We start from the raw sequence: 56699 nt of genomic DNA, 5'->3' as shown, positions 1-56699 counted from the left end.
ACGCAATCTCAGGATAATTTTGGCTAATAAAGCGACAGATTCTCAAAGCCGTCTCTGTCCCCATCGGATTTGAGGCGACAGTCTCTTCCTTGTCCGTCTGCACCAGAGCTCCGTTGTATGAAATAATAGGAGTTTTAATGCCGATACTGTTGACAATGGGCTTGATTCCCTCTGGCATCCGTGCTGATACTGGCACAAAAACTATCCCTTGCTTCACCGCTTGACGGATAGCCGCTTGAGTTTTGGGAGTTACCTGAAATTCACTGTTAATTAAAGTTCCATCAATATCACTGAAAATCATTTTAATACTCATCGTCTGCACTCCTTTACCCCTACAACTATTAAAAAATGATTAGCTTTTTTATCATTATAACACGTTTTTAGGGACAATAAAATCCCTACAAAAATGACCTGTAGGGATTTAGTGCCTTGATAAGTTTCGAGATCGTTGAAAAATTAGCAGATTAACTTCTCCCTGTCCTTTCCAATTTTCTCTAGATTCTCCGACTGGCTGGAAACCATTTTTGATGAGAACTCTTTGAGAAGCCTTATTTTCAGGCATGACGAATGCTTTAATTGTCTCAATATGACATTCTTCTACTAGAAAATGGCAGAGCAAGTAGAGTGCTTGACTGGTTAAACCTTGATTCCAATAATCATGGTTGGTACGATAGCCAATAGTGACTGAATCTGATCGTTTTTTATAGTCAAAAACTTCTAAAACGCTAATCAATTTTTCTTGATAAACCGCTCCAAGAAACAATCGCCTTTTCTTAATAAAGTCTCGTTGAAAATGATCAATACGCTTACGCAAAGTATCCTTATTTTGAGTTGATGTGTTTGGGGTAAACTGAAAATGAAGCGGATTGGAATAGATTTCCCATAAATCCTCAAAATCACTGTCTTGAATGGCGCGCAACTGTAAAAAAGAAGTCTGGATGAAAGGAAAATTATCAAATAAGCTACTCTTGTTATTCATAGCAATAGTTTACTATGAAATCGTTGATTTCTCAAGATATCTATAAAATACCATATCCTTAGCATTACGATAAGAGTACCTCAGCAAAAGCCTTACCTGCCTTTCTAGACATTGGGTTCTGAAACCTCCATCAGTATTTTAAAAGGGCAACTCTTCCTCCTCTAAAACCAAATCTGCTAAGTCACCTGCTGTATTATTTTCACGCATAGCACGTTGAGCACGGCTTTCCAAAAGTTGGAAAGAATGTGCTAAAACTTCAGTGATATAGTGCGTTTGGCCATCTTTTTCATATTTGCGAGTACGCAATTCGCCATCTAAAGAAATAAGACTACCTTTGCTGCCATAAGAGGCTAGTGTTTCTGCCAGACGCCCCCAGACGACTACATTGACGAAGTCTGCTTCTCGCTCGCCATTTTGACTCTTAAATCTGCGATTGACTGCCACTGTCACGCGCGTGACTGATTTGTCGTTTGGTGTCTTGACCATCTCTGGTGTAGCTGTGAGACGTCCGATGATAATCACTTTATTGTACATTGATGTACCTCCTTACCTCTACTATTCGCAAGGTTTCCAAAAAAATGCTAAAATAAGAAAAAATATTTGGAGGTTTTTATGACAATTGATTTAAAGGCTTATCAAGAAATGCTGGCGCAGCCATGGGGCAAAATAATGTATGAATTGATTTTTGCACAACTATCTCATGTCCAAAATCAAAATGTACTAGACTTTGGTGCAGGTTTTGGTATCACCGCGCAGCAGTTGTCCCAAAACAATACCGTTACTGCTATTGAGCCAAATTCTGATTTGCTTTTCGCTGACAACACACAAAATTTAACCAAAATCCAAGGCAGTCTAGATGCCCTCAAAAAGTTACCAGATCACAGTTTTGATATCATCATCTGCCACAACGTTCTTGAATATGTGCCTAAAAACCAACACGCAGACTACCTCGCCCAATTTGAGCGTCTGCTAAAATCTGGAGGCGAGTTATCATTGATTAAACATCATTCTGTCGGTAAAGTCTTGCATAGCGTGGTTTTTAATAATGACATAGCATCCGCTTTAGATACTCTGGCTGGAAAAGATAGTTACCAAAGTGCAGCCTTCACAAAAGGAGATACATACACATTGGAAGAGCTCGCTGAAAATACCAAACTAACCATTGAAAACTACCAAGGCATCCGAACTCTCTATGCCCTCCAACCCAATCATTTCAAAACCCAAGAAGGTTGGATAGAAAATCTGACCAAATTTGAACTCGCTGTTGCCAATCAGAAACCTTATAAAGATATAGCGTTCTTCCATCATGTGACCTTACGAAAAAAATATTAGTACAATATCCAATGAAAACAAAAAGCACAGAAAGATTTTGTAACGGACCTTATCAAGTCGAAATCTTTCTGCCTTTTTAATTAGAATAGAAACTCTCAATAACCTCAGATTCTTCGAAAATCAAAACTCTATCCGTCAACTCATCTTGGTAAATTCCAGCTATATCTACAATTCATTTTCGCATCTTTTTTGATTTTTGCCGAGTGTCATTTTAATCTGCAGTCTGTGTTTCTCCAGAATCGCTAGTTGACTTGTCTGTAGATGGAGTAGGAACTGGAGCCCCTGTGTACCAAGCGCCGTTGCTGATACCAACGTTGACAGTATAGTTTAGGGGTAACCATGTTTCTTCGGCACTTTGTTTGACAACAGTTCCTTTTGGCTGATCTGAATTTACATAATAACTGCTAAAGTAAATTTCAGCCCCTTTGGATCGAAACTCTTCATAGAAATATTGTTGGAGTTCCCCTTCATTTTTACCTGTCAAATCACGAATATAAGGAGTTCCTGCTGAATAGACGACCTCAACATTACGGTTATCTTTTTCAGTCAATTCTGTACCAGCCGGTTGAGATTGTGAGATCAATTGTCCATAAGGTTTGTCCCCATAAACCTGACGAACAATCACTGTTAATCCCGAAACGGAGCTGGCTTGGCCCATCGTAATCTGTGAAAAATCGGGAACTGTCACACCTTTTCCTGCTGAAACCGTAATTTCCATTTTAGACTTTTTGGCTACTTTTTCATTAGCCACTACTGACTGCCCCATAACCAAGCCTGTTGCAATTGTTGAACTGGCTTTTTCAACATAAGTAACTTCAATACCGTTTGTCTTTGCCCAACTCTCAACCTCAGACTTTTGTTTCCCATTAAAATCTGGCACCGAGATATTGGCCTCTAAAACTTCGGCACCACGTGAATAGGTTAATGTAGCCTTTGTGCCACGTGTATATTCGCTAGCAGGAACGGAGTTAGCAATATCAAGTTTGATAAACTCACCTTTCTTAATTGTCTCGTTAAATTCCTGACTGACCTTTAGATTTTCAGCTTTATTCTTTTCAACCCACTTAACCGCCTGACTATATGTCATCTTGGAAAAATCTGGCAATTTCAAAACTTCTTCAGGATCTGCACCAAGAGAGCTGACAACGCCTAACTGACTCCCCTTGGCAATTTTCTTACCTGCCTTAGTTTTTTGGGAAATAATGAAATTTGCATCATATTTTGTGCTATATTTTTGAGTCAAATCAATAGTCACTTGATGCTGATTTCCCCACTCTCTAACTTCAGTTATACTTTTTCCAACAAAATTTGGCAAAGTAACATGGGTAAAGTGATAAGCAGAAAAAGCAATGACCAATATAGCAAGAGACACACTAGCTACAAGAATTACCAACTTACGTTTCTTTTTCTTTTGATAAGTTGGATCAATCTCAACCTCTTCGTGAAAATCATCCCGACGCTTCTTTGCCCTATCATACCGAACAGGTGCTTCTTCTGGTGTCTCGAGGTTAACTGATTGACTGGATAAACCATTCTCATCTGTATCAACTGCTGATATCACAGTTGGAATTTGATGAGCCTCATCTTCTGAAGAAGCTGACACGACCGAATTTTTTTCAAGCTCTTTGCTTTCGTTTTCTGGATTTTTCTGATCTGTCTCAAGTAATTCCGTGTACTTATCACCTGAGAATTTTGATAAAAAATCACTCATATGCTTTCAACTTCCCCTTCCTTAAATAGTAAGTTTTATCAGATAAGGCGGCAATTTCCTGCGAGTGGGTTACCACAACAACACATTTTTCATGCTCATGAGCTAATTTCTTGAAGATTTCAACAATCTCACCTTCCATCTCCTCATCTAAGTTTCCAGTAGGCTCATCAGCTAAAATGACATCCACATTTGTAGCCAAAGAGCGCGCAATAGCGACACGCTGCTGTTCCCCACCTGATAGCTGATTGACTAAACGATCTGCCTTGCTTTTGACAATCCCAATATAATCAAGCAAATTGTAAGCAACTTCTTTTTGATTGGCTGGTATTTCATTTTCTGTAATAGCCATAGGAACCATGACATTTTCTACCGCAGTCATATAAGGAATAAGATTATAATGCTGAAAGACTATTCCAACATTATTACGACGAAAGGTTTCATAGCCAATCTCCTTGAGATCCTTACCATTATAAAAAACTTGCCCTTCTTTAGGAACTTCTAAAGCACTCAACAAAGATAGTAAGGTTGTCTTGCCCGAACCTGATTGTCCTAAAATCGTATAAAATTTTCCCTTTTCAAAACTGATATCTGTATTTTTCAAAATATAGCGACGATTTTCCCCATCTTGATAAAAATAAGATAAATTTTTCGCTTCTAAAATTGGCATACCAATCTCCTTTCAATCATCAGAACTACATCATAATCCGCTTAGGGTTAAGGCGAACAATATAGGTCGTTGGTACAATAGTGGCTACCAAAACTGTTCCAAGTCCGATGACATACATCAAAACGACATAACTTGGTGTCAAGCGAACATCATACTCTTCTACCACATCGTCGATTGTCGTCGAATCATTGAGTTCATCTAAGCCAACGTAAGACACTCCATTATCATTTTTTTGCTGCTCAATCTGACTTTGGATAAGAGTATTTGAGAGACCTTTGGCCAAGACATTCCCTGAAACGACCGAGAGGCTCAGAGCCACAAGTGCTATGATAAAGACTTCTACCAAAGCCTGTAAAACAACTTTTACCTTTGCCTCACCGAGAGAAAGATAGATGCCAAGCTCATGTTTTCGATCACGCAAGAAAAGAAGTACAACCAGAGTAATGACCATAACACTAGCACTAACAGCTGCAATAAGAACATAACCTGCTATTTTTGACATAGACTTAACTGGTCCAGCAATGTTATCATAATTATCTGATGACGCATAAGCGATATAGTGTTTTGGTAACAGGGCTTGCGCTTCCTGTTTGAATTTTTCAAGATCTTCAGGATTTTTCAAGACGTAGAGAGGTTCACCGATACCAATGCTTTCACTCAATTCTTCCTCAGATACCTCAGAGGTGTTTGCTTCTGCCTGTTCCCGCCTTGTTTCCTCAACTATCTTATTTGGCACATAAATCTGATTGATTGCCGTTTGCTCTTGGTAAGCTTGATTCCACCGATCAGCATCACTGGACTTATCCGTTTTACCAACTTTCTTTTGTGTGGATTTATTTTGATAAATCCCAACAATTTCAAGAGGATAGTCCGTTTGACTTTTCTTTTCATTTTTCTCATAATCTACAATATAGTTAGTAAAGGTTGCTGTATCTCCAACACTCAAATGGTTAAGATCCGCTAATTCCTTGGAAATCAAGGTTACAGCTTTGCCCTTTGTCACTTCCTCTTCTGTAAACGCTCGTCCTTCTACCATCGTAATCTTTCCTTCTTCAAGAGGCAAAAGTTTGGAAGATTGAACACCTCTAAGACCAAAGGCATAATAGCTAGCAATCTCATCATTGCCCATTCCTCCATTATCTTCAATCATCGAGGAAACATAAGATTTGAGACCGGAAGAGCCGATATTTCCCATCAAAACATAGTCATAATACTTGACATAAGGAAGCTCACCAACCGCCGTGATTGTTTTCATCTTTAGATTTTCAATATTTTCATAATCACCATCTTTCATATTCTCATAATCCAGACGAAGGGTTACTGTCGCTCCCATTTTGTTCTTGATGGTCTTTTCAACATTCTGCGTCGCTTGCTGAATAGACACTGCACCAGCAATCACGTTGCTGAGTATAAAAATAATAATAAACAGCAAGAGGGATTTTCCCTTACGACGAGTAACACTTAACCAAGCACGTTTGAGATAATTCATAACTTCTCCTTTCATTTGTAGGTAATAGAAGGTAGCACTGTGCAAATTACCTACAACACCCCTAAAGCTCTTCTGCTGAAATTATACCTAGTACTAAATCAGCTTGCATAGCTAAAAAACAATGATCTAAAAACTTTTAAAACCGCAGATGTAAGCGCTTATAGTTTTATATTATCATATTGATACAAGATTTTCAATTTTTATACCAATCTTCTGTAATCATTAATTTTCCAAAGATAAACATATCTCTTCAAAAATCATTCGCATATTATAGCTTTTTAGCGCGAGACGGCTGATTGCGGTTTATCACCCAGTCTGATTTTCTTTGAGCATTAATCTGAGTCTCTGATTACAGCCAGCAGCCCAATGTTCTTTATATTAATAAAACGAACAAAGTTTCAAAAGGTTACAAAAAAACACCTCCGAAAAGATGTTTTTTACTCAATACTTATGCCCAATGTTTTTCTGGGTTAAAAGCTTCACCAACAATAGCGCTATCGTTTAGCTCAATGATACCTCGTACCTGTGGAGCATTTGGCAATTCAAGCTCACGAGCAGAGCAAAGCATTCCAAAACTATCTTGACCGCGCAGCTTGCCTGGAAAAATTAAGTTACCACTTGGCATCATAGCGCCTGGCAAGGCCGCAACAGTTTTCAGACCAAGAGCCGCATTGGGAGCCCCACAGACAATCTGAACTCGCTCATCATCGTTGATTGCCACTTGACAAATATGCAAATGATCACTGTCTGGATGGTCAATCATTTCCACAATTTGTGCAACGACAAATTTAGGGGTAGCATCATTTTCTAAAACCGGCTCAAAACCTTCTTTGACCAACTCATCATTCAACCGTGCAACATTTTCGTCTGTCAGAAAAACTTGACCATTTCCATCAAGCTCAATCAGACTTGAAACCTCAAAAATATTCCAAGCCAGAGTCTCTCCGTTGTCATCACGATAAACACGTGCAACATTCCCACGACGTTCAACACTACGTTTGACATCTTCAGTGTCTTGAAAGATAACCAATAAAACGTCTCCAATATGTTCTCTATTATATGCAAAAATCATCTTTTTTCCTTTCCTATATAAAATCATTCGTTTTTCTCGAAATAAAGCTCCAATTTCAAAATTCCCTTAACTTTGTCTAAGCAGACAGAACACTTCAAGGTCTCCATGCCCGATATTCATCCCTGAGTATTATAGCTTCTAAGCTTACTTGGTATTACAGATTAGCCAAAAAGCTGTTAATTTCTGCCTTGCTCTTGCACAGTTTATTAACTAGACGGCCGATTTCTTTACCATTTTCCACAACGACAAAGCTTGGAATACCAAAAATATTCCAACGTTGGGCAACTTCTATAAAGTCATCGCGGTCAACCCGAATAAAGTGAAAATCTGGATTTTCAGCCTCAATATTTGGCAAAGCTGGGTAAATGAACTGACAGTCTGGGCACCAATCTGCCGTAAAAAAGAAAACAAATTTCCCTTCTTTTTCAAGAAATTCTGCCAATTCTTCATAACTTTTTGGAATAATCATCATTCAGCCTCCCGATAATCGATTTCACCCTGTCGGTATTCAAAATAAAAAGTGACGTCATCATCAAAGACAACTCCACCCTTGACACAATCTAGCGTAGACTCAAAATCATTGATGTAAAGCACTGCAATTGTCCCAAAAGTATCAAAAAAACGGCGGACTTCAGCCAAAATACGCTGACGTCTTTTCTCATCGAGCTGCTTTTTGACAACAACCCCTGTCACAAACAGGCCTCCCAGCCCTAAAAGACCTGACAGTAGGGCAACATTCTTTTTCTTCATGCCTACTATTGTAACATAAAAAATGCTTCTAGGTTCTGACTTTACTCTAAATTTTCATAACAAAAAATGATAGTTTCCCCCGCAGATAATAAAGTTCTCCTTTGAAAAATGGTTTTTATTTTTAACCGAAAGTGCTAAAATAAAGGGGATAGAAATGAGGTATTTATGACTGAATTGTTTGATAAAATTAAAACTGTAACTGAATTAGATGGTATCGCAGGCTATGAGCATAACATACGTAACTACCTGCGTCAAAAAATCACTCCTTTAGTGGATGAGGTAGAAACTGATGGACTTGGTGGTATTTTTGGTATTAAGCATAGTCTAGCTGATCATGCTCCTCGTATCATGGTTGCTGCCCATATGGATGAAGTTGGTTTCATGGTCAGTGATATCAAGTCTGATGGCACCTTGCGCGTGGTTGGTATTGGCGGATGGAATCCCCTCGTTGTTAGTTCACAACGCTTTACGCTTTACACACGCGACAATAGTGCAATTCCAGTTATTTCTGGCTCAGTCCCACCTCATTTCCTACGTGGAAACAATGGCAGTGCTTCCTTACCGAAAGTGGAAGATATTGTCTTTGATGGTGGTTTTAGCAACAAGGAAGAAGCTGAGAGCTTTGGCGTGCGCCCTGGTGACATCATTGTGCCACAATCAGAAGCTATCTTGACCGCTAACCAAAAGAATATCATCTCTAAAGCTTGGGATAATCGCTACGGTGTCCTCATGGTAACAGAACTCCTAGAAAATCTGAAAGATAAACAACTGAACAATACCCTCATCGCAGGCGCTAATGTCCAAGAAGAAGTCGGCTTGCGTGGTGCTCATGTATCAACCACCAAGTTCGAACCAGAAATCTTTTTAGCCGTTGATTGCTCTCCCGCTGGAGATGTCTATGGAGGGCAAGGAAATATTGGTGAGGGTACTTTGATTCGCTTCTACGATCCCGGTCATGTTATGCTTAAAGACATGCGCGACTTTTTGCTCACAACTGCCGAAGAAGCTGGTGTCAAATATCAGTATTATTGCGCTAAAGGAGGTACGGATGCTGGTGCAGCTCATCTCAAAAACGGCGGAGTACCTTCAACAACGATCGGAGTATGCGCACGCTACATTCACTCCCATCAAACACTTTACGCGATGGATGACTTTCTTCAAGCACAAGCCTTCCTCCAAGCTATTGTTAAAAAGCTTGACCGCTCAACTGTAGATTTAATTAAGGGGTACTAAAATGAAAATTGGATTCATTGGTGTTGGAAAAATGGCTAGCGCTATTATCAACGGTCTCAACAGTACCTCGCACGATATCATCATTTCAGGATCATCTCTAGCGCGCTCTCGGGAAATAGCAGAGCAGTTAGAGGTAACGGCAGCAGCATCACATCAAGAACTCATTGACCAAGCAGATTTGGTTATTCTCGGCATAAAACCACAGATGTTTGACACTGTTTTAGCTGACTTGGCCTTTCATCAACCAATCATGAGCATGGCAGCTGGTATGACCTTAGAACGTCTGGCAAACCTAACCAGTCCAGAGTTACCGCTCATTCGCATCATGCCAAATCTCAACGCTCAAATCCTCAAAAGTACAACTGCTATCTGTACCAATGAGAATGTGTCAGCGCAGCTATTGACAACAGCAAAAGAAATCACAGATAGCTTTGGTTCAACGTTTGAGATTGCTGAAAAAGATTTCGACACTTTCACTGCTTTAGCAGGTTCAAGTCCTGCCTACATCGCTCTCTTCATCGAGGCACTAGCAAAAGCAGGTGTCAAATATGGCCTCCCTAAAGCAGAATCTTTAAATATTGCTACGCAAACTGTACTGGCAACTGCTGAAACCATTCTAACAGGAACAGACAGTCCACATGATTTGATTGACAAGGTTTGTAGTCCTGGTGGCACAACCATTGCTGGTCTTCTTGAACTTGAAAAAACAGGACTAACTGCTAGTGTCATCTCTAGTATTGACACAACCATTAACAAAGCAAAAAACCTTTGAGCAGACTCAAAGGTAAACAGATACTTGACGGTATCTGTTTTTTTATACTCAATGAAAATCAAAAGTAGCCTAGGAAACGAAGCCGACGATAGAACTTGAGTTCATCAAGGCAAGTTGACAACGGATAATTTTGATTTTCGAAGAGTATTAATTCATTAACATCATCAGCAAGTACATTAAGGCAATTGCAAAACCGTTATTGAGAAAATGAATCATCATGGTATATTCAAGCTTCTCTGTTTTACGGTAAACCCAGCCTAGAACAAGCCCCATTCCACCATATATAATCCAAGCACCGATACTTGTTGGAAGATGGGCAAGGCCAAAGAGAAAACTACTAATCAGTAAACCAAGGATGGATTGTCTGTCAAACACACGACCCATGATAAAACCGCGAAAGACTGTCTCTTCCACGATTGGTGCCACAATCACTGTTAGTAAAACCATAACGAGTGGATGCATGCCCGCATTTTCAATAGCCGCCTGATTACTCGTGCTTTCTAGACCTTCTAAGACAAGCGTGATTCCTCCAAGAATCTTAACCAGATAGAGTACAAGAAAACCTAACAGAATATACAACCAAGCTCTGCCATTTGCCAAAGCTTTGAACCCTTCAAGGAGATTTGCTCGTTTAGCAATATAAAGAGTTAATCCGCTGATGATAAGAAGCACCGCAGACAGCAAAAGAACTTGCCAAAGCTGACTGACACCAATAAAAAATATTGGCAATTGCTCCACAAGAAAAATCAAAAAAGCACATCCAAAATACAAACAGCGTTTTAAAATAGAATTATTTTTCATAAAAATATCCTTTCTTATAACAGTTTTGAAAATATCACTTGTAAGATGACAAAGCCCAACACTAAAACATAAAGCAATACCACTAGCAAAATCGGATAAGACAACGTAATCCCTGTAAATGCAAATAGGGCAATCAAGGCAAATAGAAAGAAAAACAGAAAAACGAGTGTGGCTACCGCTGTCACCATTAAAATACTACTATTGCGCTCATCATATGCTTCAATATACATTTTATGCAAACGTTTTGGATACCTAACAATCAACATAAAATAGATTCCCAAGACCAATAAGCTGAATGTCATACCAGTCATCAGTCCTAGACCAAAGCTACTAAATTTAGCAAAATAAGTGATAACTAATCCAAACAGCCCCAAAACGATGCTGGTAATACCAATATTCTTGAGATAATTTTTATAGGCTTCTTCTGAACGTCTCTTGCCAAAAGTCTGAATCATTTTTAATAACATCATTCTTTCTCCTTTCGTTGCTGCTTAATCATCCGAGTGAAAAAGACCAAGCCCAGACCATTTAACAAGATGCTAGCTCCAATCAACAAACCAGATATAAAAGCAACTTCACGAATAACCAATCCAGACACTAAACAACTCTGACCTGAACAAACCAAAGCAACACATTGAGCAAACCCATTTTTTTCTGACATAATATCTCACCTCACTCTTCTTCAAACAGAAAAACCTCTTCAATTGTTTTTCCAAAATATTTGGCTATCTTATAAGCTAATTCCAACGATGCATTATAACGACCTTTTTCAAGGGAAATAATAGTCTGTCGCGTCACATTCAACTCATCTGCCAATTCTGCCTGACTAACCTTGTTAACCTTACGCAATTCCTGAATTTTTGTTTTCATTACACTCCTTTCATTTTTTGGAAAAATTACACTTGACAGTATTTGCTATACCACTTATCAAAAATATGCTTATTACAGGCTAGGAGGGTATAAGCTATCGTAATAATCAGAACAAGCAGTCATACCCTGAAAACAAAGCCAACCATAACATTTAAAGTAAAGTTTTCTTTACATTTTTAGCATAGTATGCTTTACATTTTTTGTCAAGCTAATTTTACATTTTTTATAAAATTTTCTTCACTTTTAATATTAGGCTTACTCGATAACAAAAAGTAGGATAGTTACCAAGCAAGTCTATAGAAAAACAAAAAAGCTGACCGAATACTCAGCCAGCTTTTCTGGTCTTATCAAATTTTTTGATAACTTATTTAGTTTTAAGGCGTTCTACATCACGCGCAATGACAAGTTCTTCATCGGTTGGAATAACAAAAACTTTCACCTTAGACTCTGAAGCGGTGATAGCACCTTCAACTCCAAAAACATTTTTTTCTGGATCAACATCAATCCCAAACCAAGTCAAGTCATCAAGGACCGCTTGACGGAATGGTACAGAATTTTCACCGATACCTGCTGTAAAGACAATGGCATCAACTCCATTCAAAACAGCAATATATTGTCCAATATACTTTTTCACACGATCAACATACATGTCAAATGCTAATGTGCATTTGGCATCACCCGCATCTCTGCCTTCAATGATGTCACGCATATCACTTGATTTTTCAGAAATTCCAAGTAATCCAGACTCACGATTGAAGATATTACGAATCTTTTCAGCATCAGCCAACTCTGGTTCGCGATCAATCAAGAATGGAATGATAGCCGGATCAAGATCTCCAGAACGCGTTCCCATCATAATACCACCCAGCGGTGTCAAGCCCATTGAGGTATCAATAGATTTACCACCTTTAACTGCTGTAATAGAAGCTCCGTTACCAATGTGGCAAGTGATAATTTTTGTATCTTCAACAGGCTTATCTAGCAATTTAGCTGCTTCTTGAGCAACGTACTGGTGGCTTGTTCCGTGTGCACCATACTTGCGAACTTGATAGTCGTCATAATAACGGTTGGCAATCGGGTAACGATAGGCTACTGCGGGCATTGTTGTATGAAAGGCGGTATCAAAAACAGCAACATTTGTTACGTTTGGTAAGACTTCTTGGAAGGCACGCATAGCAGCAACATGGGCTGGATTATGCAAGGGTGCCAGAGCACTAAGTTCTTCAATTTCTTGGATTTCTTTTTCACCAATCACTGTTGATTCTTTGAAGATTTCACCACCAGCCACTACACGGTGCCCAACGCCAGTAATCTCATCATAATTTGCAATAATATTTAGGCGTAAAAGATCTTCTAAAAGAATCTTAACAGCGACAGTATGGTTTGGAATGTCTGTTGTTTCAGACTCTGATTGACCATTAAACTTAACTGTGGAAATACCATCTGTAAGACCAATACGTTCAATCAAACCTTTGGCAATAACTTCCTCCTCTGGCATTTTATAAAGTTGCCATTTTAAGCTGGAACTTCCTGCGTTAATAGAAATAGTTTTTGACATAATTCACCTCTAAAGCGTTTTCAGAATGTAACCCTATTTTACCATAAATTGTCATAAATTCATATTATCTCTTTTCCAATTTTGAAAATTTTCAATAAAGGTTGTTAACACATTTCGATTTTGCAAGTCAGAGAGGGGATAAACAAAGGTTTCAGGTGTCACATTTGATTGCTTTTGCAAAATAAATATTGACTTAGCATTCGCACTATTGCCAAAAATCGTCTCAGGAAGTGTTATCACTGCAATAACATCAGCATAACCTTTGAGCCAAGACTTAAGTAAATCACTTTGCTGGCTAGTCAGTAATGATACTGGTGCTAAGAATATGGCAACGCCATTTTTTTTGAGGTATTTGAGTGATTGCTCCATCAGTAGATGGTGGGCGTAGGTATGCCCTTCAGCACTCGCCACCTGATAGCGCTTAGCAATATCATCATTGGGATAAAAACCTATCGGCAAATCACTAATAATAACATCACTTTCCTTTAAAATATGCGGACGAACAGCATCTTCTTGTAAGAATTGAGCATTTGACCCCATGATTTCCGCAATACTGGCAGATAAGTCAATCAAGAGGTCATCAACTTCAATCCCCAAATAATCTAATTCCTTGGAACTGTTATTGAGCAGGGTTTGCGCCAAATTCCCCGTACCACTACCTATTTCAAGTACATCAAGCTTATCTGACTTGGTTAAATTTTCCACAAGGTACAAGATGATAAAACCAATCGCATCAGGTGTAAATTGGTGATTAGCTTGCAGTTTTTCCGTTTGCGAAGCCTTGATAAAAATAAATTGAAAAGCGCGTCGCCATTCTTCTTTGGACAAATGGAGCTGGCGCAACCTGTCATTATTAGCTGTAACTTGCTCACTGGCTCCTTTTGCTCCCAGATAAAAAGAATTTTGTTCAATTAGAGCATCGTAAATATGCGTTTTTAAATCATTTTCAATTAACTGGATATTCTCTAAAATCAGCTCGTAAGCTGCTTCAATATTTTCAAAATTCATGATTTCCTCCGCTTCCTATCATATCAAAAAACACATTAAATGAAAAGAAAGCCCTACTTCTCTGTAGAACTTTCCCTCTTCTCTTCAGGTAACTTGGCTGGTGCTTTTTGCTGGAAACGATAACTGTATTCATCTCCCTGTTCCAGATGAATACTCACCTGCAATTGCTCCTTTTCTTGCTTATATCTAGCAAGTCCCTCCTTAAAAACTAGCTCGCCCGAATCATCTTTTGCTAATTCTTTTGTTACTTCAGCCATAAGGTAAGCTCGACTAGCAGATAACTGACTCTGCTGTTGACGCTCCATCGCTACTACACGATTCAAGTAAAACTGTAAAAGTAACACAAAGATGGCAGACATGAACAGAGCATAGAGCAAAATCCCAGCCTTAGACTGCCTCTTCAAAAGCATAAATTAGACTCCTCTCTAGGCCATTTTTAAACGTCAGATTAATTTGAATCATGTTTTCTTTTTGGGAGATTGCAGAGCTTTTCAGCCCATACAGCATGGGTTGATAACCACGGCCATCAGCGTTTGTTTTTCTAAAATCATCTGCCTTAGACTGCCCGAAAGCCAAGGTTTGCCCCGATTTTGTTACATACAGTTTATTGTTTTCAACCTTATCCAAATGGCTAGTCTCTAACTCAGAGCGCAGTTGCTGAGAAAAAAGCAACCAATTGCCATTATCATTATCAGATAAATAATGAACATTAGCTGAAACTGACTTGGTCAGACCTTGGTAGACCAGTATGGAACCTGATAGGACAAAAAGGGCCACTAGACACTCAAGTAAACTAAAGGCGGCTAGCTTAATTTTTTGACACCTGCAAAACAATTCTGCCATTTTCATTAATCGAAATTCCTTCCTTGTTTCTCTCAACATGAACATTAACACCATTTAATATCAAATCTTCCTGATCAGTCTGTACAGCCATAGCAGCAACATTGAGAACTTCTTGTTGATGAAGACTTTCTGCCACCCGCTGACGATTTTTATCAACCTCTCCTAAAACTAGACTAACAATCAAGGCTAGAATGCCCAGAGATAAAAGACTTTCAAGGAGAATGTAGGCTTTTACTGATTTTTTTATAATTACCACTCCCTAGATACAATTGATAAACCACCTCTTTTTCAGATGTTTTAAATGTTACTTTACTCAAAGAGGAATTACCCCCTGCTTGATCAAATTTAACAGTCTGTTGCCCTGAGAAATCCACAGTCTTAGGCAAATGAAGTTCTCCTATACCATTAGAAACTTTTTCAGAAGACAAGTCTAAACTCATACTTTTCTGTTTGGTAATACTTAATTTTTGGGTATCACGGTAGAAATTTTCAAATGAGAGGAAAAACAAGGTTTCCTCTACCTTCTGAAAAGTTCTCGATACCGTTCCTGAAAGACAAAGCAGTAAAAAGCAGGTCACGCCTAAGGTTAAAAGACTTTCCAACAAGGTGAAGGCCTTAGTTTGATACTTGACGACTTGGAGCATCTTTTGGAGGATTGGCATAATAATCATTGTAAGCCTTTTGTTGTTTAGCAGTGATACTACCATCTGACACTAGCTTGCTCAACGTTGCAGTAGAATCATTATTGAGCTCATAAAGCTCCGCTTGACTTTCTACCACTTTAACTACTGCTGCATTGCCTTTTTCATTGATAGCATCTTTTTGCTTGGTCAAATTAGGTACAAAAAGCAACATGAGAACGCTGATGATAAGAAGGACGACCAACATTTCTACCAGAGTGAAAGCGGGTGCAGCCTTTTTCTGTAATTTTCTCCATAATAATTTCATTTAAAATGTTCCTCCCATATTTTGGTACATCGGCAAAAGCATTGCCGCATAAATCATAACAATCACTAAAGCAACAAATACAAAAACCAATGGCTGTATCAGTTGTGTTGCCTGAGTTAGTTTATTAAAAAAGCTTTCCCAGCATTCCTCAGCATAAACATCAAGCTCACTACCCAATTTTGACTTCACTTCACCATACTCGATGATAAGTCCCAGTTCTTTGTTGAAAAAAGAATAATCTAAAACCTTCTGATGAAACTCTCTGCCAGATAGTAGCCCAATTTCCATATCTTCGCCAATTTCTTGAAATAGCCGAGCTTTTTGAGTCTGCATTAGCTGAACGATTTGTGCCAGCTCAATACCTTGCCCGATAAGGTTCCCCCACTCACGCGCATAATAAGCTGTCAGGTAAAGACGGACATACACCCCAAAAACTGGCAAACAACTCATATAGCTCATTAAACGGATGCGCGATAATCTCCTACTGTAAAGGTAAATAGCAAGGATCGTAACTACTAATAAAGCAAAACTCCCTAGAAAAATCATCGGAAAATGATTGATTATCTTGGTTGCAAAATTTCCACCTTGCAACTGCGGCAGCAGATAATTTTTCAATCCCAGCATAATCAAAATCAAAAATGTCAACAGAATTAGGGGATAAGTTGCCACTTCAATCACTTTTTTTCTAACCTTAAAAACCTCAATCAAATAGCTTTCTATTTTTTGCAAACTTTTTCTGGTGTTACCATGAACATCGGCCAAGGCCAGCTGGGTAACTACAGTGTCTGAGAAGCCCAATTTTGCTAACATTTCAGCCATTCCAAGCCCACTCAATAAACTTTCCTGCATACAGTCTGTGTACTCGTCGGCCAAGAGCTGACTACGTCTCAGAAAATCAACCATTTCTGTCAAATTAAAACCACTTTCCATCAAGTTATTGAAAAGCTGAAGTAGTTTACGTTGCTTCTTAAGCGGTAATTTTTTCGATTTTTGCCTGCGCAGCACTGATATGTCCGTCATGAGCAAGGCTTTCAATTTGCCCATTCCACTTGTCTGCGATATGATTTTGGAAGTCTTTACATGCAAAGTCAATCACACCTCCTCCCCCAATCAAACGCTGGTAGGCAATTAAGCGCAAGCTATTGTCCAGCTCTTCCCGACTGACCCCAAGCTCTAGCAGACGGGCATAAACTCCTTGAATACTCTTAGCGTGAATGGTTGAGAAAACCATAGCTCCCGTCAGACTGGCTCGAATGACCGCCCGTGCTGTTTCGCTATCTCGAATTTCCCCGATGATGAGAATATCAGGACGGTGTCGCAGAGATAGCTTTATCAGATTGTCATAAGTCATACCAATGCTATCGTTTAATTGTAGTTGCAACATATTATCCTGCTTAATCTCAACTGGATCTTCAATGGTAATAATTTGCTTGTCTGGAAATTTCTCCGCAATCAGCTGGTACATGAGAGTGGTTTTACCACTCCCAACTGGACCCGAAAAAAGGTAAAGTCCTCGACCACCAATCGCCTCCATAATATTGTGCATGCCATTAAACCAATATTTCAAATCATGACGACCCGAGTAGAGCAAGCGAATGACCAAACTCTCACGCCCACGATAATCTCCCACACTGGAAAGTCTGAGCGAAATCTCCTCTTCATCTGAAAATGGGTAATCACAGGATCCCAGTTGACTACGTCGTTTCTCTCCGACATTCATCCCAGATACAAACTTAAAATGACTAATCAAACTCATCATTTGCTCTGTGTCATAATCGTTGATAAAGCGGCGTTCGTCTCCAATCCTCATATAAAGCTCATAATTCTCAGATAGAGGTATCATATAAATATCCTGGGCATTGAGTGCCACAGCCTCACTGATAATCTTTTTTGCCATGTCTTGAACCATAATAACCTCCTCACCATAACTATTCGCAGGCAAAGAAAAAAACTCTGCAAAAATACAAAGTTTTTATTTCTTATCGAAATCTGTTTAAGTCGTTCTAATGTTTTACGGCACAGTTTGAGGGGCGGGTAGGGTGGTCGTTGGAACTCTCAAAAGTCGGCAATTCATAAGTCATTGCAAGTTCCTTACCATCTTTTAACAAGAGTAGAGAATAGTATTGCTGTAAATAGTCATCGCACTCCTCACACCACCGTTGCTCCTTTTTATCCCAAAAGGCCGCCAGAAGATTTTTACGACTTTGATAGCTCGGCAAACAATTTTTCAAAAATTGCCACTCCGCTTCATAAACCAACAAAGCATCCTCAAAACACTCGAAACTTAGTTCCGCAATGATATCATCTTGCCAATTTTCAAGAAACCACCAAGGTTCCCAGTCCCCATACATTTTTATCACTTGATACATAATTTCTTTCCTCTATGAAGTTATTATATAGGAATTGAAATTATTTTGAAAGAAATCTGCTTATTGCTAACTATTTTCTTAAAAAACATTACGAAATTTTTTAGTTATCTTATCAAGGCTTCTCAAGGACTAACACTTGTTTGGTTGATTGAGGAGCTTCCTTGTAGCCTTTTTCATTATAAATTGCGACAACTTTTGATTCTGTGCTTTCGTTTGACTCTGTTACCGAGCGAGGAACAACAACAAGATCTATAGTATTATCAAATTTCCTATCGTTGTGATAAAACACATCATATAGCTCCCTCACTCTGCGGAGATCTACTGTGTAAGAATGGTAAGCTAGTACGCGTTTATTCGAATCAATCGTTGATAAGACATAATGAACGTCATCATATCGCTCACTATCTCGACGATAAGCCAACATATCTTGTGACCAACCGTTAATATGAGTGTAAAGAACACCAACAGACATCAAAACAGCCACACTAAGAAAACTGAGGACTGTTTTGCACAGTTTAAATATTTCCTTAGCCTGAGTGCTTTGCCAAATTGCTTCCAAGGCCAAAAGCGACATAAACAACACTAAAACATTTGTCCCATAGCTGTACTGAAAACCAAAATCCACCTGATAGAGCCAGTTAGATAGCAGGTTAATCACTACAAGGGGAATAAGGAGAAGATAGTTGACCCATTCCTTTTGGAGAATAGGGAGGAAGGCCTGAGTTAAAAAGAGGATAAAGATATACTTCAATTTGGCCTGAGTAAAGAAGCTAGCAAAAGTATAGGTTGGACTGAGGAAGATGTTTTCCAAAACTTTTAGGAAACCTTTTTGACCACCTGGCAAAAAATTATCAATATCAAACCGCCCAGCCATCACTCCCTCACCAAAATGATTCAGAATAAAAAGAGAGATGGCAAAGTAAAGCATCGGAAAAATCAACTGGCTAAAGACGATGGTCAACTTGGAGCGTTGGGACTGATCAAATCGCTTTTGCAAGAGGAAGTAGAGACCGACACTGACAACATAAATAAAGGCATCTTCCTTAATCATCAAGGTCAGAAGTACAATAAGTCCTAGCTGCCATTTCCACTGACGCATATTGGCATAAATCAACCAAAGCAAGAGTGGAACTAGGAAGCAATTTTCATGCAAATGGTAAGCACCTGCTGTTGTCATAGCTGGGGTTACCAAAAACCATAGCAGAGCTAACGGTTTAGTAAATTGCGGGAAGTCCATTTTCTTAAGAATAAGATATAGAGGAATCAACCCTGAAAAAACAATCAAAACTTGCAAAACTTCTAATGTTTCACCGTATGGAAGCAAGTGATAGATGGGGAGCATTAGGTAGTAAATCGGGGAAATGTGCACATTAAAATGTGATAGAAATTTATCTCTCTCCAAGGTAGTTATTTGTGATAAATCCCTACGCATACTTTCAAACATCTGTGTGAAAATGCCAATATCAAACGTTGACACTGATAAAGTTGTCACCTTATAGGCACTCACTAGACAGATATAAGCAATATAAGCGATACACACTATACCAACCAAAATATACAAGCAACGAGCCAGATGTCGATTACTTAATAACTTTTCAATAAAACTATCAGGTAGATGTTGACAAAGAATATAAGCACAAACAATATAGAGCATGACCGAAATAATAACCCAAATTCGGTTAATATTCCAAGAACTATTATCAATAACAAAACGCTTGAGATCCATTGCCACTGGATGATAAATCAAATAAAGCAATCTAGGAAAAGTTAACAAAAGGCTAAAGGGAATTAGCTGGCGCCACTTAGTCTTATCCCAAGACAACTTCACATAAACAGCAAATCCCAGTAGAACAAATCCAAAATCAATAAGCAGCGAGGGGCTTTTTATTAAAACGACAAAAAGATAAGCTGCCATAAGGAAAACAAAAGTCTCAGACATCTTACACCACTTCAAACGCCGCTCTGCTAAGTAAAATATAAGACTGAGAGCAAAAACTAGCAAAATTCCTATAAATAGCGGTAGGGTTCGTGCTAGGGTAATAAACTGGACATCACTTGATAAGACTAGCGAACTCAAAAAGGCGTAAAAAAGGTAGGCATTTACCACGGGGAGAATAGACTCCCAGCGAAACTTCTTAGGTAAATATTTCAGTAAATCTGACATCAATAACTCCAATTTCTCATTAAAGTAAAAATCTCAACAATAAGCGTTGAGGCTCCGTTTACTTCACTCTTTTCTCTAGTATAGCTAACCTATTCGCCCCTGTCAATCCTCATAGATGAGAACATCTTTCTTCGATAACAAAAAGCCTGAGATAACTCTCAGACATTTTTACGTTATTAATCAGCTTCTGTAGCTTGTACTTCTTCGGAAGCTTCTTCTGCTGGTGTATTTTCTTCAGTACCATCAAGTGGATCATTGATTGCTTGTGGTTCAAGGTTACGGTAACGTGCCATACCTGTACCAGCTGGGATAATCTTACCGATGATAACATTTTCTTTAAGACCAAGAAGATGATCCTTCTTACCACGGATAGCCGCATCTGTCAGAACTCGTGTTGTTTCTTGGAAGGAAGCCGCTGACAAGAATGAATTGGTTTCAAGAGAAGCCTTAGTGATTCCCATAAGGACTGGGCGTGATGTCGCAGGAATGCCGCCAATGATGACAATATCCTTGTTAGCATCAGTGAAATCGGTGATGTCCATAAGAGTTCCTGGAAGGAGATCGGTATCACCTGGATCCATGACACGAACTTTTCGAAGCATTTGGCGAACCATAACTTCGACGTGCTTGTCACCGATTTCTACCCCTTGGCTGCGGTAAACTTTTTGTACCTCAGCAAGGAGATAAGTTTCAACTGACAAGGTGTCACGCACTTCAAGGAGACGTTTTGGTTGGATAGAGCCTTCAGTCAAAGGCGCACCACGGTGGATTTCATCTCCAACTTGTACTTTCATACGGGCTGTAAATGGCACCACGTACTCACCTGTACCAGTTTTACCTTCTACGAAGACTTTCTTCGTACGAGTTGCAGCATCTTCTTCAATGTCAACAACAGTACCTTTGACTTCGGTAATAACAGCCTCCCCTTTAGGATTACGGGCTTCAAAAATTTCTTGGATACGAGGAAGACCTTGCGTAATGTCAGTATTTGACGCAACACCACCCGTGTGGAAGGTCCGCATGGTCAACTGTGTACCAGGCTCCCCAATAGATTGGGCAGCAACTGTACCGACTGCTTCACCCACTTCAACAGCATCTCCAGTAGCAAGGTTAATACCATAACAATGACGGCAGACACCATGACGGGTATTACATGTGAAGACAGAACGAATAGTCACTTCTTCTACCCCAGCTTTGACAATTTCAGCAGCCGTGTCCTCCGTAATCAAGGTATCAGGACCAACGATAACTTCACCAGTTTCTGGGTGTTTAACAGATTTCTTAGTGTAACGCCCAATAAGACGTTCTTCAAGAGTTTCGGTTACTTCTTTACCATCTGTAATGGCTGTGATGACAAGACCACGGTCGGTTCCACAGTCATCTTCACGAATGATAACATCTTGGGCCACGTCAACCAGACGACGGGTCAAGTAACCTGAGTCGGCAGTCTTCAGAGCGGTATCCGTCATACCTTTACGCGCACCGTGAGTTGAGAAGAACATTTCCAAAACGCTCAAACCTTCACGGAAGTTAGACAAGATAGGCAGTTCCATGATACGTCCATTAGGAGCAGCCATCAAACCACGCATACCGGCAAGCTGTGAGAAGTTTGAGATGTTACCACGCGCTCCAGAGTCCATCATCATAACGATAGGGTTCTTAGGATCTTGTGTTTCAATCAGACGTTTTTCAAGTTCTTCCTTAGCTTCACGCCATGTTGTTGTTACAGCAACGTAACGATCGTCGTCTGTCATCAAACCACGACGGAAGGCTTTGTTGATTTGCTCAACTTTCTCGTGAGCCGCTTCAATAATCTCTGCTTTGTTATCAATGACTGGAATATCGGCAATCCCTACAGTCAAACCAGCAAGTGTTGAATGGTAGTACCCAAGGTCTTTCAAGCGGTCAAGGAAAGCTGATGTTTCAGTTGTACGGAAACGTTTAAAGGTTTCAGCGATGATATTACCAAGATTTTTCTTCTTGAATGGGATATTAATATCCAAACTATCAATAACGGTTTGAATATCTTGTCCTGGTGCCAAGAAGTATTTATCCGGTGTTTTTTCAGTCAAGTTAGCATTATTTGGCTCTTGAAGATATGGTAGGTCATCTGGCATGATATCGTTGAAGAGAATCTTACCAACAGTTGTGACCATAATTTTATGACGTTGTTCATCTGTCCATGGTTTGTTTGGCATGCTGTCAACGGCAATACCAACACGTGAATGCAAGTGAACGTATCCATTGCGGTAAGCCATAACAGCTTCATCACGGTCTTTGAAAATCATACCTTCACCTTCACGTCCAGCATCTTCCATAGTTAAGTAGTAGTTACCAAGAACCATGTCCTGCGATGGGGTTACGACTGGCTTACCATCTTTAGGATTAAGGATGTGTTCGGCAGCGAGCATCAAAAGACGTGCTTCAGCTTGCGCTTCTTCAGAAAGTGGCACGTGGATGGCCATTTGGTCTCCGTCAAAGTCGGCATTGTAGGCTTCACAGACAAGTGGATGAAGACGAAGCGCCTTACCATCAATCAAAACAGGTTCAAAGGCTTGGATACCCAAACGGTGAAGAGTCGGTGCTCGGTTAAGAAGAACTGGGTGTTCTTTGATGACTTCTTCCAGAATATCCCAGATACGTTCGTCTCCACGTTCAACCATACGTTTAGCTGCTTTGACATTACCAGCAAAATCACGTGCAACGATTTCGCGCATCACAAATGGTTTAAAGAGTTCAATTGCCATCTCACGTGGCACACCACATTGATACATTTTCAATGTTGGGCCAACGGCAATAACGGAACGGCCTGAGAAGTCAACACGTTTCCCGAGCAAGTTTTGACGGAAACGTCCTTGTTTACCTTTCAGCATGTGACTGAGCGATTTAAGCGGACGACTACCTGGTCCTGTGATAGGACGGCCACGACGACCGTTATCAATTAAAGCATCTACTGCTTCTTGAAGCATCCGTTTTTCATTTTGCACGATGATACCTGGGGCATTCAATTCGAGCAAGCGCGCCAAACGGTTGTTACGGTTGATAACACGGCGGTAAAGGTCATTCAAGTCAGAGGCGGCGAAACGTCCACCGTCCAATTGAACCATTGGACGAAGATCTGGTGGGATAACTGGCAAGATGTTCAGAACCATCCATTCTGGTTTGTTACCAGATTTGTAAAAGGCATCCAGCACATCCAAACGACGAACAGCTTTCACACGTTTTTGACCAGTTGCAGATTTTAATTCCTCTTTAAGCTCTGCGATTTCAGCTTCAAGATCCACACGTTTGAGCAAGTCTTGAATAGCTTCTGCACCCATTTTAGCCACAAATGAACCGTAACCATATTCTTGTAATTTTTCACGGTATTCGCGCTCTGTCAAGAGAGATTTTGGCTCAAGCGGTGTGTCCATTGGGTCGATAACCACATAAGCTGCGAAGTAAATAACTTCTTCAAGGGCACGTGGACTCATATCAAGGGTAAGTCCCATACGCGATGGGATACCTTTGAAGTACCAAATGTGCGATACTGGCGCTTTCAATTCAATGTGACCCATGCGTTCACGACGAACTTTAGCACGAGTTACTTCAACCCCACAACGGTCACAAACAATCCCTTTGTAACGGATACGTTTATATTTGCCGCAGGCGCATTCCCAGTCTTTTGTCGGACCAAAAATGACTTCGTCAAAGAGTCCTTCACGTTCTGGTTTGAGCGTACGATAGTTGATTGTTTCAGGTTTTTTAACTTCACCATAAGACCAAGAACGGACTTTGCTTGGTGAGGCTAATGTGATTTGCATACTTTTAAAACGATTTACGTCAACCACTAGTTTTACCTTTCTTTGATTTAGCAATAGCATTCCACAAGGAACGCGCTCTTTTTATCTTTCCAACTTAGGAACAGATACTCTCAAGGCAAACCGCATTTGTTAGTGTTTGCCTTGCTTTCAGAGCTCTTATCTTTACTCTGTCTTAGTCTTCTTCGACAACTTCTGCTGCTGTTTCAGCAGCGGCAGCCACCGCTGCTGCACGTTCCTCTTCTTCTTGTTTTTGGCGGGCTTTTTCAAGTTCCTCGACATGCATCACGTCATCATCTTCACCCTCATCAAGATCACGAAGTTCAACTTCTTGATCATCTTCATCAAGGACACGCATATCAAGTCCAAGGGATTGCAACTCTTTCACAAGAACGCGGAAGGATTCTGGCACTCCTGGTTTTGGAATTGGTTTTCCTTTGGTAATCGCTTCATAAGCTTTCAAACGACCATTAACATCATCTGATTTGTAAGTCAAGATTTCTTGAAGAACGTTTGAAGCACCATAAGCTTCCAAAGCCCACACTTCCATTTCACCAAAACGTTGTCCACCAAATTGTGCTTTACCACCAAGTGGCTGTTGGGTAACCAGTGAGTAAGGACCAACAGAACGCGCATGAAGTTTATCATCAACCATGTGGTGAAGTTTGATCATGTACATGACCCCAACGGATACACGGTTATCAAATGGTTCACCGGTACGACCATCATAAAGGACTGTCTTAGCATCTGAGTCCATACCAGCTTCTTGAACGGTTGACCAAAGGTCATCTGAAGTTGCTCCGTCAAAGACTGGCGTCGCAATGTGGATACCCAAGTTACGCGCAGCCATACCAAGGTGGAGCTCCATAACTTGTCCGATATTCATACGAGATGGCACCCCAAGTGGGTTCAGCATGATATCAACTGGTGTCCCGTCTGGAAGGTAAGGCATGTCCTCAACAGGAACGATACGAGAAACAACCCCTTTGTTTCCGTGACGACCGGCCATTTTATCTCCGACCTTAATCTTACGTTTTTGGGCAATGTACACACGAACAAGCATGTTAACACCCGATTGCAATTCATCACCATTAGCACGTGTAAAGATCTTCACATCACGAACGATACCATCACCACCGTGAGGTACGCGGAGCGATGTATCACGCACTTCACGTGACTTGTCACCAAAGATGGCATGCAAGAGACGTTCTTCCGCAGAAAGGTCTTTTTCACCCTTAGGTGTTACCTTACCAACAAGGATATCGCCTTCTTTAACTTCAGCACCAATACGGATGATACCCATTTCATCAAGATCTTTAAGGGCTTCCTCACCAACGTTTGGAATTTCACGAGTGATTTCTTCAGGGCCAAGCTTTGTATCACGTGTTTCTGATTCGAATTCTTCCAAATGGACAGATGTGTAAACATCCTCTTTAACAAGACGCTCAGACATGATAACGGCATCCTCAAAGTTGTAACCTTCCCATGTCATGTAAGCGACAATTGGATTTTGACCGAGAGCCATTTCACCATTTTCCATAGAAGGCCCATCAGCAATGAAATCACCTTTTTCAACAAGGTCGCCAACCTTAACCAAAGTACGTTGGTTATAGGCAGTTCCTGAGTTTGAGCGACGGAATTTTGTGATGTGGTAAACATCTAGTGAGCCATCTTCGCGACGAACTTCAACTTTTTCAGCATCTGAGAATACAACACGTCCATCGTGTTGGGCGATAACCGCAGCACCTGAGTCATGAGCAGCTTGATATTCCATACCTGTACCGACATAAGGCGCATGTGGATCAATCAATGGAACAGCCTGACGTTGCATGTTGGCACCCATAAGGGCACGGTTGGAGTCGTCATTTTCCAAAAACGGAATACATGCAGTTGCTACCGCAACTACCTGTTTAGGTGATACGTCCACATAATCAACAATACTTGCAGGAAATTCTTGGTTATTCCCTTGATGACGTCCCATGACAATTTCGTTAGCGAATTTGCCATCTTCAGTTAATGGTGAGTTTGCTTGAGCCACAGTGTACTCATCTTCTTCATCAGCTGTTAACCAAACAATCTCATTTGTGACAACACCTGTTGCACGGTCAACCTTACGGTATGGTGTTTGGATGAATCCATACTTGTTCAAATGACCATAAGAAGACAAGTTGTTAATCAAACCGATATTAGGTCCTTCAGGGGTTTCGATAGGACACATACGACCATAGTGAGTGTAGTGAACGTCACGCACTTCGTAACCAGCGCGATCGCGGGTCAAACCGCCAGGTCCCAAGGCTGACAAACGACGTTTGTGAGACAACTCAGAAAGTGGGTTGTGCTGGTCCATGAACTGTGACAACTGAGATGAACCAAAGAATTCTTTAACCGCTGCTGTCACTGGACGAATGTTAATAATACCTGTTGGTGTCAATACTTCATTATCTTGAACTGACATACGTTCACGAACATTACGTTCCATACGGGCAAGACCAATACGGAACTGGTTTGCAAGCAATTCACCAACGGCACGAATACGACGGTTTCCAAGGTGGTCAATGTCGTCAACCTTACCAATTCCTTCGGCCAAATTGAGGAAATAAGACATCTCAGCCAAAATATCAGCTGGAGTAAGCGCACGCACCTTGTCGTGTGGGTTAGCATTACCAACGATTGTAACAACGCGATCTGGATCCGTTGGAGCCACAACCTTAAATTTTTGAAGAACAACAGGTTCTGTTACAACGGCATAATCATTTGGTGTGTAAACAAATTTGTTAAGGTCTCCGTCAATGTAGTCAGCGATGGAATCAATCACATCACGAGTCATGACCGTACCAGCTTCAACAAGGATTTCACCGGTCTCTCCATCAACCAAATTTTCTGCAATCGTTTGGTTCAAAAGACGCGTTTTAAGATTAAGTTTCTTGTTAATTTTATAACGACCAACAGCTGCTAAATCATAACGTTTTGGATCAAAGAAACGAGCTATCAACAAGCTGCGTGAACTGTCAGCCGTTTTGGGTTCACCTGGACGAAGGCGTTCGTAAATTTCTTTGAGGGCTTCATCCGTACGTGAATCTGCAGGATTTTTGTGAATATCTTTTTCGATAGTATTGCGAACCAATTCGCTCTCTCCAAAAATATCCAAAATCTCATCATCTCCAGAGAAGCCTAGAGCACGAACTAGAGTTGTAAATGGAATTTTACGCGTACGGTCAATACGTGTATAGGCGATGTCTTTTGAATCAGATTCTAATTCTAACCATGCCCCGCGGTTAGGGATAACCGTTGAACCATATCCAATCTTACCGTTTTTATCCACTTTATCATTAAAGTAAACACCTGGAGAACGCACCAACTGAGAAACAATGATACGTTCACCACCATTGATGATGAAAGTTCCCATTTCAGTCATGATTGGAAAATCACCAAAGAATACTTCCTGAGTTTTGATTTCTCCAGTTTCTTTGTTTACTAAACGGAAAGTAACAAAGATTGGCGCAGAGTATGAAGCATCATGGATTCGTGCTTCTTCTAAAGTGTACTTAGGCTCCTTTAGTTCATAACCAACAAACTCCAATTCCATAGTATCTGTAAAGTTAGTGATTGGAAGTACATCTTCAAAAACTTCTTTTAAACCATTATCCAAGAAGTCCTTGAAAGAGTCTGTTTGAATTTCAATCAAATTTGGTAAATCAAGAACTTCTTTAATTCTTGAAAAGCTACGACGGGTACGATGTTTCCCGTATTGAACGTCATGTCCTGCCAAAATATTAACTCCTTCTATGTGTTTGGACTTGCTAAGCAAGTCAAGCAACAAAAATCGCTCGTCTATGTGTGAATTTTTAGAAACTTTAAATATAAGTTACATTTCTTATATTTCCTAAAAATAGGCACAAAAAGAGCAGCTAAATCGGACTTTAAAGTTTGATTTAACTGCTGTAAACCTTGGTTGGACAATATTTCAACCAAAGAAGACGACAAATATCTAAGATATTATACCTTATTTTTCTCAAAAAAGCAAATTTATTTCTTATTACCTAAACTTGACCAAGCCTTAGCATAATCACTATCCGTACCTCCGATAGCAAATTTATAGGTCATGGTGCCTGGACCGCCCTGAGCCCAGTAACTAACGGTTGTTTCACCTCCAACAGTTATACTACGACCATTAACTGTCACGGTTCCTGCCTGTAATCCAGTCGATTTCAAAACTGTTGCCTTGATGACGCTAGAATCCAAACTGAACTTGTCAGAATTTCCAAAAATATTTGGAGAAGCTTGATCAATAGCATTGACGAGATTAGCCATGTAATTGGCGTTGTTATTGTAACCCGTTAAAGCGGCCATTGAATGGTTGTCATCATGTCCGGCCCAGCCCCCCAAAGTTACCTTAGGAGTAGCCAACATCAGCCAAACGTCTGACGTTGAGTTGGTGGTCCCTGTTTTACCAATCCAATCCGCATTTGCCAAACTAGCATTCAAACCTGCTAGACGTGATTTAAAGGTTGTCGTTTTGCCAGAACTAATTGGGCCTCTCAAAAGGTCTTGCAAAATAGTGGCGGTTGCCTTAGAGAAAACACGAACAGGTTTAGACTCATGTTGGTAGATAACAGTCCCATCACTTGTAGTGATTTTTTCTATAAGGTACTGTTCTTGATAGTTTCCGTTATTTGCTACCATCTGGTAAGCATTAGTCTGAGTAGCAACAGAAACTTCAACACCACCTCCCAATGGCAAACTTTCAATATTGTAATTGTCAATATCATAGCCCATCTTATTCATGTAATCTTCAACATCAACACCTTGATTCAGCAACTTTTGATACGTCCAATAGGCTGGAATATTCCAAGAAACATTCAGCGCTTCCTGAAGGTTAATCATTCCTGTACCTTCTTCGTCTCCGTGCATGATTTTTTCACCACTTGAGAAGGTCGTCGGGTAATTGGACAAGACACTGGCACTCCCCATTATTCCCTGATCAATTGCTATTCCGTAAGGCAAGATTGGTTTAATACTTGACCCTGGTGAGCGTTTGGTATCAAAAGCGTGATTATTCTGATTACTAAGGTAATCCCTACCTCCGATAAAACCAAGAACTGCACCTGTAGCGTTATCCATTAGAACATTCCCCATCTGAACAGTTCCTGTTCCATCATCTAGTAAAGCACCAAACTGAGCAGCAGCGGATTGCATTGCATCATTAACAGCTCTATCAATCGTGGAAGTTACCGTGTAGCCACCTTGCTGTAATTCGCTCAAAGCACGCTTTTTATAGCTTTCTTTGGTTGCATCATTTTTCAAATCTTGTTCTGAAACTTGATCGCGTTGAATCAAGTAGTCATACATAACATCCTGAGCGGCCGATAATACCGTATAGTAGAGAAAATCGTGGGAAGTGGTTGAAGCGGCTTCTGGCTGTTTAAAGTCTTGAACAACATTATAAGACTTATATTCCTCATACTCCGCCTTTGTTAAATAGCCTGCGCGGTACATATTGTAGAGTACATCCTTCTGACGTTTCAGACCATAAGCCATATCTTCCTCAGATTTCAATTGACCATCTGACATGTACGGAGAATAAACAATTGGACTTTGTGGCAGTCCTGCCAAGAAAGCAGCTTGAGGAACTGTTAAATCCTTGGCTCTTACTCCAAAAATTCCCTGCGCTGCCTCTTCAATCCCTGCAATATTTTGTCCCTTATTATTACGCCCAAATGGCGAAACATTAAGGTAGTCTGTCAAAATCTCATCCTTGCTCATATAACGTTCTAAGGCCAATGCGTAGATAATCTCCTTAGATTTACGTTTAAAGGTAGGATCATCTCCCAGAACTTGCTGTTTCAGCAATTGCTGTGTCAAAGTCGAACCACCACTTGATTCTCCAAACCCGAGCACTGAAGCTAACGTAGCACGAAAAACTGCCTTTGGAACCACTCCTTTGTGATGCTCAAAATTTTCATCTTCTGTGGCAATAATAGCATGTTTGATATTATCAGAAATATCTGTGCTCGCAACAGGTGTCCTCAACAAATCTGAATCTATTTGTCCGATGGCAGAACCATCAGAGTAAGCCAACTGAGAAATACGAGTCAGAGAACTCACTTGACTAACCAAGCTGTCTTTACTCGGTACTTTGATTGTATCAATTTGACTTGCCAGATAGCCAAAGGCCATACCTGTTCCCAACATCACAAAGAGCAAAATGATGACATAAGCAAAATCAATCATCAGCTTCAGAGTCCGTAAAAAAACTGCTCCAACATCCAATACCGTCAAAGTATGCTTTTCGCTTTTTTTCTTATTTTTCTTTCCTTTGAACATTAAAATACCTCACTTTTCATTATACCAAATTTTCAACAAGCTTGCATAGTAGCACTAATTTTTGATATAATAGCCTGTAAATCAATAAAGATAAAGGAGAAAGCTCATGAATATTTTCGAAGAACTCAAAGCACGTGGCTTGGTCTTTCAAACGACTGATGAAGAAGCCCTAGTAAAAGCATTAACAGAAGGGCAAGTATCCTATTATTCTGGCTACGACCCAACTGCCGACAGCCTGCATTTGGGGCATTTGGTACCAATCCTCGTCTGCCGTCACTTGCAATTAGCAGGGCACAAACCTTACGCTCTAGTTGGTGGAGCTACTGGTCTGATCGGTGATCCCTCTTTCAAAGACGCAGAGCGCAGCCTTCAAACCAAAGAAACGGTAGAGGGATGGGTTACTAAAATCCAAGGTCAACTCTCTCGTTTCCTCGATTTTGAAAATGGTGACAATAAAGCCGAAATGGTTAACAACTACGACTGGTTTGGAACCATTAGCTTTATCGACTTCTTACGTGATGTCGGAAAATACTTTACCGTTAACTACATGATGAGTAAAGACTCTGTCAAAAAACGTATCGAAACAGGGATTTCTTACACCGAATTCGCCTACCAAATCATGCAAGGTTACGATTTTTACGAACTCAACCGTACCCATAATGTTACCCTCCAAATCGGTGGTTCTGACCAATGGGGCAACATGACAGCAGGTACTGAATTGCTTCGCCGTAAAGCAGATAAAACAGGACATGTCATGACTGTTCCACTCATCACAGACTCAACTGGAAAGAAATTTGGTAAATCAGAAGGTAACGCCGTTTGGTTAGATGCCGACAAGACGTCACCATATGAAATGTACCAGTTCTGGCTCAATGTCATGGACGATGATGCTGTCCGTTTCTTGAAAATCTTTACTTTCTTATCCCTTGATGAGATTGCAGAGATTGAGGAACAATTTAACGCTGCCCGTCATGAACGTTTAGCCCAAAAAATCTTGGCCAAAGAAGTTGTGACACTTGTACACGGTGAGGAAGCTTACATGCAGGCTCTCAACATCACAGAGCAACTATTTGCAGGAAATATCAAAAACCTCTCTGCTAAGGAACTTAAACAAGGTCTTAGCAACGTACCAAACTACGCCGTACAAGCTGACGATAACCTTAATATCGTCGACATCTTAGTGGCTGCTGGCATTAGTCCATCTAAGCGCCAAGCTCGAGAAGATGTCCAAAACGGTGCCATCTACATCAATGGAGAACGTGTACAAGATCTAGATTACAGCCTTTCTGATAGTGACAAGATTGACAACGAATTAACAGTTATCCGCCGTGGGAAGAAAAAATATTCTGTCTTGACCTACTAGGAGAACGACATGCAGAAGGTGAAAGAAAAGACAGAAAAACAAAAGGATTGGAATGACTACTTTGAACAAATGGCACAAGAGGCCAGCCTCCTTCATCCCGAGTTAGAGAAGCTATCTGCCAAGGAACGGCAAAAGGCTCTAGAACAAGTCTATCACGATGATGAAATACGTCGTGCCAAACGCTTGAAAGAACATATAGAGGTCTTCTCTGATGCCGTTATCGGAGTGATTATCACCATGATGTTGTTAGAAATTCCGCTACCAAGCGATACCATTGATTTACATCATTTTTTAACAGGTATCCTTATCTTCTTTGTATCCTTTTTCATCGTAGCGGATTTTTGGTATGATAACCACAAGATTCTCGGTCAGATTGAACATGCAACCAGTAAAATCTTAATTGTTCAATTCAATTTTATGGCAACACTTGCTCTCATCCCCCTCTTTACAAGATGGATGATGGAAGGCATTACAACAAGTGCAGTTGTTGGATATGGTATTGTCACGATTGCAGTTAATCTTTGCCAGTCAATCTTAAATTATTTTGTCATACAAGAAAAGTTTTCTGGAACGACTTACACGCGCAAATTTGCCTCTGTCGCCCATTTACGTCAATTACTAACGGTTGCTATTTTCAACCTTACAGTTATTATATTTGCCTACTTTAACCCAACAGTTGCCTTTTATTTCTATATCTTAAGGCCAATAGTCTCCTTCTTAGGAGCTGCTTTCTTTGAAAAGAAACACCAAGAACGGTGGCGAAAAAATAAGAACACTTCACTGATAATTTAATGAGGCTGGGCAAGACATCCATGACAGTCATTGCCTCATCTTCTCTTGAATTAATGATAGTTCCTACTACAAAAAAGATTGGACTCAAACCAATCTCCTCAATTCTATATTAGATACAGGTAACAAACACTCTTAAAAGGGTGTTTGTTTGTCATTTGTCCAAGTTATGATGCCTTGATCAAGCGATTAACCAAACTAACCAAAACAAATAAGGCAATAAATATCATTGTAATAGTTGCACTAGCAGGTGTTTCCCAATAATACGAAATAACAATTCCTGCTACCATACCAACAAATCCAATGATAATTCCTAGGAAAATAACCGACTTGAAGTTCTTTCCAATTCTCATCGCAATACTGGCTGGTAAAACCATAATCGTAGATACCAACAAAGCGCCTGCCGCAGGAATAGTCAAAGCAATTGCAATACCAGTAACAATGTTAAATAAAATTGACATCAGCCGAACAGGTAAGCCGTCAACAAAAGCAGTATCCTCATCAAAAGTCAAAATGTACATCGGACGAATAAACAAGAGTGTCAACACCAAGATAATGGCCGCAATGACAAAAAGTGCAACAACTTGCTCCTGACTAATCGTAATAATCGAACCAAAGAGATATTGTTCCAAACTCATACTGCCAGCATTATCCGACTTGCTCATAATAATCAACGAAACTGCCAAACCAAGCGACATTAAGATGGCTGTGGAAATTTCCATGTAATGCTTGTAAACCGTCCTCAAATACTCCAGTACAACAGCCGCAAGCGTGACAACCACGATAGTTGACCAAGTCGTTGAAATTCCTAGTAAAATTCCAAAAGCTACTCCAGCCAAAGAAACGTGGCTCAAAGTATCGCTCATCAAACTCTGACGCCGTAAAATTAGGAAAATCCCTAAAATCGGTGCAAAAATACTAATAGCAACCACCGCCAAAACAGCACGTTGCATAAAATCATATGCAAAAATCTCAGTAAGCATGGCTGTCCCCTTTCTGGTCATTCTCATGAACATTGAAACAACGCCAAGGTAAATCTTGATTGCGTACCAAATGAATATTTCGGTCCGCATATGCCTTGACCTCCTCAGGATCATGCGTAATCATAAGGACTGACTTCCCATGTTTATGAGCACTATGGTGCATCAACTCATAAAAAGTCGCCGTTGTTCCAGCATCCATACCAGTCGTAGGTTCGTCCAAAACAAAAATATCAGGATCAGAAGCAAACATACGTGCAATCACCGCGCGTTGTTTTTGACCTCCTGACAAGCTACCGATACGCTTATGGCGATTCTCCCACATCCCTACCGCTTCTAAACTAACCTTAACATGTTCATCGTCATGCTTATTTAAACGACGAAACCAGCCATTACGCGGATAACGACCCGACTTAACAAATTCATAAACCGTTGAAGGGAAACCTGCATTAAAACTAGCAATTTGTTGAGGCAAATAAGCCAAACGTAGTTTCTTTCCATCCTTGTTGGTCTTAGAGATAGTGACTGTACCAACCTTTGGTGTCAATATTCCTAGTGTTGCTTTAATCAGAGTTGACTTTGCAGCACCATTTTCACCTGTTAGAGTTACAAACTCTCCACTGTCTAAATAATAATTGATTCCTTCCAGAACAGGATCACTATCATACTGGAAGGTCAAATTGTCCACCGTAATATACCTCATGCTTCTCCTTCTAATTCGTTAGAAAAAAGCTCCAAAAAACGACTAACCACAAGCTGCTCATCTTCAGAAAACTGACTAATCAACTTACTATAAACATCCAAAGTCTTATCGTGATGATGCGTGTGTTCATGAGCAATCGGCTGCGCTAACTCTGTCAACTCAAAATAAGTCACACGCGCATCCACCGCGTCTTTCTTAGCAGCCAGCATTTCCTGAGCCAGCAAACTCTTAATAGCCTTAGTAATCGCTGCTTGGCTGACATTTAACTTTTTAGCCAAGTCAGAATTAGTTAAACGTTCTTGTGATAAGAGCATCAAAATATGCTCCTGAGTGTTGGTCAGTTTAACACCACTCTCACAGGACCCAAAAAGTAGTTCGTGCTGATTTTCCGCCTTCAACAAAATCTGATTAACCAAAGCATCAATTTGTTTCTCTAGTTGTTTCATACGTTCACCTCTATTTATTAACCAGTTAATTATATCAAAAAGTAAAAAAAGAATCAAATATCTCTGACTCTTATATCGTCCTCACCTTATAAACTTCCTTACAGAAACCTCGCATGCCATTAACAACTCGGTCTGCTCGTTTCTCGCTCGGACAAAGGGCAAAAACTGTTGGTCCACTCCCCGTCATCAGAGCCACGTCAGCTCCACATTTCATCATTTTATCTTTTATTTTTTGGATAAATGGCTTGCGCGAAATGGTGACGTCCTCCAACGAATTTCCCATGTGCTCAATCATAGCTTTATAATCCTCAGCCAAAATAGCAGCTTTTAAAGCTTCAATATCCACACGAGAAATAGTGTTACAGTCAATCTCTGAAAAAATAGTTCTTGTTGAAACTCCAAAGTCAGGTTTAACCAAGACTACCCAAGACGATAAATGGGTATTCAAACATTGAACAACCTCCCCTTTACCAGTAATCAAGGCACAGCCAGCATCCAAACAATAAGGGACATCACTGCCAATAGCAAAACCAATCTCTATCATCTCATCCTTAGAAAGATTGAGCTCCCAAAGCTTGTTCAGAGCTCGAATTGTCGCAGCTGCATCCGTAGAACCTCCACCTAGGCCAGCGCAAATAGGAATAGATTTTTCTAAAACAATCTTGACACCCTTTTTAATCCCATAACGCTCCTTTATCAGGGAGGCCGCTTTAAAGACATCATTTCTGGCATTTAAAGGCATCTTATGGTTGTTAGATTCCATGATAATACCATCAGTTTCAAGATCAGAAACTGTTACATAGTCATTCAAATCCACACTAATCATAATCATAGACAATTCATGATAGCCATCTTCATGTTTACCGATAATATCTAATCCCAAATTGATTTTTGCTGGTGCTCTTTCAATAATACTAGTCATAGCCCTTCCTTTAATTGCTAGTTACTAGTATTATAACAGAAAAACTTAAAAGAACTCAAAAGTTTACTTTAAAAACAACAAGATAAGGCCGGGAAAACTCCTCGACCTTATCTCAGCTAGCTTCAAAAGTGTCGCTGCCACACCCCACTTCAATTGATAACGATCGAAAAAACGCCTGCTTACGAAGTGCTTCTAAAAATAGAGGCATTTCGTAAACAAGCGTTAATCATTACCAATATGATGAGTGTTACCGCTGAGATAAACTCAGCGGTAGACCAGAGCTAGACTAAGGATATCTAAATAGATAAAACCCATCATCATAACACTCAACAAAATTGATAAAAATTATACTAATTCAATAATTGCCATTGGAGCAGCATCTCCACGGCGTGGTTCTGTTTTAAGGATACGAGTGTATCCGCCGTTACGTTCAGCATAACGAGGTGCGATGTCATCAAAAAGTTTTTGAAGAGCAGTTTGTGATGTATATTTATCAGTTGCTTCATCATAGTTTTCTGATGCAATTTCATTACGTACAAAAGCTGCTGCTTGACGGCGAGCATGAAGATCACCACGTTTACCTAGAGTAATCATTTTTTCAACTGTTTTACGGATTTCTTTAGCACGAGCTTCAGTTGTTACAATGGATTCGTTAATTAAAAGATCTGTTGTCAAATCACGAAGCATTGCTTTACGTTGTGAGCTAGTACGTCCTAGTTTACGGTAAGCCATTTTGTCCTCCTATTTTATTTATCGTTTTTTAAGCCGAGACCAAGATCAGCAAGTTTAACTTTAACTTCTTCAAGACTCTTGCGTCCAAGGTTCCGAACTTTCATCATTTCAGGCTCAGTTTTCTCTGTCAAATCAAACACAGTGTTAATACCTGCACGTTTAAGACAGTTATATGAGCGTACTGACAAATCAAGTTCTTCGATAGTTCGGTCAAGCACCTTTTCATCGTTCACTTTTTCAACTTCCTTCATCACATCCGTTGCTTTAGCAACATCCGTTAAATCAGTAAAGAGATTCAAGTGTTCAATCAAAACACGAGCTGATAGACCTATTGCATCTTCAGGAATGATTGTGCCATTTGTCATGATTTCAATAGTCAACTTATCAAAGCCATCATTGCTACCTACACGAGCTGGCTCAACTTGATAGTTAACTTTTTTCACTGGTGTGTAAATAGAATCCACAGCCAATGTCCCCACTGGAGCATCATCTTTTTTATTACCTTCTGCTGGAACATAACCTCGGTTAGTATTGACAGTCATTGTAGCTTTAAGACTGTGGCCTTCAGCAATGGTGAAAAGATAATGATTTGGGTTCACGATCTCAATGTCGCTATCCGTTAAGATATCACCAGCAGTGATTTCTGCAGGACCTTCAACGTCAAGTTCGATAATTTTTTCGTCTTCAACGTATGATTTTACAGCAAGCCCCTTAATATTAAGGATGATTTGCATCACATCTTCGCGTACACCTGGGATAGTATCAAATTCGTGGAGTACTCCATCAATTTTAATTGATGTTACTGCAGCACCCGGAAGTGATGACAAAAGTACACGACGAAGAGAGTTACCTAGAGTTGTACCATAACCACGTTCAAGCGGTTCGATGACAAATCTGCCGTAATCTTTATTTTCATCAATTTTTGTTATTATTGGTTTTTCAAACTCAATCATTTATATACTCCCTCGAAACGAATCTTGTGTACTATTGACAATAATGATTACACACGACGACGTTTTGGAGGACGAGCACCATTATGTGGTACAGGAGTAACGTCACGAATAGCAGTCACTTCAAGACCAGCAGCAGCAAGAGCACGAATAGCAGACTCACGACCTGAACCAGGTCCTTTTACAGTAACTTCAACTGTTTTAAGACCATGATCTTGCGCAGATTTTGCAGCAGCTTCAGCAGCCATTTGAGCAGCAAATGGTGTAGATTTACGAGAACCTTTAAAACCAAGAGCACCTGCTGATGACCAAGCAATAGCATTACCGTGCACATCTGTAATCATAACAATAGTGTTATTAAATGTAGCGTGAATATGAGCAACACCAGATTCGATGTTCTTTTTCACACGACGTTTACGTGTTGGTTTAGCCAATTTTTTAACCTCCTATATTATTTTTTCTTACCAGCAATCGCAACAGCTTTACCTTTACGAGTACGGGCGTTGTTTTTAGTGTTTTGTCCACGGACAGGAAGTCCACGACGATGACGAATTCCACGGTATGAACCGATTTCCATCAAACGTTTGATGTTCAAGTTAACTTCACGACGAAGGTCACCTTCAACTTTAATTGCATCTACTTCACGACGGATAGCATCTTCTTGATCTGATGTTAAATCTTTAACACGGATATCTTCTGAGATTCCAGCTGCAGCTAAGATTTTCTTAGATGTCGCAAGACCGATACCGTACACATAAGTAAGTGAAATTACTACACGTTTATCGTTTGGAATATCAACTCCAGCAATACGAGCCATTTTTTCTCCTTTCTATTTTTATCCTTGACGTTGTTTGTGTTTTGGATTTGTTGGACAAATAACCATAACACGACCGTTACGACGAATAACTTTACAGTATTCGCAAATTGGTTTAACCGATGGTCTTACCTTCATGTTTTAATCCCTCCAATTATTTCGATTATTTAAAGCGGTATGTGATGCGCCCACGTGTCAAATCATATGGACTCATTTCAACAGTTACACGATCTCCAACCAAAATACGGATGTAGTTTTTACGGATTTTTCCTGAAACAGTCGCCAAAATTTGGTGTCCATTTTCCAATTCAACAGTAAACATTGCATTTGGCATTGTCTCAACAACTTTGCCTTCAATTTCAATCACATCTTCTTTTGCCACGCAAAAGTACCCCCTAAAAATTCGATTTGATATCCTCTGAGTACAGAGGTAACAATTATAAGCCAGACTATTCTAGTATATCATGAGTTGTTAGCTTACGCAAGTAGAAATTACTAAATTATTTCAATGTTACGATAGCTTTTTCGACATCTGCAAAAACGTCAGCAATTTCTTGATTACCTTCAATATCTGTAACAAGCCCAGCTTTACGATAATGTTCAAGAATTGGTTCGCCTTGAGCAATATTAACTTCTAAGCGACGTTGAACCGACTCAGGTTTGTCATCTTCACGTTGGTAGTAATCTTCTTCATTATAATCAACTGGTGGATTGAAAACTTTGTGGAAAGATTCCCCTGTTTTACGATTAATGATACGACCACTTAAACGTTCCAACAAACACGATGGATCCACATCAATATTAATAACGCCATCAAGCTTTATTCCAAGATTCGCAAGTGTTTCATCCAAAGCATAAGCTTGTTCAATCGTCCGTGGGTAACCATCAAGTAAGAAGCCTTTTTCAGCAATGTCTTTTTGAGAAAGGCGTTCTTTAACAATACCATTAGTCACTTCATCTGGTACTAAATCACCTCTGTCTATATATGATTTAGCAAGCAGCCCCATCTCAGTTTGATTCGCCATTGCAGCACGAAACATATCCCCAGTTGAGATATGTGCAACACCAAATTTTTCAACAATTTTTGTGGCTTGAGTACCTTTACCAGCACCTGGTAAACCCATGATTAAAAGATTCATGATTGTCTCCTTATTTTGTTTTTAAATCAGCCAAGCAAACATACGACCTGCTAAACTGATTTAAAAACAAAAGAGAAGGACAGGGAGATCTCCCCGATCCTCAATTTTGTTTTAAGATATTGTAGGGTTTCTTACTCTGCTGTGTTCATAAAACCTACATACTGTCTCTTCAAGAGGTAACCTTCAAGTTGTTTCATACCTTCAATTCCTGTTGAAATCAAGATAAGAAGACTAGTTCCTCCCAATGCAATACTTGAAGATAAGTTTAGCATCTGCTGTGCTGCAATTGGTGTTAACGAAATAAATGCTAAGAATACTGAACCAATCGTCGCCAATTTCTTCAATGTTGAAGACATATACTCTTCTGTTTCACGTCCAGGTCTAACTCTTGGAATATAGGACGCACTCTTTTGTAAGTTTTCAGCTGTTTTTTCCGGATTAACTTGAACAAAAGTATAAAAGAACGAGAAGAGAATAATTAGTACTGCGTATATTAGCATACCGGTCGGTGTTTGATAATTCAGTACATTCTGCAAAGTCGTTAACCAAGGAATATCTTTCCCATGTTGAAAGAATGGAATAATCGTACTTGGAATCGTTGTAATCGAGCTGGCAAAAATAACGGGAATGACACCAGCAGGATTAACTTTTAAAGGTAAATAAGAACTTGTTGGAGCTCCTTGAGCAAGCTTGGTATATTGAATTGGAATTTTATACTCTGCTTGTTGAACGAACGTTGTAAAGAATACAATCGCCAAAACAGCAAAGATAAGGATTGCAACATAGATATATGATGACATCATATCGGTCGCACGGACATTGACAAAGAAATCTTGATAAATGGTCGAAATAGCACTTGGAATTGATGAAATGATACCTGCAAAGATAATCATTGATACACCGTTACCAAACCCTTTGTCTGTAATCTGCTCACCCAACCAGGTCACAATCATACTACCTGTTGTCAGTAAAGCACCTATCAACATATATGTTTTAATATCTGGATTTTTAACCAAAGCTACTGATGACAATGTGTTAAAGCCAGCAGTAATACCAATTGACTGAATAAAGGCCAAGGCAAGTGAAATATAGCGAGTTGCTTGATTAAGCTTTCTACGACCGACTTCCCCCTGCTTACCCCACTCAACAAATTTAGGTAAAATATCCATTTGCAATAGTTGAACCACAATAGAAGCTGTAATGTACGGGCTAACTCCCATTGAGAAAACTGAGAAGTTTCTCATAGCGTTACCTGAAACCAAGTTCAACATATTTAAGAAAGGTAAATCACTGAGTTGTTCCAAGCTTTTGGCATTGATACCTGGAACAGTAATATGAGTTCCAATTCGAAATACGAGAATGATGAATAATGTATAGAAAATTTTATTTCTAACATGTTTCACCTTCAAAGCATCTTTTAGTAATTTAAAGAACATCTAGGGTCCCCCTCATTAGATGACTTCTACAGAACCACCTTTAGCCACGATAGCTGCTTCAGCAGATTTTGAGAATTTTGCTGCCTTAACAGTCAATTTCTTAGTTAGTTCACCATTACCAAGAATTTTAACACCTGATTTTTCAGCGCGAACAATTCCAGCTTCTTTAAGAACAACTGGAGTTACTTCTGCACCATCTTCAAAAATATTCAATTGTTCAAGATTTACAAGTGCATATTCCTTAGCGTTGATGTTCAAGAAACCACGTTTTGGCATACGACGGAACAATGGAGTTTGTCCACCTTCAAAACCAAGACGAACACCGCCGCCTGAACGAGCCTTTTGACCTTTTTGACCACGACCAGACGTTTTACCGTTGCCTGATGATGTCCCACGACCTACACGGTTACGAACTTTACGTGAACCTGCAGCAGGGTGTAATTCATGAAGTTTCATTATAGTTTTCTCCTTATTTGTAAAATGCTAGCGCCTCTATGAGGGGAAAGGACTCCCCATAGAAACTCGCCTATACCTCTATTCACTTTAAGTCGCAAGAGAAAAGCTCTGCGACCTAAATGTCATTATAAATGTTAATTACTTAACATCTTCTACAGTAACCAAGTGAGATACTGCATTAACCATACCACGAATAGCTGGGGTGTCTTCTTTGACAACTGAGCTATTCAACTTACCAAGTCCAAGGGCAACAACTGTTTTACGTTGTGCAGGAATGCGACCGATTGGAGACTTAGTCAAAGTAATTTTAATTTGAGCCATGATAATCCCCTTTCTTATGCCAAATCAGAAACTGAGATGCCACGAAGAGCAGCAACGTCTTCTGCACGTTTAAGTTGCTTCAAACCTTCAACTGTAGCACGAACGATGTTGATTGGAGTGTTTGAACCAAGTGATTTAGATGTAACATCTGCAACACCGGCCAATTCGATGACGGCACGAACTGCACCACCAGCGGCAACTCCCGAACCTTCTGCAGCAGGTTTCAACAATACTTTAGCTCCACCAAATTCTGAATGAACTTCGTGTGGAATTGTTGTACCAACCATTGGTACTGCGATCAGATTCTTTTTAGCAGCTTCAACTGCTTTACGAATAGCTTCTGGTACTTCTTGAGCTTTACCAGTACCAAAACCAACGTTACCATTGCGGTCACCAACAACTACCAAAGCTGCAAAACGAAGACGACGTCCACCTTTAACAACTTTAGTAACACGGTTAATCGCAACAACGCGTTCTTCAAGTTCAACTGCGTTATCTTTAAAAGCCATTTCTTAGTGTCCTCCTATTAGAATTTCAATCCGTTTTCACGAGCTGCATCAGCCAAAGCTTTAACACGTCCGTGATAGAGATATCCACCGCGGTCAAAGACCACTTCAGAAATACCTTTAGCTACTGCGCGTTCAGCAACAAGTTTGCCGACAACAACGGCTTGTTCTGTTTTAGTTCCTTTAGAAACTTCTTTATCAAGAGTTGATGCACTTGCGAGCGTTACACCCGCTACGTCATCAATCACTTGAGCGTAGATGCCTGTATTAGAACGGAATACGTTCAAACGTGGGCGTTCTGCAGTTCCAGAGAGTTTACCGCGTACGCGACGATGGCGTTTTTGGCGGATTTTGTTTTTATCTGGTTTCGAAATCACAATTTTCACCTCTTAATTAATTATATCCTTGCCAAATGGACAAGTTTGGGTAGAAATAGCGAGTACCTGTGAATTAATATTTCACAGAGCAAACTCAAACTATTATTTACCTGTTTTACCTTCTTTACGGCGTACATATTCACCAACGTAGCGGATACCTTTACCTTTATACGGTTCTGGAGCACGAAGACTACGGATGTAAGCTGCAGTTTGACCAACAACTTCTTTGTTGATACCTGCAACCTCGATTGAAGTTGGGTTAGCTACTGTAAAAGTGATACCTTCTGGAGCTTCAACTTCATCTTGGTGAGATTTACCAACTGAAAGAACAAGCTTAGTACCTTGCAATTGTGCACGGTAACCAACACCTTTCATTTCAAGTGCTTTTTTGAAACCTTCAGAAACACCAACAACCATGTTGTTCAAATTAGCACGAGTCGTACCATGAATTGTTTTCATTTCTTTTGAGTCGTTTGGACGATGAAGTGAAACTTCATTGCCTTCAACTTTGATTTCAATGTTTTTGTTAAACTCACGAGTGAGTTCGCCCTTAGGTCCTTTTACAGTAACAACGTTATCGTTATTAGTAATTTCAACACCAGCAGGCAACGTAATTACTTTATTACCAATACGTGACATAATATTTATTTCTCCTGTTAAATTATCAAGCCGTCAAGCGACTAGTTTTCACGGGGTGAACAAGATACAAAGCCGTTAAGCAACTCGAAGAAAAATAAGCGGTAAGTTCGAAATCTTTGATTTCGTAGACGCACCCTCGTCAGAACGACTAGGGCTTTCCTGACCGAAGGGCAGAGAAAGTTCAGACGTTTACGACGCATAAAGTGAACATTTCTGAAACTGCTTTTCACTTTTTTCAAAGAGTTGTAGGCGTATTCAATTAGTGAATCTTGTTCTAATTTGGTTTCATGATACTAAATAATCAGAAAATCTGATTTGAACCCGAGCTGTGACCTGTGTGAAAAAGATAAGTCAAACTAGAATGTAAGTATTCTTTGTTTGATTTCCTATTTTCACTTGGTTCACTACGCTCTTGGTATCATCTAATTACCAAACGTAAGCAATAACTTCTCCACCAACGTTCTTTTGACGTGCTTCTTTGTCAGTCAAAAGACCTTCTGATGTTGAAATGATTGCGATTCCAAGTCCGTTAAGAACTTTAGGGATATCTTCACGTTTTGAGTAAACACGAAGACCTGGTTTTGAAACACGTTTCAAGTTAGTGATAACACGTTCACCGTTTTGGCCATATTTCAAGAATACACGGATAATGCCTTGTTTGTCGTCTTCAATAATTTCAACGTTTTTCACAAAACCTTCGCGTTTAAGGATTTCAGCAATCCCTTTTTTGATGTTTGATGCAGGTACTTCAAGCACTTCGTGTTTTGCTTGATTAGCATTACGAATACGTGTCAGAAAGTCTGCGATTGGGTCAGTCATAACCATTTTAAATTTCTCCTCTTACTAGTAGTTTGCAAGTTGCACTTGCTAGTTAATGTCGCCCAAGTGGGCTGGTTGTATGCTTCTCAGACGAAAAGCTAATTTGAACTCGCCCTATGAACTGTGCAAAATAGATAAATCGACTCATTTGCAAGCATCCTCGATTTCCTAATTTTGCTTTGTTCACCACGGGCTTAGTATCATAATTTTTGAGCACGGACTAAAATCCTAGTGAAAAAGATAGGCTTTCTCAAAGTCTAATGACTTCTGCGGCAGCCTCCTATTTTCATACGGATTTTTTCACGTCCTTTGCATCATCATTTAATTGAGTTCGAGCTACAACCTTAGCAAAGAAGATAGATTTTCCTAGAAGTAAACTTCTTCGTCAAATCTCCTATCTTTGCGTTGGTTGCTTAACGCTCTCACATCTTATTTTTACCAAGAAGCTTTGGTAACGCCTGGGATTTGTCCTTTGTATGCTAATTCACGGAAGCAAACACGGCAAAGTTTAAATTTGCGGTAAACTGAATGTGGACGACCACATTTTTCGCAACGTGTGTAAGCTTGCGTAGAGAACTTCGCTGGACGTTTGTTCTTAGCAATCATAGATTTTTTAGCCAATTGATTTACCTCCTAAATTATTTTGCAAAAGGCATTCCAAGGCCTTTAAGCAATTCACGTCCTTCTTCGTCAGTGTTAGCAGTAGTAACGATAACAATATCAAGACCACGTACTTTATCAACATCGTCGAAATTAATTTCTGGGAAGATCAATTGTTCTTTCACACCAAGTGTGTAGTTACCACGTCCGTCAAAAGATTTTGTTGGAACACCATGGAAGTCACGCACACGTGGAAGTGAAACAGTAACCAATTTATCCAAAAATTCGTACATGCGTTCACCGCGAAGGGTTACTTTTGCACCGATCGCTACACCTTCACGAAGACGGAAGCCAGCGATTGATTTCTTAGCTTTAGTAATAAGTGGTTTTTGACCTGAGATAAGTGCTAACTCAGCAGCAGCTTTTTCAAGATTTTTAGCGTTTGATACAGCATCACCGACACCCATGTTAAGAACGATTTTCTCAACTTTTGGCACAGCCATTACTGAAGAATAGTTAAATTTTTCAGTCAACGCAGGAACAACTTCATTAGTATATTTTTCTTTTAAGCGATTTGCCATTATGCTTCTCCTTTCCTTCGTGATTAATCAAGTACTTCGCCTGATTTTTTGTTGTAACGAACTTTCTTGCCATCTACAACTTTGTAACCAACACGGCCCGCAACGCCATTTTTGTCAAGTACTTGGACGTTTGACACATGGATTGGTGCTTCTTTTTCTACAATAGCACCTTGAGGGTTTTCATTGTTTGGTTTTTGGTGCTTTTTGACAATTGCAACACCTTCAACAATTACTTTGTTAACTTTTGGAAGAGCTTTAAGAACTACAGCTTCAACACCTTTGTCCTTACCAGCAATAACGCGAACTTTGTCGCCTTTTTTTACAAACATGTGAGTATTTCTCCTATTTTTTCTTACGCCCAAATGGGCACCCTGACAAACGTCAGGGGACTAAGTTTGCTTTTTTATAATTATAAATTAAAGTACTTCTGGTGCAAGTGAAACAATCTTCATGAAGCCACCGTCACGCAATTCACGTGCAACAGGACCGAAGATACGAGTTCCGCGAGGATTTTTGTCTTCACGGATGATTACCGCAGCGTTATCGTCAAATTTGATGTATGAACCGTCTGCACGACGAGCACCAGTTTTTGTACGAACAACAACAGCCTTAACCACGTCACCTTTTTTAACCGCTCCACCAGGAGTAGCTTGTTTTACAGATGCAACGATGATATCACCGATATTAGCGAATTTACGTCCTGAACCACCAAGAACTTTGATGGTGAGAATTTCACGGGCACCGCTATTATCAGCAACTTTCAAGCGAGTTTCTTGTTGAATCATTCCAATTTTCTCCTTTTAGTTTGTTTAGATAATAACAGCTTCTTCCACAACTTCTACAAGACGGAAGCGTTTTGTAGCTGAGAGTGGACGAGTTTCCATGATACGTACGATATCGCCTTCTTTGGCAACATTATTTTCATCATGTGCTTTGTATTTTTTTGAATAGTTGATACGTTTACCATAGACTGGGTGGTTACGCTTTGTTTCAACTACAACAGTGATTGTTTTATCCATCTTGTCAGATACGACACGTCCAACAAGGGTTTTACGTTGATTACGTTCCATTATTAGAATTTCTCCTTTCCCAATCTATTATTTGTTTTCTGATTGCACAGTTTTAACACGTGCAATTTGCTTCTTCACTTCGTTCAAACGCGCAGTTTGATCAAGTTGACCTGTTGCTGCTTGGAAACGAAGTTCAAAAAGTTCTTTCTTAAGTTCGTTTTCTTTCTTAGCAAGTTCTTCTTGAGAAAGTCCACGAAGCTCTTTAACAAAATCTTTAATTTCTTGAAGTTTCATGTGCTCTCCTTATTCTGCTTCACGTTTTACGAATTTACATTTAACTGGTAATTTGTGGCTCGCAAGACGAAGTGCTTCACGTGCGACTTCTTCAGATACACCAGCAATTTCAAACATAACTTTTCCACGTTTAACTGGTGCTACCCAACCTTCAGGCGCCCCTTTACCAGAACCCATACGTACACCGATAGCTTTAGCAGTGTATGATTTGTGTGGGAAGATTTTAATCCAAACTTTACCGCCACGTTTCATGTAACGCGTCATCGCAATACGGGCAGCTTCGATTTGACGGTTTGTAATCCAGTGGCTAGTAGTGGCTTGAAGACCGTATTCACCAAATGCGACTTCCTTACCACCTTTAGCTTCACCGCGCATTTTTCCACGGAATTCGCGACGGTGTTTAACACGTTTAGGTACTAACATCTGTTATTTGCCTCCTTTAGTGTTTTTGCGAGCTGGAAGAACTTCACCACGATAAATCCAAACTTTAACTCCAAGTTTACCGTATGTAGTATCAGCTTCTTCCCAAGCATAATCGATATCTGCACGAAGTGTGTGAAGTGGAACTGTTCCTTCTGAATAACCTTCAGCACGAGCGATATCAGCACCGTTCAAACGACCAGATACTTGAGTTTTGATTCCTTTAGCACCTGCACGCATTGTACGTTGGATAGCTTGTTTTTGAGCGCGACGGAAAGCAACACGTTGCTCAAGTTGACGAGCAATGTTTTCACCAACAAGATGAGCATCAAGATCAGGTTGTTTGATTTCGATGATATTGATGTGAACTTGTTTTCCAGTCAACTTATTAAGTTGAACGCGAAGAGCGTCAACATTAGCTCCACCTTTACCGATAACCATACCTGGTTTAGCAGTGTGAAGTGAAACAATTACTTTATTTACTGCACGTTCAATTTCGATAGTTGAAACCGAAGCGTCAGCCAATTCTTTATTGATGAATTTACGGATTGCAAGATCTTCATGAAGGTAATCCGCGTATTCTTTTTCAGCATACCATTTCGCATCCCAGTCACGGATGATTCCGACACGCATACCAATTGGATGTACTTTTTGACCCACGATTTTACCTCCTTATTTTTCTGCAACTACTACAGTAATATGTGTAGTACGTTTGTTGATTGGTGAAGCTGAACCTTTCGCGCGAGGACGGAAACGTTTCATTGTTGGTCCTTCGTTAGCGAATGTTTCAGATACTACCAAATTAGCTTTTTCCAACCCAAAGTTGTTTTCAGCATTTGCAATAGCTGAGTTAAGAACTTTTTCAACTTCTGTAGCAGCTTTAGTTGGAGTGAATTTCAAGATTGCGATTGCATCAGCAACTTTCTTACCACGGATAAGATCAAGCACAAGACGTGTTTTACGAGGTGAAACACGCACTGTACGAGCCATTGCTTTAGCTGAAGTAATTTCTGCCATTGTGTCCTCCTCCTATTAACGACGTGTTTTCTTATCGTCTGCAGCGTGACCTTTGTAAGTACGTGTTGGCGCAAATTCACCAAGTTTGTGACCTACCATGTCCTCTTGAATGTAAACTGGTACGTGTTTACGTCCATCATAAACTGCAATTGTATATCCGATGAAACTTGGGAAAATCGTTGAACGACGTGACCAAGTTTTAATTACTTTTTTCTTTTCGTCATTTGCTTGAGCTTCAACTTTTTTCATCAAATGCTCATCGACGAAAGGTCCTTTTTTAAGACTACGTCCCATTGTGTAGTTTTCTCCTTTAAATATAGTACCACAGCGGCTTGGGAGCTGGGAGAATAACCCAACTTACCCTACCGAGCTGGCGGATTTATCATAACCGACCGGCGCAGTGGTTGACGGTCAAATAGCGGCATTTTTCAACTTGCTATTTTCCTCGTCAACTGTGCGGGGGTCTCGCTACGAAGTTTTAACAACCTTCTGCTCGGCCGCCTATTTTTCGTTACGGCGACGAACAATAAGTTTGTCAGATTTAGCTTTTTTGTTACGAGTTTTAAGACCAAGCGCAGGTTTACCCCAAGGAGTAGACGGTGCTTTACGTCCAACTGGTGCCTTACCTTCACCACCACCGTGTGGGTGATCGTTAGGGTTCATTACAGAACCACGAACAGTAGGACGAATACCCATCCAACGGCTACGACCAGCTTTACCCAAGTTAACAAGTGATTGTTGTTCGTTACCAACTGTACCGATTGTAGCACGACAAGTTCCGAGAATCATACGAACTTCACCTGATTGAAGACGAACCAGAACATATTTACCTTCTTGACCAAGCACTTGAGCAGAAGCTCCAGCGGCACGAATCAACTCGGCACCTTTACCTGGTTGAAGTTCAATATTGTGGATAACTGTACCAACTGGGATATTTGCAAGTGGAAGTGCATTACCAACTTTAATATCTGCATCTGGACCAGAAATGATACGTTGACCTACTTCAAGACCTTTTGGTGCAAGAATGTAAGCTTTCACACCGTCAGTGTAGTGTACGAGAGCGATGTTAGCTGTACGATTTGGATCATACTCGATAGTTTTAACAACTGCTTCAACGCCGTCTTTGTTGCGTTTGAAGTCAATCAAACGGTAGTGACGTTTGTGTCCGCCACCTTGGTGACGTACAGTAATGCGACCGTTGTTGTTACGACCAGCTTTGTTTTTAAGTGAAACAAGCAATGATTTCTCAGGAGTACTTGTTGTGATTTCAGCAAAATCCAAAGAAGTCATGTTACGACGGCCATTTGTCGTTGGTTTATAAACTTTAATACCCACGTTAATTCCTCCTTAGATTATTCAGCTTCAGCTGCGAACAACTCGATTGCTTTAGAATCAGCTGTAAGAGTGATGATAGCTTTTTTAGTTTTGCTTGTGAAACCTGTGTAACGCCCTACGCGTTTAGCTTTAGGTTTAACCGTTACAGTGTTCACGTTCGCAACTTTAACTCCGTCAAACGCTGCTTCGATAGCTTGTTTGATCAAAAGTTTGTGTGCACGAGTGTCAACTTCAAATGTGTATTTCCCTGCTTCGAGGTCGTACATAGATTTTTCAGTAATAACTGGTTTTTTGATTACGTCATACAAATTCATTATGCAAGAACCTCCTCAATTGTAGAGATTGCTTCTTTAGTAACAAGAAGTTTGTCTGCGTTCACGATGTCAAGAACACTTGCAGTAGTTGCAGTTGCAACCGTTACGTTTGGAAGGTTACGTGCAGAAAGCGCTGCAAATTCATTTCCTTCTTCAAGGATTACAAGTACTTTTGAATCAACGTTAAGCGCTGAAAGTACGTTTGCAAATTCAGCAGTTTTTGGAGCTGCAAATGAAAGGCTTTCTACAGCTACAAATTTATCTTCAGCAACTTTTGCTGAGTAAACTGATTTCAAAGCAAGGCGACGAACTTTTTGTGGAAGTTTGTATCCATATGAACGCGGAGTAGGTCCGAAGACAACACCACCACCACGCCATTGTGGTGAGCGGATAGAACCTTGACGCGCACGTCCAGTTCCTTTTTGACGCCATGGTTTACGTCCGCCACCAGATACTGCTGAGCGGTTTTTAACTGCATGAGTCCCTTGGCGAAGGCTAGCACGTTGGCTGATGACGACATCAAATACTACTGATTCGTTTGGTTCGATACCGAAGATAGCGTCGTTTAATTCAACTGAACTAACTTCTTTACCAGTTTGGTCAAATAGTTTTACGTTTGCCATTTTAACTGTTTTCTCCTTTCTTATTATTTAGCAGCTTTAACAGCTGATTTGATAGTGATAAGAGATTTCTTAGCACCTGGTACGTTACCTTTGATTAGGATAACGTTCTTCTCAGGAATAACTTGTACAATTTCAAGATTTTGAATGGTTACACGATTGCCACCCATACGTCCTGCCAAGTGCTTATTTTTGAAAACACGGTTAGGCGCAACAGGTCCCATAGAACCTGGACGACGATGGTAACGAGAACCGTGAGCCATAGGTCCACGTGATTGGCCATGGCGTTTGATAACACCTTGGAACCCTTTACCTTTAGATGTACCAGTTACATCAACAACATCACCAGCTGCGAAAGTTTCAACTGTAATTTCTTGTCCAACTTCCAAGCCTTCAATGTTTTTGAATTCACGAATGAAGCGCTTAGGAGCAGTGTTAGCTTTTGCTACATGGCCTTTGGCAGGTTTGTTGCTCAATACTTCACGTTTGTCATCAAAACCAACTTGAACTGCTTCGTAACCATCTATTTCAACAGTTTTCACTTGAAGCACAACGTTTGGAGTCGCTTCGATGACAGTAACAGGGATAAATTCACCGTTTTCAGTGAAGATTTGAGTCATTCCCACTTTTTTCCCTAAGATTCCTTTTGTCATGAGAAAATATTTCCTTTTCTTATTTGTATTTAAAAAGTTTTTTATGAGCGTTTTTCATGCTCAAAAAAGTTTTTAACGAGCGTTTTTTGTGCTCAAAGCTAAGATACTGAAGACTCAAACTCAATGTAAAAACAAGAAAACCGACGAAGAAACATTACTTTCTAGAAAGATTTGTCTTTCTCACACAGAGTTCAGCCTGCGTTCAGTTACATCCGAACCTACTTCTTACTTGCTTTTCAAACGATTAAAGTTTGATCTCTACATTAACACCGCTTGGCAAGTCAAGCTTCATCAAAGCGTCAACCGTTTTTTGTGTTGGGTTAATGATGTCAACAAGACGTTTGTGCGTACGCATTTCAAATTGTTCGCGAGAATCTTTGTATTTGTGTGTCGCACGAATAATTGTGTAAAGGCTACGCTCAGTTGGAAGTGGAACTGGTCCAGCAACTGTAGCACCTGTACGTGTCGCAGTTTCAACGATCTTTTCTGCCGCTGTATCCAGTGTACGATGCTCGTAGGCTTTTAAACGGATACGGATTTTTTTGTTTGCCATCTTTTTCTCCTTTTCGTCTATTTAAGATAATAGGCTAGCTCCTCAAGAAAACCAACACGCTATTGCGTGGCAATGCAACCGAGCGTGTCGCAACCTCTTGCATCATAGCTAAAGCTGTTTTTTTTTACAGCACCAGTATATAATACCAGATTTCACAGGCCTTTGCAAGCTTTTTTAAAATTTTTATTTGAAGCCTTTTTTATTTCCCGCGTTTTATTTGAAGCTCATTTATCAAGTCGAACTCAATAAGTTCGTAGTTATACCAAAGTCCACAATCTAAGCTGTCTTGGCACACCCAAATAACATTTTCGACGATATTCGCTTTGGTCTGTTATGATTGTTTGAGCACAGTTGTCTCGTTTTCCATTTGACTAGTGAAGATTTATCTCTTTTGCATTCGTGAATGCAGAGCTTTTAGGATGATTAATCCTTCTTCCAGTTCTTCTACAGTATCTGGGGAACAAATAGCTATACGTATGGCTGATTGCTCTATCAAGCTCCCCGTAAAGAAACGTTCTGCACACAGAACCTCAATCCCCTCTTGTTTGGCAAGTTTCTCAAAGGCATAGCCATCTATATGTTTAGGTAAAGACAACCATTGAAATAAAGCATAAGAATTAGCAGAAGCAGATTCTGGGAAATATTGGCGATAAAGTGTATTGCGTTCCTTGGTCAAGAGCTTTTTCCTTTCAATAACTTGGTTGGCCTTACCACTGACAATAAGTTCATTTACAATCTGAGCATTGAATAAAGGAATATGAATATTAAGCGTATTAGCTGTTTTTATAAAGAGGTTACTTAAGTTATCAGGTACAACCATATAAGCTAGACGCAGACTTGCAAATAAAGATTTTGATAATCCATGAATATAAATCGTATATTGAGGAATTATCCGAGCAAATGGTGGTATTTTCGTAACATTCGTGAAAGCGTAAGTATCATCTTCTATCAATAGGAGATGATTTTTGACAATGATGTCTGCTAGTTGCTTTCGGCGTTCTAGTGTTAAATCAACAGCAGTTGGATTATTTGAAGTGGGAACGAGATAGAGTGCCTTAAGATTATGTTGTTTCACTTTTATAGCTAAATCCTCTGCTAAAATCCCTTTATTATCACTTTTCAATGCAATTAATTCAATATGGAATTGATTAGCTAAAGCAATAAAATTGGTGTAGGTAAAACTGTCTACTGCAATCTTATCGCCAGCTTTAAAAAGGCTTAAAAATGCAACAGCTAAGGCATTTTGACTGCCATAGGTCAGTAAAATATTATCCACGGAAGTATTAACTTGAAATTTTTGTAGCCAGTTTTGAGCGATTATTTTCTGTCTTTGCTCCGTTTGACTGGCATCAAATTCAAACAGGCGGTCAACCGACTGGCTTTGGAGTAATTTTCTGGATACATCGGAGATAATATGATTTAGCTGATAATAAGGACGTAAAACGCTGAGGCAAATACAAGTCTTGTCTTTTTTTAGGGAAGATAAAGGAATAGAAGGATTGGGTGAGACAAAGGTGCCTTTGCCGATAATAGCATGTATGAGTCCTTTTTGTGTGCAAATTTTAAAAGCCCTTGTAACAGTGCTCAAATTAATATCCAAGAAATCTGCCAGTTCTCTCTGTGACGGAAGTTGTGTTCTGATAGGTAGACGTCCTGTTATAACATCTTGCTCTAAAAGCTCAGCCAAAGAAAGATATAAAGGTGTTTTTAGTAAATTTTTATCAGGTTTCCAAGTCATGGGATAATTTTCAAATGAATTAACAGGCATTCTTTCTCCTTAAAATTGTCTGGCATACAATATTAGCAATCTTTGCAGACCATTTTTCTTTATAATTATTGTATGAATTGTATGGTATTTTTATTATACCACTTTTGAAGGAAGGAAAAAATGATGGATTTAACAAAAGGAAAGGAATGGAGAGTACTTTTAATTTTCTCACTTCCTATTTTCTTGGGAAATTTATTTGAACAATTTTATAATATTATAGATACTGTTATTGTTGGTAATCTTGTGGGAGCAAGAGGTTTGTCTGCTGTTGGATCCAGCACTCAAATAGTTGCTCTAACTATTTCTGTATCCACGGGAATGTCTATCGGTGCAAGTGTTATTATTTTCCAGCTTTATGGTGCTAAGAAAAATAAAGATATGAAAGAGGTTATTGATACTAATCTTATTTTTAATAGTCTTTTTTCTACTTTGTTAATGATTTTAACTTTGTTTTGTTCTGATTTTCTTTTAAAATTATTAAATGTTCCAGTTCATTTACTTTTTGATGTGAGCGCTTATTTAAAAACTACTTTGTTGGGTCTGCCTTTTCTCTTTGCTTACAATACCCTAGCCAATATTTTAAGAGGTCTGGGGGATTCTAAAACACCAACTACTATTTTAATTAGCTCTGTCTTATTAAACACCTTGTTAGACCTCCTTTTCATAAAAGGCTTTGCCTACGGCCTTGTTGGAGCCGCTCTGGCTACTGCGATAGCTCAGTTATTTTCTTTTGTCGTATGCTTGCTTTATATGCACAAATATTATCCTGAGTTGGTTCCTAACTTTTTTCATCTGAAATGGAGGCGGCGTATTTTAAAGCATTCTTTAGCCATTGGATTTCCTGCCATGTTGCAGCAAGTTTTTATCAGTTTAGGTTTTCTGGTTATTCAATTTTTGGTTAATGGTTTTGGTACCAGCGCTATTGCAGCTTATACTGCAGCTTCTAAAGTAGATGCTTTTGCGGAAATGCCAGCTATTAATTTGGGTCAAGCTCTGATGAATTTTACAGCTCAGAATGAGGGAGCGGGTAAGCAAAAAAGAATTACAAAAGGTGGCAAGAGTGCTTTAATAACAACTTTATTGATTTCCATTGCCATTTCCGTGCTTATCTATAGTTTTGCTCCCCACTTTATTATTCTTTTTAATCATAGCAAAACCATTGTTTGGATTGGACAAAATTATTTGCGGATTGTTTCCGTTTTCTACTTTATTTTTGGCGCCATGCAGGTACTAAATGGTTTGTTATTAGGTTATGGAAAATCCTTGCTGCCATTAATTGCTTCTATCATCACTTTCTGTTTTCTGCAAGTTCCGTTGGCTGTTTTTCTGTCGCATACAAGCTTAGGTTTTAACGGGATCTGGCTGGCGGCACCATGTTTGAGTAGCAGTTTCCTGCTTTTGAAGGCAGCTACAATATCATTGCATGGGATGCACCTGCTCACGGGGAATCCCGTCCCTATATTGCCTTTACCTACGAGAATATGGTATAAGGCATGAAAGCTATTTTTGATGAATGCGGATTGTCATCTGTTATTCTCATTGGTCAGTCTATGGGAGGTTTTATCGCGCAGGCCTTTATCTGTCGCATCCATATTTGGTAAAAGCTTTTGTGGCCATTGATTCGACGCCTTACGGGGATTATTATTCAACGTCTGATAAATGGTGGCTCAGGCAGATTGAGTGGATGGCAAAATTATTTCCAGAAAAACTCTTGAAATCCTCTATCGCAAAGCAAACTGCTCTGACTGACGCAGGTCGGAAAAATATGGCTGCAATGATTGCAGACTATGGCAAGTCCGAGCTCTGCCACTTGATGGGACTTAATTACACTGCCTTTCTTGATGATAACAGAGAGTGTGACATTCTCTGTCCTGTTTTACTAATTGTTGGTAAAAAAGATAAGACGGGAAAGGTTAAAGTCTACAATAAGGAATGGGCAAAGTGCACAGGCTATCCTTTGGTCTGGATTGCTGGCGCTGCTCACAACTCCAATGTGATAATCCTGCTGTGGTGAATGAGGAAATAAGAAATTTTCTTAAAACGCTGAAATAAACAAATTAAAGAACCCATTACTCGGCTTTTTCTATACTACAAATTTTCTAATTTGAATTATTCCTGTAACATTTATCTAACCCGTGGTGTTAGTTGATTTCGATTAACAAAAATAACCCATTGGGACTATACTGCAAGTGACGAAACAAACAGGAGGTCATCCAAATGAGCACTTACATTATAATCCTAAACATACTTATCTTCAACTATCTTTATCACAATGTTGAAAAATTTGTCAAAGTCTTTATCAAAAAGTGGCCCCAGTGGAGTGCACTCATCGGAAAAATATCTCAAAATGTAAGGTATCAGAAATACTAGAGATAAGCTATTAGAGGGATTTGCAGATATTGGCTATAATGCTTCAAAGAGAATGTGGTTTTATACCTTTACAGTCCACATGGCAGTCACAGAGTCGGGGTACATTTTGAATCATATTGTCACACCTGCATCTGTTCATGACCTTCAAGCTTGCTAAAGAGCTTTTGGATGGTTTAGAGGCTCCCAATGTTCTAGCTGATTTAGGTTATCTAAGCAAAGCCTTAAAGGAAGATTTTGAGAGTAGGCATGTAACACTTTGAACACCGCTTCTCGCAAATATGAGGGGAGTTAAGGAACACAACAAACGGGAAAACTCCTAGCTATTAGAAAAACGATTGAAACACGTTTTCAATATTAAATTCAGAGTTTAATATTGAACACCCTATCGCTAAATCTTTATCTGGAATTCAAAATGAGCTGGAGCGGAAGATTTTTGCTTATAATTTGGGATTTTTTATCAATTAGCACCACGAGTAAATATAGTTAAATGACGCAATAAAACCAACCCCTATAAAGAGAGTTGGTTTTATCAGAGTAAATTTCACTTAGAAAAGAAATATCACATCAATAAAAATATGCTTGCATTGTTAAAGATATGTACAGCAGATGAAAATAAAAGATTGTCTGTTTTATGATAGGTGTAAGCAAAAACAAGACCTGACATAAAGTGCGGTAAAACACCCAGAAGTTCACTTAGTGTAAAATGATTAACATGAATCAGAGCAAAGCATAGGCTAGATAGGAAAATAGACATTCCTGCAGAACAAAACTTTTTGAAAAAATTTAGTAATACTTAACAAAAATCATAAATAGCGTTATAATAGTATTATGACAAAAGAACTTACCCAAACACAAGTCGAAGAATTAAAGCAAGCACTTAAAGATAAAAATAATGCTCCGCATCATAGAAAAATACAGGCACTCATTCTTTATTCTGAATGCCATAATTTAACATCCGTAGCTAAATCAGTAGGTTTTGTCCATCAGACAGTCCGAAACTTATTGAATCGCTATCTAAGTGGTGGCTTAGAAGCCCTCTTAAAGGAAAATCGTGGTGGTCGCCGCCGCTCCTATATGACGCA

At 39.7% G+C, this 56699-nt stretch carries 70 protein-coding genes and 1 pseudogene (1 of these 71 running past the window's edge); 9 read left to right on the top strand and 62 right to left on the bottom strand.

Translation table 11 applies throughout. From position 1 onward, the window contains the following. The 3 genes from A3I7_RS0111120 to A3I7_RS0111110 all read right to left on the bottom strand — a co-directional run. Positions 1 to 313: the 5' end (the start) of a Cof-type HAD-IIB family hydrolase gene (locus tag A3I7_RS0111120; RefSeq protein WP_018376825.1), read on the bottom strand. 482 nt of this gene lie to the left of the window's left edge; 313 of the gene's 795 nt are visible here — the first part of the coding sequence; the start codon lies at positions 311 to 313; the stop codon falls past the left edge of the window. 108 nt (positions 314 to 421) lie between these two features. Next, on the bottom strand, positions 422 to 979 hold the full coding sequence (locus A3I7_RS0111115; protein WP_018376824.1) for a GNAT family N-acetyltransferase: 558 nt from the start codon (positions 977 to 979) through the stop codon (positions 422 to 424). A gap of 138 nt (positions 980 to 1117) precedes the next feature. After that, complete coding sequence (locus A3I7_RS0111110; protein WP_018376823.1) at positions 1118 to 1513, bottom strand: single-stranded DNA-binding protein; 396 nt, start codon at positions 1511 to 1513, stop codon at positions 1118 to 1120. A 78-nt stretch (positions 1514 to 1591) separates the two neighbouring features. Between A3I7_RS0111110 and A3I7_RS0111105 the strand changes: the two genes are divergently transcribed. Further along, positions 1592 to 2311, top strand: coding sequence for a class I SAM-dependent methyltransferase (locus tag A3I7_RS0111105; protein ID WP_018376822.1), 720 nt, complete (start codon positions 1592 to 1594; stop codon positions 2309 to 2311). A 211-nt stretch (positions 2312 to 2522) separates the two neighbouring features. Here the strand turns inward: A3I7_RS0111105 and A3I7_RS0111100 are convergent, their stop codons facing one another. The 6 genes from A3I7_RS0111100 to A3I7_RS0111075 all read right to left on the bottom strand — a co-directional run bounded on the left by A3I7_RS0111100 (position 2523) and on the right by A3I7_RS0111075 (position 8000). Beyond that, positions 2523 to 4022, bottom strand: a complete 1500-nt coding sequence (locus tag A3I7_RS0111100; RefSeq protein WP_018376821.1) for a PASTA domain-containing protein — start codon at positions 4020 to 4022, stop codon at positions 2523 to 2525. Further along, positions 4015 to 4689, bottom strand: coding sequence for an ABC transporter ATP-binding protein (locus tag A3I7_RS0111095; protein WP_018376820.1), 675 nt, complete (start codon positions 4687 to 4689; stop codon positions 4015 to 4017). The genes A3I7_RS0111100 and A3I7_RS0111095 overlap by 8 nt, the downstream gene beginning before the upstream one ends. Before the next feature lie 25 nt (positions 4690 to 4714). Further along, positions 4715 to 6178 (bottom strand): ABC transporter permease, encoded by a 1464-nt coding sequence (locus A3I7_RS0111090; protein WP_018376819.1) that lies wholly within the window; start codon positions 6176 to 6178, stop codon positions 4715 to 4717. A 448-nt stretch (positions 6179 to 6626) separates the two neighbouring features. Next, the gene (gene ytpR, locus A3I7_RS0111085; protein ID WP_018376818.1) at positions 6627 to 7250 is read right to left on the bottom strand and encodes a YtpR family tRNA-binding protein; all 624 of its coding nucleotides are present in this window, start codon (positions 7248 to 7250) and stop codon (positions 6627 to 6629) included. A gap of 154 nt (positions 7251 to 7404) precedes the next feature. After that, entirely contained in the window at positions 7405 to 7719 is a 315-nt protein-coding gene (locus A3I7_RS0111080; RefSeq protein ID WP_026217237.1) for a thioredoxin family protein, read from the bottom strand. After that, positions 7719 to 8000, bottom strand: coding sequence for a DUF4651 domain-containing protein (locus tag A3I7_RS0111075; RefSeq protein WP_018376816.1), 282 nt, complete (start codon positions 7998 to 8000; stop codon positions 7719 to 7721). The genes A3I7_RS0111080 and A3I7_RS0111075 overlap by 1 nt, the downstream gene beginning before the upstream one ends. 165 nt (positions 8001 to 8165) lie before the next feature. On the opposite strand from A3I7_RS0111075, the gene pepA reads away from it, so the two are divergent. Beyond that, entirely contained in the window at positions 8166 to 9233 is a 1068-nt protein-coding gene (gene pepA / locus A3I7_RS0111070; RefSeq protein WP_018376815.1) for a glutamyl aminopeptidase, read from the top strand. Between the two features lies 1 nt (position 9234). Then, positions 9235 to 10005, top strand: coding sequence for a pyrroline-5-carboxylate reductase (gene proC / locus A3I7_RS0111065; protein ID WP_018376814.1), 771 nt, complete (start codon positions 9235 to 9237; stop codon positions 10003 to 10005). A 147-nt stretch (positions 10006 to 10152) separates the two neighbouring features. Here the strand turns inward: proC and A3I7_RS0111060 are convergent, their stop codons facing one another. The 18 genes from A3I7_RS0111060 to pbp1b form a co-directional block, all read right to left on the bottom strand. Beyond that, entirely contained in the window at positions 10153 to 10806 is a 654-nt protein-coding gene (locus A3I7_RS0111060; protein WP_018376813.1) for a CPBP family intramembrane glutamic endopeptidase, read from the bottom strand. A 14-nt stretch (positions 10807 to 10820) separates the two neighbouring features. Beyond that, positions 10821 to 11276 carry a CAAX protease gene (locus A3I7_RS0111055; protein ID WP_245538860.1) on the bottom strand — a complete coding sequence of 152 codons (456 nt, stop codon included), beginning with the start codon at positions 11274 to 11276 and terminating at the stop codon, positions 10821 to 10823. Continuing rightward, positions 11273 to 11467 carry a hypothetical protein gene (locus A3I7_RS0111050; RefSeq protein WP_018376811.1) on the bottom strand — a complete coding sequence of 65 codons (195 nt, stop codon included), beginning with the start codon at positions 11465 to 11467 and terminating at the stop codon, positions 11273 to 11275. Before A3I7_RS0111050 ends, A3I7_RS0111055 begins: the two co-directional genes overlap by 4 nt. Before the next feature lie 11 nt (positions 11468 to 11478). Next, positions 11479 to 11676, bottom strand: a complete 198-nt coding sequence (locus A3I7_RS0111045) for a helix-turn-helix transcriptional regulator (RefSeq protein WP_018376810.1) — start codon at positions 11674 to 11676, stop codon at positions 11479 to 11481. A 364-nt stretch (positions 11677 to 12040) separates the two neighbouring features. Beyond that, the gene (locus tag A3I7_RS0111040) at positions 12041 to 13234 is read right to left on the bottom strand and encodes an acetate kinase (RefSeq protein ID WP_018376809.1); all 1194 of its coding nucleotides are present in this window, start codon (positions 13232 to 13234) and stop codon (positions 12041 to 12043) included. A gap of 51 nt (positions 13235 to 13285) precedes the next feature. Then, positions 13286 to 14242 (bottom strand): class I SAM-dependent methyltransferase, encoded by a 957-nt coding sequence (locus tag A3I7_RS0111035; RefSeq protein ID WP_018376808.1) that lies wholly within the window; start codon positions 14240 to 14242, stop codon positions 13286 to 13288. A gap of 53 nt (positions 14243 to 14295) precedes the next feature. Next, positions 14296 to 14652 carry a competence type IV pilus minor pilin ComGG gene (gene comGG, locus A3I7_RS12905; RefSeq protein WP_018376807.1) on the bottom strand — a complete coding sequence of 119 codons (357 nt, stop codon included), beginning with the start codon at positions 14650 to 14652 and terminating at the stop codon, positions 14296 to 14298. Next, a complete protein-coding gene (gene comGF, locus A3I7_RS0111025) occupies positions 14630 to 15091 on the bottom strand; it encodes a competence type IV pilus minor pilin ComGF (RefSeq protein WP_018376806.1) in 462 nt (153 codons plus the stop codon). Before comGF ends, comGG begins: the two co-directional genes overlap by 23 nt. Continuing rightward, a complete protein-coding gene (gene comGE, locus A3I7_RS0111020) occupies positions 15051 to 15341 on the bottom strand; it encodes a competence type IV pilus minor pilin ComGE (RefSeq protein WP_018376805.1) in 291 nt (96 codons plus the stop codon). Before comGE ends, comGF begins: the two co-directional genes overlap by 41 nt. Next, the gene (comGD, locus tag A3I7_RS14665) at positions 15298 to 15729 is read right to left on the bottom strand and encodes a competence type IV pilus minor pilin ComGD (RefSeq protein ID WP_018376804.1); all 432 of its coding nucleotides are present in this window, start codon (positions 15727 to 15729) and stop codon (positions 15298 to 15300) included. Before comGD ends, comGE begins: the two co-directional genes overlap by 44 nt. Then, positions 15701 to 16033 (bottom strand): competence type IV pilus major pilin ComGC, encoded by a 333-nt coding sequence (gene comGC, locus A3I7_RS0111010; RefSeq protein WP_018376803.1) that lies wholly within the window; start codon positions 16031 to 16033, stop codon positions 15701 to 15703. The genes comGD and comGC overlap by 29 nt, the downstream gene beginning before the upstream one ends. Beyond that, positions 16034 to 17077 carry a competence type IV pilus assembly protein ComGB gene (gene comGB, locus A3I7_RS0111005; protein ID WP_083907256.1) on the bottom strand — a complete coding sequence of 348 codons (1044 nt, stop codon included), beginning with the start codon at positions 17075 to 17077 and terminating at the stop codon, positions 16034 to 16036. Beyond that, entirely contained in the window at positions 17001 to 17942 is a 942-nt protein-coding gene (gene comGA, locus A3I7_RS0111000; protein ID WP_018376801.1) for a competence type IV pilus ATPase ComGA, read from the bottom strand. Before comGA ends, comGB begins: the two co-directional genes overlap by 77 nt. A gap of 94 nt (positions 17943 to 18036) precedes the next feature. Further along, complete coding sequence (locus tag A3I7_RS0110995) at positions 18037 to 18402, bottom strand: DUF1033 family protein (protein WP_018376800.1); 366 nt, start codon at positions 18400 to 18402, stop codon at positions 18037 to 18039. Positions 18403 to 18514: 112 nt separating this feature from the next. After that, positions 18515 to 20566: a DUF2079 domain-containing protein gene (locus A3I7_RS0110990; RefSeq protein WP_018376799.1), complete on the bottom strand. Its 2052-nt coding sequence runs from the start codon at positions 20564 to 20566 to the stop codon at positions 18515 to 18517. A 176-nt stretch (positions 20567 to 20742) separates the two neighbouring features. Then, positions 20743 to 24396, bottom strand: coding sequence for a DNA-directed RNA polymerase subunit beta' (rpoC, locus tag A3I7_RS0110985; RefSeq protein WP_026217235.1), 3654 nt, complete (start codon positions 24394 to 24396; stop codon positions 20743 to 20745). Positions 24397 to 24541: 145 nt separating this feature from the next. Continuing rightward, a complete protein-coding gene (gene rpoB / locus A3I7_RS0110980) occupies positions 24542 to 28135 on the bottom strand; it encodes a DNA-directed RNA polymerase subunit beta (RefSeq protein ID WP_018376797.1) in 3594 nt (1197 codons plus the stop codon). 257 nt (positions 28136 to 28392) lie between these two features. Then, positions 28393 to 30690: a penicillin-binding protein PBP1B gene (gene pbp1b / locus A3I7_RS0110975; protein WP_018376796.1), complete on the bottom strand. Its 2298-nt coding sequence runs from the start codon at positions 30688 to 30690 to the stop codon at positions 28393 to 28395. A gap of 106 nt (positions 30691 to 30796) precedes the next feature. Between pbp1b and tyrS the strand changes: the two genes are divergently transcribed. Next, complete coding sequence (gene tyrS / locus A3I7_RS0110970) at positions 30797 to 32053, top strand: tyrosine--tRNA ligase (RefSeq protein ID WP_018376795.1); 1257 nt, start codon at positions 30797 to 30799, stop codon at positions 32051 to 32053. A gap of 9 nt (positions 32054 to 32062) precedes the next feature. After that, positions 32063 to 32845, top strand: coding sequence for a TMEM175 family protein (locus A3I7_RS0110965; RefSeq protein WP_018376794.1), 783 nt, complete (start codon positions 32063 to 32065; stop codon positions 32843 to 32845). A gap of 164 nt (positions 32846 to 33009) precedes the next feature. Here A3I7_RS0110965 and A3I7_RS0110960 read toward each other — a convergent pair whose 3' ends face one another. The 34 genes from A3I7_RS0110960 to A3I7_RS0110800 all read right to left on the bottom strand — a co-directional run bounded on the left by A3I7_RS0110960 (position 33010) and on the right by A3I7_RS0110800 (position 53247). Next, a complete protein-coding gene (locus tag A3I7_RS0110960) occupies positions 33010 to 33825 on the bottom strand; it encodes a metal ABC transporter permease (protein WP_018376793.1) in 816 nt (271 codons plus the stop codon). Then, positions 33815 to 34525, bottom strand: coding sequence for a metal ABC transporter ATP-binding protein (locus A3I7_RS0110955; RefSeq protein WP_018376792.1), 711 nt, complete (start codon positions 34523 to 34525; stop codon positions 33815 to 33817). Before A3I7_RS0110955 ends, A3I7_RS0110960 begins: the two co-directional genes overlap by 11 nt. Further along, the gene (locus A3I7_RS0110950; protein WP_018376791.1) at positions 34522 to 34971 is read right to left on the bottom strand and encodes a zinc-dependent MarR family transcriptional regulator; all 450 of its coding nucleotides are present in this window, start codon (positions 34969 to 34971) and stop codon (positions 34522 to 34524) included. Before A3I7_RS0110950 ends, A3I7_RS0110955 begins: the two co-directional genes overlap by 4 nt. Before the next feature lie 70 nt (positions 34972 to 35041). Then, positions 35042 to 35893: a 4-(cytidine 5'-diphospho)-2-C-methyl-D-erythritol kinase gene (ispE, locus tag A3I7_RS0110945; RefSeq protein ID WP_018376790.1), complete on the bottom strand. Its 852-nt coding sequence runs from the start codon at positions 35891 to 35893 to the stop codon at positions 35042 to 35044. 345 nt (positions 35894 to 36238) lie between these two features. Next, entirely contained in the window at positions 36239 to 36625 is a 387-nt protein-coding gene (rplQ, locus tag A3I7_RS0110940) for a 50S ribosomal protein L17 (protein WP_018376789.1), read from the bottom strand. A 14-nt stretch (positions 36626 to 36639) separates the two neighbouring features. Further along, positions 36640 to 37578 (bottom strand): DNA-directed RNA polymerase subunit alpha, encoded by a 939-nt coding sequence (locus A3I7_RS0110935; protein ID WP_018376788.1) that lies wholly within the window; start codon positions 37576 to 37578, stop codon positions 36640 to 36642. Between the two features lie 47 nt (positions 37579 to 37625). Continuing rightward, complete coding sequence (gene rpsK, locus A3I7_RS0110930; protein ID WP_018376787.1) at positions 37626 to 38009, bottom strand: 30S ribosomal protein S11; 384 nt, start codon at positions 38007 to 38009, stop codon at positions 37626 to 37628. Positions 38010 to 38026: 17 nt separating this feature from the next. After that, entirely contained in the window at positions 38027 to 38392 is a 366-nt protein-coding gene (rpsM, locus tag A3I7_RS0110925; RefSeq protein ID WP_003046081.1) for a 30S ribosomal protein S13, read from the bottom strand. Between the two features lie 18 nt (positions 38393 to 38410). After that, positions 38411 to 38527, bottom strand: a complete 117-nt coding sequence (gene rpmJ / locus A3I7_RS13835; RefSeq protein ID WP_000868345.1) for a 50S ribosomal protein L36 — start codon at positions 38525 to 38527, stop codon at positions 38411 to 38413. Positions 38528 to 38552: 25 nt separating this feature from the next. Then, positions 38553 to 38771 carry a translation initiation factor IF-1 gene (gene infA / locus A3I7_RS0110920; protein ID WP_001040189.1) on the bottom strand — a complete coding sequence of 73 codons (219 nt, stop codon included), beginning with the start codon at positions 38769 to 38771 and terminating at the stop codon, positions 38553 to 38555. A gap of 118 nt (positions 38772 to 38889) precedes the next feature. Further along, a complete protein-coding gene (locus A3I7_RS0110915; protein ID WP_018376786.1) occupies positions 38890 to 39528 on the bottom strand; it encodes an adenylate kinase in 639 nt (212 codons plus the stop codon). 131 nt (positions 39529 to 39659) lie between these two features. Further along, positions 39660 to 40964, bottom strand: a complete 1305-nt coding sequence (secY, locus tag A3I7_RS0110910) for a preprotein translocase subunit SecY (RefSeq protein ID WP_018376785.1) — start codon at positions 40962 to 40964, stop codon at positions 39660 to 39662. Positions 40965 to 40979: 15 nt separating this feature from the next. Continuing rightward, a complete protein-coding gene (gene rplO, locus A3I7_RS0110905) occupies positions 40980 to 41420 on the bottom strand; it encodes a 50S ribosomal protein L15 (RefSeq protein WP_018376784.1) in 441 nt (146 codons plus the stop codon). A 138-nt stretch (positions 41421 to 41558) separates the two neighbouring features. Then, positions 41559 to 41741, bottom strand: a complete 183-nt coding sequence (gene rpmD / locus A3I7_RS0110900) for a 50S ribosomal protein L30 (RefSeq protein ID WP_018376783.1) — start codon at positions 41739 to 41741, stop codon at positions 41559 to 41561. 14 nt (positions 41742 to 41755) lie between these two features. After that, positions 41756 to 42250: a 30S ribosomal protein S5 gene (rpsE, locus tag A3I7_RS0110895; protein ID WP_018376782.1), complete on the bottom strand. Its 495-nt coding sequence runs from the start codon at positions 42248 to 42250 to the stop codon at positions 41756 to 41758. A 17-nt stretch (positions 42251 to 42267) separates the two neighbouring features. Then, positions 42268 to 42624 (bottom strand): 50S ribosomal protein L18, encoded by a 357-nt coding sequence (gene rplR / locus A3I7_RS0110890; protein WP_026183112.1) that lies wholly within the window; start codon positions 42622 to 42624, stop codon positions 42268 to 42270. 102 nt (positions 42625 to 42726) lie between these two features. Beyond that, complete coding sequence (gene rplF / locus A3I7_RS0110885; protein WP_018376781.1) at positions 42727 to 43263, bottom strand: 50S ribosomal protein L6; 537 nt, start codon at positions 43261 to 43263, stop codon at positions 42727 to 42729. Between the two features lie 426 nt (positions 43264 to 43689). Next, the gene (gene rpsH / locus A3I7_RS0110880) at positions 43690 to 44088 is read right to left on the bottom strand and encodes a 30S ribosomal protein S8 (protein ID WP_018376780.1); all 399 of its coding nucleotides are present in this window, start codon (positions 44086 to 44088) and stop codon (positions 43690 to 43692) included. Positions 44089 to 44517: 429 nt separating this feature from the next. After that, positions 44518 to 44703, bottom strand: coding sequence for a type Z 30S ribosomal protein S14 (locus tag A3I7_RS0110875; protein WP_001085697.1), 186 nt, complete (start codon positions 44701 to 44703; stop codon positions 44518 to 44520). Positions 44704 to 44720: 17 nt separating this feature from the next. Then, entirely contained in the window at positions 44721 to 45263 is a 543-nt protein-coding gene (rplE, locus tag A3I7_RS0110870) for a 50S ribosomal protein L5 (RefSeq protein ID WP_018376779.1), read from the bottom strand. Positions 45264 to 45286: 23 nt separating this feature from the next. Further along, the gene (gene rplX / locus A3I7_RS0110865; protein ID WP_018376778.1) at positions 45287 to 45592 is read right to left on the bottom strand and encodes a 50S ribosomal protein L24; all 306 of its coding nucleotides are present in this window, start codon (positions 45590 to 45592) and stop codon (positions 45287 to 45289) included. 87 nt (positions 45593 to 45679) lie between these two features. Further along, complete coding sequence (gene rplN / locus A3I7_RS0110860) at positions 45680 to 46048, bottom strand: 50S ribosomal protein L14 (RefSeq protein ID WP_018376777.1); 369 nt, start codon at positions 46046 to 46048, stop codon at positions 45680 to 45682. Positions 46049 to 46072: 24 nt separating this feature from the next. Then, positions 46073 to 46333 carry a 30S ribosomal protein S17 gene (gene rpsQ, locus A3I7_RS0110855; RefSeq protein ID WP_002885836.1) on the bottom strand — a complete coding sequence of 87 codons (261 nt, stop codon included), beginning with the start codon at positions 46331 to 46333 and terminating at the stop codon, positions 46073 to 46075. A gap of 27 nt (positions 46334 to 46360) precedes the next feature. Next, positions 46361 to 46567: a 50S ribosomal protein L29 gene (gene rpmC, locus A3I7_RS0110850; RefSeq protein ID WP_018376776.1), complete on the bottom strand. Its 207-nt coding sequence runs from the start codon at positions 46565 to 46567 to the stop codon at positions 46361 to 46363. 9 nt (positions 46568 to 46576) lie between these two features. Next, positions 46577 to 46990: a 50S ribosomal protein L16 gene (gene rplP, locus A3I7_RS0110845; protein WP_018376775.1), complete on the bottom strand. Its 414-nt coding sequence runs from the start codon at positions 46988 to 46990 to the stop codon at positions 46577 to 46579. Between the two features lie 3 nt (positions 46991 to 46993). After that, positions 46994 to 47647, bottom strand: coding sequence for a 30S ribosomal protein S3 (gene rpsC / locus A3I7_RS0110840; protein WP_018376774.1), 654 nt, complete (start codon positions 47645 to 47647; stop codon positions 46994 to 46996). Between the two features lie 12 nt (positions 47648 to 47659). Further along, on the bottom strand, positions 47660 to 48004 hold the full coding sequence (rplV, locus tag A3I7_RS0110835) for a 50S ribosomal protein L22 (protein WP_018164518.1): 345 nt from the start codon (positions 48002 to 48004) through the stop codon (positions 47660 to 47662). A gap of 15 nt (positions 48005 to 48019) precedes the next feature. Beyond that, complete coding sequence (gene rpsS, locus A3I7_RS0110830) at positions 48020 to 48298, bottom strand: 30S ribosomal protein S19 (RefSeq protein WP_000533765.1); 279 nt, start codon at positions 48296 to 48298, stop codon at positions 48020 to 48022. A gap of 207 nt (positions 48299 to 48505) precedes the next feature. Beyond that, positions 48506 to 49339 (bottom strand): 50S ribosomal protein L2, encoded by an 834-nt coding sequence (gene rplB, locus A3I7_RS0110825; RefSeq protein ID WP_018376773.1) that lies wholly within the window; start codon positions 49337 to 49339, stop codon positions 48506 to 48508. A gap of 17 nt (positions 49340 to 49356) precedes the next feature. Continuing rightward, positions 49357 to 49653 (bottom strand): 50S ribosomal protein L23, encoded by a 297-nt coding sequence (locus tag A3I7_RS0110820; protein WP_018376772.1) that lies wholly within the window; start codon positions 49651 to 49653, stop codon positions 49357 to 49359. Then, the gene (rplD, locus tag A3I7_RS0110815) at positions 49653 to 50276 is read right to left on the bottom strand and encodes a 50S ribosomal protein L4 (RefSeq protein ID WP_018164515.1); all 624 of its coding nucleotides are present in this window, start codon (positions 50274 to 50276) and stop codon (positions 49653 to 49655) included. The genes A3I7_RS0110820 and rplD overlap by 1 nt, the downstream gene beginning before the upstream one ends. A gap of 23 nt (positions 50277 to 50299) precedes the next feature. Beyond that, positions 50300 to 50926 carry a 50S ribosomal protein L3 gene (rplC, locus tag A3I7_RS0110810; RefSeq protein ID WP_018376771.1) on the bottom strand — a complete coding sequence of 209 codons (627 nt, stop codon included), beginning with the start codon at positions 50924 to 50926 and terminating at the stop codon, positions 50300 to 50302. A 244-nt stretch (positions 50927 to 51170) separates the two neighbouring features. Then, positions 51171 to 51479, bottom strand: a complete 309-nt coding sequence (gene rpsJ / locus A3I7_RS0110805) for a 30S ribosomal protein S10 (RefSeq protein WP_001284518.1) — start codon at positions 51477 to 51479, stop codon at positions 51171 to 51173. A 382-nt stretch (positions 51480 to 51861) separates the two neighbouring features. Then, positions 51862 to 53247, bottom strand: coding sequence for an aminotransferase-like domain-containing protein (locus A3I7_RS0110800; RefSeq protein WP_018376770.1), 1386 nt, complete (start codon positions 53245 to 53247; stop codon positions 51862 to 51864). Between the two features lie 120 nt (positions 53248 to 53367). Here A3I7_RS0110800 and A3I7_RS0110795 point away from each other — a divergent pair, with 120 nt between their 5' ends. The 3 genes from A3I7_RS0110795 (at position 53368) to A3I7_RS14935 (ending at position 55774) form a co-directional block, all read left to right on the top strand. Next, positions 53368 to 54744 (top strand): MATE family efflux transporter, encoded by a 1377-nt coding sequence (locus tag A3I7_RS0110795; protein ID WP_018376769.1) that lies wholly within the window; start codon positions 53368 to 53370, stop codon positions 54742 to 54744. Between the two features lie 112 nt (positions 54745 to 54856). After that, entirely contained in the window at positions 54857 to 55261 is a 405-nt protein-coding gene (locus tag A3I7_RS0110790) for a hypothetical protein (RefSeq protein ID WP_169333813.1), read from the top strand. A gap of 342 nt (positions 55262 to 55603) precedes the next feature. Next, complete coding sequence (locus A3I7_RS14935) at positions 55604 to 55774, top strand: transposase (RefSeq protein WP_425423224.1); 171 nt, start codon at positions 55604 to 55606, stop codon at positions 55772 to 55774. Between the two features lie 402 nt (positions 55775 to 56176). Here A3I7_RS14935 and A3I7_RS14930 read toward each other — a convergent pair. Beyond that, positions 56177 to 56395: pseudogene (locus tag A3I7_RS14930) on the bottom strand (lysostaphin resistance A-like protein); the annotation flags it as partial. A 50-nt stretch (positions 56396 to 56445) separates the two neighbouring features. Here A3I7_RS14930 and A3I7_RS0110775 point away from each other — a divergent pair. Beyond that, a partial coding sequence (locus tag A3I7_RS0110775) for a helix-turn-helix domain-containing protein (protein WP_018376766.1) occupies positions 56446 to 56699 on the top strand: 254 nt, incomplete at its 3' end.

It is taken from the genome of Streptococcus orisratti DSM 15617 (assembly GCF_000380105.1).
In the GTDB taxonomy this organism is placed as follows: domain Bacteria; phylum Bacillota; class Bacilli; order Lactobacillales; family Streptococcaceae; genus Streptococcus; species Streptococcus orisratti.
The sequence above is the reverse complement of the archived record's forward strand: the minus strand, read 5'-3'. Positions and strand labels throughout refer to the sequence as shown.

Coding starts and splice junctions, on each gene's coding strand:
- A3I7_RS0111115 (WP_018376824.1), bottom strand. CDS start 979: ATGAATAACAAGAGTAGCTTATTTGATAATTTTCCTTTCATCCAGACT.
- A3I7_RS0111110 (WP_018376823.1), bottom strand. CDS start 1,513: ATGTACAATAAAGTGATTATCATCGGACGTCTCACAGCTACACCAGAG.
- A3I7_RS0111105 (WP_018376822.1), top strand. CDS start 1,592: ATGACAATTGATTTAAAGGCTTATCAAGAAATGCTGGCGCAGCCATGG.
- A3I7_RS0111100 (WP_018376821.1), bottom strand. CDS start 4,022: ATGAGTGATTTTTTATCAAAATTCTCAGGTGATAAGTACACGGAATTA.
- A3I7_RS0111095 (WP_018376820.1), bottom strand. CDS start 4,689: ATGCCAATTTTAGAAGCGAAAAATTTATCTTATTTTTATCAAGATGGG.
- A3I7_RS0111090 (WP_018376819.1), bottom strand. CDS start 6,178: ATGAATTATCTCAAACGTGCTTGGTTAAGTGTTACTCGTCGTAAGGGA.
- ytpR (WP_018376818.1), bottom strand. CDS start 7,250: ATGATTTTTGCATATAATAGAGAACATATTGGAGACGTTTTATTGGTT.
- A3I7_RS0111080 (WP_026217237.1), bottom strand. CDS start 7,719: ATGATTATTCCAAAAAGTTATGAAGAATTGGCAGAATTTCTTGAAAAA.
- A3I7_RS0111075 (WP_018376816.1), bottom strand. CDS start 8,000: ATGAAGAAAAAGAATGTTGCCCTACTGTCAGGTCTTTTAGGGCTGGGA.
- pepA (WP_018376815.1), top strand. CDS start 8,166: ATGACTGAATTGTTTGATAAAATTAAAACTGTAACTGAATTAGATGGT.
- proC (WP_018376814.1), top strand. CDS start 9,235: ATGAAAATTGGATTCATTGGTGTTGGAAAAATGGCTAGCGCTATTATC.
- A3I7_RS0111060 (WP_018376813.1), bottom strand. CDS start 10,806: ATGAAAAATAATTCTATTTTAAAACGCTGTTTGTATTTTGGATGTGCT.
- A3I7_RS0111055 (WP_245538860.1), bottom strand. CDS start 11,276: ATGATGTTATTAAAAATGATTCAGACTTTTGGCAAGAGACGTTCAGAA.
- A3I7_RS0111050 (WP_018376811.1), bottom strand. CDS start 11,467: ATGTCAGAAAAAAATGGGTTTGCTCAATGTGTTGCTTTGGTTTGTTCA.
- A3I7_RS0111045 (WP_018376810.1), bottom strand. CDS start 11,676: ATGAAAACAAAAATTCAGGAATTGCGTAAGGTTAACAAGGTTAGTCAG.
- A3I7_RS0111040 (WP_018376809.1), bottom strand. CDS start 13,234: ATGTCAAAAACTATTTCTATTAACGCAGGAAGTTCCAGCTTAAAATGG.
- A3I7_RS0111035 (WP_018376808.1), bottom strand. CDS start 14,242: ATGAATTTTGAAAATATTGAAGCAGCTTACGAGCTGATTTTAGAGAAT.
- comGG (WP_018376807.1), bottom strand. CDS start 14,652: ATGCTTTTGAAGAGGCAGTCTAAGGCTGGGATTTTGCTCTATGCTCTG.
- comGF (WP_018376806.1), bottom strand. CDS start 15,091: ATGAAAATGGCAGAATTGTTTTGCAGGTGTCAAAAAATTAAGCTAGCC.
- comGD (WP_018376804.1), bottom strand. CDS start 15,729: ATGCTCCAAGTCGTCAAGTATCAAACTAAGGCCTTCACCTTGTTGGAA.
- comGC (WP_018376803.1), bottom strand. CDS start 16,033: ATGAAATTATTATGGAGAAAATTACAGAAAAAGGCTGCACCCGCTTTC.
- comGB (WP_083907256.1), bottom strand. CDS start 17,077: ATGGGCAAATTGAAAGCCTTGCTCATGACGGACATATCAGTGCTGCGC.
- comGA (WP_018376801.1), bottom strand. CDS start 17,942: ATGGTTCAAGACATGGCAAAAAAGATTATCAGTGAGGCTGTGGCACTC.
- A3I7_RS0110995 (WP_018376800.1), bottom strand. CDS start 18,402: ATGTATCAAGTGATAAAAATGTATGGGGACTGGGAACCTTGGTGGTTT.
- A3I7_RS0110990 (WP_018376799.1), bottom strand. CDS start 20,566: ATGTCAGATTTACTGAAATATTTACCTAAGAAGTTTCGCTGGGAGTCT.
- pbp1b (WP_018376796.1), bottom strand. CDS start 30,690: ATGTTCAAAGGAAAGAAAAATAAGAAAAAAAGCGAAAAGCATACTTTG.
- tyrS (WP_018376795.1), top strand. CDS start 30,797: ATGAATATTTTCGAAGAACTCAAAGCACGTGGCTTGGTCTTTCAAACG.
- A3I7_RS0110965 (WP_018376794.1), top strand. CDS start 32,063: ATGCAGAAGGTGAAAGAAAAGACAGAAAAACAAAAGGATTGGAATGAC.
- A3I7_RS0110960 (WP_018376793.1), bottom strand. CDS start 33,825: ATGCTTACTGAGATTTTTGCATATGATTTTATGCAACGTGCTGTTTTG.
- A3I7_RS0110955 (WP_018376792.1), bottom strand. CDS start 34,525: ATGAGGTATATTACGGTGGACAATTTGACCTTCCAGTATGATAGTGAT.
- A3I7_RS0110950 (WP_018376791.1), bottom strand. CDS start 34,971: ATGAAACAACTAGAGAAACAAATTGATGCTTTGGTTAATCAGATTTTG.
- ispE (WP_018376790.1), bottom strand. CDS start 35,893: ATGACTAGTATTATTGAAAGAGCACCAGCAAAAATCAATTTGGGATTA.
- rplQ (WP_018376789.1), bottom strand. CDS start 36,625: ATGGCTTACCGTAAACTAGGACGTACTAGCTCACAACGTAAAGCAATG.
- A3I7_RS0110935 (WP_018376788.1), bottom strand. CDS start 37,578: ATGATTGAGTTTGAAAAACCAATAATAACAAAAATTGATGAAAATAAA.
- rpsM (WP_003046081.1), bottom strand. CDS start 38,392: ATGGCTCGTATTGCTGGAGTTGATATTCCAAACGATAAACGTGTAGTA.
- rpmJ (WP_000868345.1), bottom strand. CDS start 38,527: ATGAAGGTAAGACCATCGGTTAAACCAATTTGCGAATACTGTAAAGTT.
- A3I7_RS0110915 (WP_018376786.1), bottom strand. CDS start 39,528: ATGAATCTTTTAATCATGGGTTTACCAGGTGCTGGTAAAGGTACTCAA.
- secY (WP_018376785.1), bottom strand. CDS start 40,964: ATGTTCTTTAAATTACTAAAAGATGCTTTGAAGGTGAAACATGTTAGA.
- rplO (WP_018376784.1), bottom strand. CDS start 41,420: ATGAAACTTCATGAATTACACCCTGCTGCAGGTTCACGTAAAGTTCGT.
- rpmD (WP_018376783.1), bottom strand. CDS start 41,741: ATGGCTCAAATTAAAATTACTTTGACTAAGTCTCCAATCGGTCGCATT.
- rpsE (WP_018376782.1), bottom strand. CDS start 42,250: ATGGCTTTTAAAGATAACGCAGTTGAACTTGAAGAACGCGTTGTTGCG.
- rplF (WP_018376781.1), bottom strand. CDS start 43,263: ATGTCACGTATTGGTAATAAAGTAATTACGTTGCCTGCTGGTGTTGAA.
- rpsH (WP_018376780.1), bottom strand. CDS start 44,088: ATGGTTATGACTGACCCAATCGCAGACTTTCTGACACGTATTCGTAAT.
- rplE (WP_018376779.1), bottom strand. CDS start 45,263: ATGGCAAATCGCTTAAAAGAAAAATATACTAATGAAGTTGTTCCTGCG.
- rplX (WP_018376778.1), bottom strand. CDS start 45,592: ATGTTTGTAAAAAAAGGCGACAAAGTTCGCGTTATTGCTGGTAAGGAC.
- rplN (WP_018376777.1), bottom strand. CDS start 46,048: ATGATTCAACAAGAAACTCGCTTGAAAGTTGCTGATAATAGCGGTGCC.
- rpsQ (WP_002885836.1), bottom strand. CDS start 46,333: ATGGAACGTAATCAACGTAAAACCCTTGTTGGACGTGTCGTATCTGAC.
- rpmC (WP_018376776.1), bottom strand. CDS start 46,567: ATGAAACTTCAAGAAATTAAAGATTTTGTTAAAGAGCTTCGTGGACTT.
- rplP (WP_018376775.1), bottom strand. CDS start 46,990: ATGTTAGTACCTAAACGTGTTAAACACCGTCGCGAATTCCGTGGAAAA.
- rplV (WP_018164518.1), bottom strand. CDS start 48,004: ATGGCAGAAATTACTTCAGCTAAAGCAATGGCTCGTACAGTGCGTGTT.
- rpsS (WP_000533765.1), bottom strand. CDS start 48,298: ATGGGACGTAGTCTTAAAAAAGGACCTTTCGTCGATGAGCATTTGATG.
- A3I7_RS0110820 (WP_018376772.1), bottom strand. CDS start 49,653: ATGAATTTGTATGACGTAATCAAAAAACCAGTTATTACTGAAAAATCT.
- rplD (WP_018164515.1), bottom strand. CDS start 50,276: ATGGCAAACGTAAAACTATTTGACCAAACTGGTAAAGAAGTTAGTTCA.
- rplC (WP_018376771.1), bottom strand. CDS start 50,926: ATGACAAAAGGAATCTTAGGGAAAAAAGTGGGAATGACTCAAATCTTC.
- rpsJ (WP_001284518.1), bottom strand. CDS start 51,479: ATGGCAAACAAAAAAATCCGTATCCGTTTAAAAGCCTACGAGCATCGT.
- A3I7_RS0110800 (WP_018376770.1), bottom strand. CDS start 53,247: ATGCCTGTTAATTCATTTGAAAATTATCCCATGACTTGGAAACCTGAT.
- A3I7_RS0110795 (WP_018376769.1), top strand. CDS start 53,368: ATGATGGATTTAACAAAAGGAAAGGAATGGAGAGTACTTTTAATTTTC.